The sequence below is a fragment of the Xanthomarina spongicola genome, assembly GCF_003148645.1.
Lineage (GTDB): Bacteria > Bacteroidota > Bacteroidia > Flavobacteriales > Flavobacteriaceae > Xanthomarina > Xanthomarina spongicola.
Genome location: NZ_QGGP01000004.1, coordinates 1 through 57,671, shown reverse-complemented (window position 1 = coordinate 57,671; position 57,671 = coordinate 1). Strand labels below are relative to the sequence as shown.

Sequence of the window (57,671 nt, the reverse complement as noted above, 5' to 3'; positions counted from 1 at the left end):
TGTTGTTTAAATTTTAAAGTTTCTAAAGTATTATAAGCTCTTATACCAACAACAATAGCATCAAATTTGCTTAATGTTTCTGGATTAATATCTTCAGGTGTAATGGTTGTTACGTGGTAACCAATTTGTTGTAAACTTTCAGGAACAACATCTCCAGCTCCATTAATGTATCCAATAAACTCTCCTTTTTTCTGAATGTCTAAACGAACAATTTTACTTTCACTTGGTAATAAAACGGTTTGATAGGGAATGTGTTCGTAATCAATTTCAATTAGCTCCTTAGAGTATGTTTTACCTTGAATATTTACTACAGGAATTAGTTGTCCTTCACTTTGATTATTAGGAGGTTTAACAGTAAATATTAGTGTTTTTTCTTCCCCTTTATTAGGGATGTTAATATTTTGCTTATCTGGTGAAATTTGCCAATTATCTGGATAGTTTAAACTTACAAACCCTTCAATATTATCTCTTCCTGCTTTTACAATAACTGGAATGTTTTTAGATTGATTATTTTCGAAAATGATTACTTTCTCTGAAATTTTAACCGAAGCTTCAGGAATTATTTCGAAAGGTTTATATACTTCCCCTTTTACAGGGTCGTTGATTTTGTAAATGATTGGTTTTGTATATGAAATAAGTGTGTTTTCAATGTTTAATTGAAAAATTACATTAAAAACTCTAGGAGTTTCTGGTTTTCCTATTAAAGATTCATCTGAAACATGATACATTCCAAGAGTTCCTTTTTCAGATAACCAATAAGGTGTTGTTGGTTTTTGGTTGCTATCTATGGTTAATACTTCGTGAAATTCAAACCCGTTGTTTTCTATAAGTTCCATTTTTTTTGAAATGGTTGTATTGTTACATTCAATACTTTCAAGTTTTATTGAAATTGGGCTTCTATTTATAACTTCAATATTTAATTTTACAGTCTCTCCAGGTGTTGCTTGATTGGTTACGGAAGCAGCTTCTAAATACAATCCAGAACAGGCATAAATAATGTTTTTTATTTCTTCGGTCTTGTAATCTCTCCAATGCGTATTTTCTAACTTCTGAATTAATTGATACGCTCTAACTAGCTCAGGAATAGAAGCTGACGGATTCTTGAAATCGAAATTGGTTTCTACTTGATGAAGTATATCTCCAATGGCTTCTCCACCTTTTACACGATTCCAACTTGTGTCAATGCCTTCAAATATATTGGTTTTGTCTTTTGGTATGTTACCTTTTATCAATTCAATATATTCCATTTGTTGTCCACGAGTACCTGTGTTTCCAAAGCCTTGAGATTTATGTTGACTTCTACTTAATGCAGCAATTTCGTTGTTGCTTAAACCGTTTGATGGATAGTATGTCCCAATATCTAAACTAATAAAATTGGTTTTATCAATTTTATCAAATTTTTCTTGACTTCCATAACGCCACCAACTGGTATTATAAAACAGCCTTTTAGGTTGCCAGGTACTAATATCCTTTAATTGTTCAGGATATATCGATTTATCATTTGCTAAATCAAAAGCTTCAATGCTTAACATAGCCGAACTGGTATGATGTCCATGTGTTTGACCAGCTCTTTTATGGTCAAACCTATTGATGATGATATCTGGTTGAAATTGTCTGATTGCTAAAACAACATCGCTTAAAACTTCTTCTTTATTCCATATTTCAAGTGTTTCGTCTGGATGTTTTGAATAGCCAAAATCGTTAGCTCTGGTAAAAAGTTGTTCGCCACCATCAATTTCTCTAGCTGTAAGCAATTCTTGGGTTCTTATAACGCCAAGCAGTTCTCTTATTTCTGGACCTATTAAATTCTGTCCACCATCTCCTCGTGTTAAAGATAAATAAGCAGTTCTCGCTTTTACTTTGTTGGACATATATGAAATAAGCCGAGTATTTTCATCGTCTGGATGTGCAGCTACATATAATACAGAGCCAAGAAAATTTAGTTTTTTAATGGATTCGTAAATTTCGGAAGCATTTAGTTTTTTGGGAGCTTGAGAGAATATGTTTAAGCTTGTAAATAGCGTTAAAATTACAATAAGTAATAATTTTTGCATAGTTGGTTTTTTTGAAAGGAATAAATATAAAAAGAAAACCAGCATCGAGGCTGGTTTTAATGTTTCTTTAACTTTAAAAAGTTATAACCATTTCTTTCTCTTAAAATAATAAATCATCCCAAGGAAAATAACAATCATAATAGCCCAAAGTATAAAATAACTGTATTTATAGTTTAACTCAGGCATATTGTCGAAGTTCATACCATAAATACCAGCTATAAATGTAAGAGGGATAAAAATAGTTGCCATAATGGTTAGTACTTTCATGACTTCGTTCATTTTATTACTAATAGTTGTCATATACATGTCCATTAAACTCCATATCATTTCTCTATAAATATCAATAGAATCGGATAATTGAATAATATGGTCGTAAATATCTTTATAATACTGAATGGTTTTTTTATCTATTAAAACATGTTCATTTTTTTCAATACGACTTATTATTTCACGAATAGGAAAGATAGAACGCCGTATTTTTAAAACTTCTTTTTTAAGGTTTAAAATTTGTAGGCTTAAATCTTCTTTAATTTGACCATGGAATAAAAGATCTTCAAGATCTTCAATTTTATTTCCCATTGTTTCGCTAACTATGTAGTAATGGTCAACAATGGCATCAATTAATGCATAAAGTAAATAATCTGACCCAAGTGTTCTAATTCTACCATTTGCTAAACGAAGACGCTCTCTAACATTATCGAAAACATCTCCTTCAATTTCTTGAAAAGTAAGCACATAATTAGATCCTAATACGAGACTTATTTGTTCAATTTTTATGTCTTCATTTTCATCGTAATAAAGCATTTTTAAAACCACAAATATATAATCGTCGTAAACATCAATTTTTGGTCTTTGAGACGTGTTGGCAATATCTGCAATAATTAGAGGATGTAGGTTGTAGTGTTTTCCAATCTTTTCAATGTCTTGTATATGGTTTAACCCATTAATGTTTATCCAAGTATTGGATTTGGTTTGTTTGAAACTAAAAGTGTCTTCTATAGATTTTAGTTCTAATTCGTTAATAGAATCTGAACTATAGTCAAAAGCATCAATAAAAAGTTTTTCGGTAGGGTTTTCTCCAGTATAAACAATTGAACTTGGAGACTGCTTAATGTGCTTTTTGTATTTACTTGTTCTTTTCTTGCCCATGAAATAAAAATAATACTATAAATATATACAATATTTATATAGCATCAGAGCCTTCGTCAATGGCATCTTTTTTAATAAGTGTCACTGCTTTTTGTAGAATTAAATTATTAGGGTAGGTTACTAAGTCTCCATTGTCTAATCTTAAGTGTAGATGGAAGGCTCTAATATCTTCAATAATGGCTTCTATTGGAAAATCTTTATCGTGGATTTGTATTTTATCTCCTACTTTGTATGGAAATGAAAAAAACATTATAACACCAGAAGTAATGTTGCTTAATATGGACCAGATAGCAAATAATGCGATACCAAGAACAGCAAATACAGATGAGAATAATAGTGCTAAATCTTTTAACTGAGCACCAAAAATAAAAGTTTCAACTAATAGGGTTATTAAAACTAGAGTAACTGTTGTGTATCTACTTATTAATCGAATTCGAGCATCGTTTATATTAGTAGCTCTACCTAATTTATAAATAAGTTTTTTTAAAATTAATCTTGTAATTAATATGAATATTATAAGAACAACACTAATTATTAACTCTGTTTTGTAAGTTTCGAAAAACATTGTTTTTATTTAAAAATTAATAATGCAAAGATATAATAGAAATATATAGTTATAGTTAGTTTGTATTATATTTAAGAAGGAATTAAGCTATTTAAGGAATTGTAAACTAAGTGAGTTGGTAAGCCAACTACATTAAAGTATGAACCTTCAATTTTTGTTATTCCTATTTGTCCAATCCATTCTTGAATACCATAAGCTCCAGCTTTATCGAAAGGTTTGCAAGTATCAATGTAGTATTGTATTTCTTCATCTTCAAGTTTTTTGAAGGTTACATTTGTAATTGCATTTATAGTTTTCTGAAGCGTTTTAGTTGTAAAACATACAGAAGTAATAACTTGGTGAGTTGCGTTACTTAAAGATTTTATCATAGTAAATGCATCTAGCTCATTTATGGGTTTGCCAAGCGCTTTGTTGTTATGCCATACAATAGTATCACTAGTAATTAAAATCTCGTTATCCTTTAGTTCTTCTTTAAAAGGTAGTGCCTTAAGTTGTGCTAGATAATCACTTATTTCGAAATGGGTTAACCGATTTGGGTATTCTTCTTTTACTGGCTTTAATCGAACTTCAAAATCAATACCTAATTCTTTAAAAAACTGTTGTCTTCTAGGAGAACCTGAAGCTAAAATAATATGATATTGTTTTAGTTTTTCGTTTAACATTATTCAAGCAAAATGTATTTGTAAAGTATTAAAGACAATAAGCCAAAAAGCATCACTAATTTAAGCATATTGCTAATAAAATGAAATTCTTTTTTTGTTTCAGCTGAATAAGATTTTATTATAATATATAGAAGAGGAGCAATTATAAACAGTAAAAAATAACCAACTAAAAAAAGTTGTTTATACAAGTTTATAACGACATAATATACAACACCAAATAAAGGAATTAACAATAGAATAAAAACTATTTTTGAAGCTCTTTCTCTGCCAATAGCTATTGGTAAGGTGTTCATGCCAGCTTTATAATCGCCATCAATGTCTTCAATATCTTTAACAATTTCCCTTATAAAATTAATAACAAATGCAAAGATGGCATAGTCTAGAATAATTTTAAAAAAGGTTATTTGTGTTTCTTGATTCTGAGGTGTAATTACAGGAAGTAATTCAAATAAACCAACAATTATTATACTTAAAGAAACTAAAAGAGATACAACTATATTACCTATTATAAGTATTTGTTTTAAATAAGAAGCATAGACGTATAGCAATGCAGAAATAATTACAAATAAGGTAAAGAATCCACTTTTACCAACTAAATGAGATAAGTAAAAACCTAAAGCGACACCAATAACATTAAAACTAATAAATAAGGTGTTTGCCATTTTCTCTGAAATGGTTTTTCCAACAATAACTTTATTTGGCTTATTTACTGAATCAGTTTCAATATCGTAAATATCGTTAATAATATAACCAGCAGCTGCTAAACAAATGGTGGCTATCACTAATAAAGAAAAGCCAAATAAGTTTAAAGTAATAGTAACACCAAAAGGTTCTAAAAGCGCATACTTTATTAAGAATTGCACTAAAGCAATCATAATTAAATTCTTCCAACGAATAAGATTTAAAAAGTTCAAATGATGGTAATTAATTGGTTATAAAAAATTGAAAATATCTACCGAGAATAATTTTGAAATCAGTCGTATTTAGCATCAAAGCTACCATTCCATTTGCCTTGTACTTTTAATACTTGTTCAATAACATCTCTAACAGCACCTTTTCCACCATTTTTATGAGACACATATTTTGAAATGGCTTTAATTTCTGGTACTGCATCTTGAGGACAACAAGGCAATCCAACCAACTTCATAACTGGAAAATCTGGAATATCGTCTCCCATATATAACACATTTTTAATACTTATTTGATGTTTCTTCAAATAGTCGTTTAACTGTTCTATTTTATTGTGAGCTCCTAAATAAATATCTGTTAAACCTAATCCTTCTAATCTTTTCCTAACACCTTCGTTAGTACCTCCAGAAATAACACATACATGGAACCCTTTATCAACAGAAGTTTTTAAAGCATAACCATCTTTAATATTCATAGTTCTTAGCATCTCTCCAGAAGTAGTTACTGTTATGGTTCCATCGGTTAAAACACCATCAACATCAAATATGAAGGTGGTTATGTGTTCTAAATATTCTTTATAGCTTTTATCTTCCATGGGTTTTCTTTATTGATTCAGTTAAAAGTGTATAAACAGCTTTATGATGCTCACTTTCTAACTGTTTTAAATGTCTTTTTATTGTTTTTTTGTCGTTGCGTTTTGCTGGACCAGTTTGTGCCAAATATGGAGACAAATGTTGTACTTTATTTGCAGTTTCTAAAATTAAGGGTTTTAAAATATCGAATTCTACACCTTCAGATTCTGTTATTTCATGTGCAATTCTGTACAATTGATTCGTAAAATTATTCACAAAAACAGCTGCTAGATGTAAAGCTTTTCTTTGATCTGGATTTACTTTATAAACCTTACTTCCTATAGCTTCTGCTAAAGACTGTAAAAGAGGTAAATTCTTTTTACCAATAGTTTCAATACAAATAGGAACTTTTTTAAAATCTACTTTAGCTTCTTTTGAAAACGTTTGTAGTGGATAAAAAACACCACGTTTATTTTTTTTGTCTAAGTCGTATATGCTAACACTTCCAGATGTATGTACAACCAAACGGTCTTTAAAAGGTAATTGCTCTGAAACTGATGCGATAGCATCATCACTAACAGCAATAATATAAATGTCTGCCAATTCAAGTTCCGATAATTGGTCTGTAATAGCAACAGCATTCTTATAAGATTTAATTTTATTTAAATCTCTGCTATACCATTGAACAACAGACACCTGTTCTGATTTTTTGAAAACTTTATAAAGATGTGTGGCCACATTTCCAGCGCCAATAATACTTACTGAAATCATGCAACTAAAATAAGAATTTGAATCATATATAGACAAAGATAAGTTTTACATTTTTGTAAGTAGCATTTTTAATGACTAACAAAGTGTTATTTTATATCTTAATAATGATGTTATCTTTGTAATATGATGAAAAAAGATATTGAAACACGAGAAGATGTAAATTTAGTAGTATCTACATTTTATGGTAAAGTTAGAAAAGATGATTTTTTAGGACCATTTTTTAATCGTGTAATAACAGATTGGCCAGCGCATATAGATAGACTTACTACCTTTTGGGAAACCAGTTTATTTATAACCAGAAAATTAGAAAATAAATACTATGGTAATCCTTTAGAAGTTCATGTACAAGTAGACCAGGAAAATAACCAAAGTATTACCCAAGAGCATTTTGGAAACTGGTTAAACCTTTGGTTTGAAACTATCGATGAACTTTTTGAAGGTGAATATGCTTCAAAGGCCAAACAAAAAGCACGTAAAATGAGTACTTTTTTATACCTAAATATTTTTCAAGCAAGACAAAACAAGCAATAAAGTTTAGCATTTTTAACACGACTAAATAAACTAAATACCTTAAATTTGCACGACCAAATTTAAGAGTCTCAATATCATGCAAAATAAACTCGCAAAATTTCTATTTTCTACCAGATTAACATCCGTTTTATTTATTGTTTTTGCTGTTTCAATGGCAATAGGAACATTTCTAGATGCTGGTCAAGATACGTCTCCAACGCCTTATACCAGAAATCTCATATACAACACATGGTGGTTTGAGGCTATTATGGTTGTTTTTATGATTAATTTTATTGGTAACATTCCAAAGTATAGATTATGGCGAAAAGAGAAATGGGCAACCTTGGTTATGCATTTAGCTTTTATCTTAATTATTCTTGGTGCAGGAATTACTAGATATATTAGTTTTGAAGGTATGATGGCTATTCGCGAAGGCGAAACAGAATCATCAATTTTATCTCATAAAACTTATATCACTGCTTATATTGACGGAGATTATGTGGTGAATGGGCAAGCACAACGTAAAATTATAGAACAGGAAGTAGATTTTTCGCATAGACTAAATAACAAGTTTTATTTATCTACAGATTATAACAAACAGGATGTCACTTTCGAGCTTGAAAAATTTATTGGTGGAGCAGAACAAGATGTTGTTCCAGATGAAACAGGAAAAGAATATTTAAAAATTGTTGAAGCAGGTGGAGCTGGTCCTCACAATCATTTTCTAGAAGCTGGTCAGGTACAAAGCATTCATAATATCTTATTTTCTTTAAATAAACAAGTTGAAGGAGCAGTAAATATTATATCTAATGAAGATGGCATAACTATTCAGTCTCCCTTTGATGGCGAGTATATGACTATGGCAACAGGAGCAACAGGAAAAGTCCTTAAAGATTCTATTCAGCCACTTATTTTGCGTTCTCGTTATGTTATTGGTAACATGCAAATGGTGTTCCCGAAACCTGTTGTAAAAGGAAAATTCGATATTGTAAAAAAATCTCAACTTTTAAAAGGAGACGAAGATGGTGTGGTTTTAAAAGTAACTTCTAATGGTGAAACTGAAAGAGTTAAATTGTTAGGTGGTCAAGGATTTAGTAAACCTTTTGAAGTAGTACAAGTAGGTGGATTGGATATAGCTGTTAAATATGGCTCGAAAATTATAGACTTACCTTTTAGTATAAAACTAAACGATTTTATAGCTGATAAATATCCAGGAACAGAAAAAAGTTATTCTGCATTTGCAAGTGAAGTGACTGTGGTTGATGAAAATGAAGGAGATTATAATTATCGTATTTACATGAATAACATACTTGATCATGGTGGCTTTAGATTCTTTCAAGCTGGTTTCGATCCAGATGAAAAAGGAACGAAACTTTCTGTTAATCACGATTTCTGGGGAACATGGGTAACATACATTGGTTATTTCTTATTATACTTTGGAATGTTAGCCATCTTATTTGATAAAAACACACGTTTTGCAGATTTAAAGCGTATGCTAAATAAAGTGAAAGACAAAAAAGCTAAAACACTTTTAGGTTTATTCTTATTTATTGGTATTCAAGGATTCTCTCAAGGCCATTCTCAAAGTGCAGGTCATGATATTGGAAGACCAAGCAAAGCACAAATAGATTCTGTTTTAAAAGCTAATATCACGCCAAAAGAACATGCAGATAAGTTTGGACATTTGGTTATTCAAGATATTGGAGGACGAATGATGCCTGTTAATACCTATGCGTCTGAAATGCTTCGTAAGTTGAGTAAACATGATACCTATGAAGAGTTTGACGCCAATCAAGTATTTCTTTCTATTCAAGAAAGCCCATTACTTTGGTATAATGTACCAGTTATTTATTTAAAGTCTCAAAAAGCAGATTCTATCCGTAAGTTAATTGGAGTTGGTAAAGACGAAGAATATGTGTCTTTAGTTAATTTCTTTACAGAAGATGGCGCATATAAATTAGCTCCATATTTGGAAGAAGCTTATAAAGCTCAAATCCCAAATGGCTTTCAAAAAGAGTTTAAAGAAACAGATCAACGTGTCAATCTATTATACAACACTATAGAAGGTTATGCCTTAAGAATATTTCCTATTCCAGACGATTATAACAATAAATGGATTTCTTCAATAGAATTTAGAAGAGATAATTATCGTGAGCAGATTAAAGATTCACTTTATGGAAACTTTATTAATAATGGGTTTAGTGCTTATCTAATAACCTTAAATGCAGCTAAGCAATCTGGAGATTTTTCTAAAGCAAACGAATTACTAGAATCTTTTAGTAAAACACAACATAAGTTTGGTGGTTCAGTTATGCTTTCAGATAAAAAGATTCATACAGAAATTGTATATAATAAATACGATATTTTTAAGAGGCTCTTTAGTTGGTATATGTATGCTGCAGCTCTTTTATTTACTTTATTAATTATTCAGATATTTAAAGATAGAAGCAAAGCTCTAAACGTAACAGTTAAAGTGTTTAAAGTTCTAATTGTAGCCTTCTTTGTATTACATACCTTAGGTTTAATTGCTCGTTGGTATATTTCGGGACATGCACCTTGGAGTGATGCTTACGAGTCAATGATTTATGTTGCTTGGGCAACCATGTTATTTGGTTTAATATTTGGAAGAAAAAGCGATTTAACAATAGCAGCAACAGCATTTGTAACATCCATGATTTTAATGGTAGCACATTGGAGCTGGATGGATCCATCTATTGCTAACTTACAACCTGTTTTAGATAGTTATTGGTTAATGATTCATGTATCGATAATTGTGGGAAGTTATGGTCCTTTTACTCTAGGAATGATTTTAGGTGTTGTGTCTTTATTATTAATGATTTTTACTAATGAAGAGAATAAAACTAAAATGAAGTTGAACATCCAAGAGTTAACCATTATTAACGAAATGGCTTTAACTGTTGGTTTGGTTATGCTTACCATAGGGAATTTTCTTGGTGGTATGTGGGCAAACGAAAGTTGGGGAAGATATTGGGGTTGGGATCCAAAAGAAACTTGGGCTTTAATAAGCATCATGATATATGCTTTTGTATTACATATGAGATTAGTTCCAGGACTTCGTGGACGTTTTGGTTTTAACCTTGCATCTATTATAGCTTTTTCTAGTATAATGATGACTTACTTTGGAGTTAACTTCTACTTGGCTGGACTACATAGCTATGCTAGTGGAGACCAGATAGTAAGCGTGAAATTTATTGCAATTGCATTTGGAATTGTTGGTGTATTAGCATTGTTTGCTTATAGGAAGTATGCTAAATATTATAAAAAATAACAAAACAATATGATACTAAAAAAAGACTGCAATTTGCAGTCTTTTTTGTTTAAGTTAATAAGAGGTTTTAAAGTTTTATTGGATCCTTATCTAAATTTAAATCGTCAAGCATATCTTGAGTAAATTTATAATGACCACGACGAGTAATAATTTTAAATCTATCGTCTTTCATTCTGGTTAGTACATCTAAAAAACGCCATTTTGATTTTAATAATTTTGGTTCTTCAGATTTTAAACCAATTTCAAAATAATGTTTTCTACCACCTTTTTCTGCAACTATATCTGGTGTTATAGATATATCACTACCTCTTTTTAAATAAGATTTTGGTGTTTCGTAGCCTTCAATATCAGCTTTAATGTTGTCATATCCAGATTTTTCTAAATATGCTAATGATTCTTTTAAAAATGTGTTGTTTTCTATTTTATCCTGTGCTATCATGCCATAAATATATAACAATTAAATGAGATATATGGTTAAACACTTGTTAAATCGATTTTTAATAATTCATTTTCAACAAGTTATGTAAATGAATTATGGGTTTAACTTAATTTAACTAATATCCAATTCATTTTAATTCTTAAGATGTAAATTTGTAGAATGACACTTTATAACAACCAAAAATGAATGATAAGCTAAAAGATAATTATGGTTATTTGTTTGAAGAAGAGCTTCTTCATGAAATAAATAAGGTTGGAATTTTTAAAGAAATTCCAGAAGGTACAAAGCTTATAGAGATAGGCGATTATATTAAATCGATGCCTTTACTCGTAAGTGGAGCTGTTAAAATTTTACGAGAAGATGAAAATGGCGATGAATTGATTTTATACTTTATAGAAAGAGGAGATACATGTGCTATGACGCTTTCTTGCTGTATGGGACAAAAGAAAAGTGAAATTAGAGCTATTGCTGAAACTGACACTTCCATCATTATGATTCCGGTTGAGCATATGAGTTTATGGATGAGTAAATATAAAAGTTGGCAAAATTTTATTTTGCAAAGCTATAACGAAAGAATGACAGAATTACTTGAAGCTATAGATACTATTGCGTTTCTAAAAATGGACGAACGCCTTCTAAAATATTTAAGAGACAAGGCCATGGTAAATCATAACGATGAAATTTATGTTACGCATCAGGAAGTAGCTAACGATATGCATACTTCAAGAGTAGTTATTTCTAGAATATTAAAAGCTTTAGAGAAGAATAATAAAATAAAAATTAATAGAAATAGAATAACACTATTAGATCTCTAGTACATGGACTTAAATATAATCCTTGGATATTTTGGAGCACTCGTTATTGGTGTGGTTCTGGGTTTAATTGGTGGAGGTGGTTCAATTCTAACTGTACCAGTTTTGGTGTATTTGTTTTATATAAATCCAGTAACTGCAACAGCATATTCTCTATTTATTGTTGGGTTCTCTTCATTAATTGGTGCTTTACAGAATATTAAAAAGGGTTTAGTTGATTTTAGAACCGCTCTTGTATTTGCATCTCCAGCGTTATTAGCAGTTTACGCTACAAGAAAATATTTAGTTCCAGCAATACCTCAAGAATTGTTTTCTGTTGGAGATTTTCTAGTAACAAAGAACATAGCTATCATGATGTTCTTTGCAATCATTATGTTATTAGCTTCCTTCTCTATGATTTTGAAGAAAAATGAAAATGATAATGAAGACAGAGAATTAAAATATAATTATCCATTAATAATCCTAGAAGGCATATTTGTAGGTGTTTTAACAGGAATTGTTGGAGCTGGAGGTGGATTTCTTATCATTCCAGCCTTAGTTTTATTAGCTAAATTGCCAATGAAAAAAGCTGTGGCAACCTCATTATTAATAATTGCAATAAAATCATTGATAGGATTTATTGGAGACGTTGAGAATTTAGAGATAGATTGGTTATTTTTATTTCGTTTTACTGTTATTTCTGTAATTGGAATTTATATTGGCACCTATTTTTCTAACTTTATAGAAGGGAAAAAATTAAAAAAAGGATTTGGTTGGTTTGTTCTCATTATGGGAATTTATATAATTTATAAAGAATTGAATCATTAAGAATTAATTGTAACTTATGTTACTACATAAAACGAATAACATACTTATTTTTGCAAAGTATATAAATAATAGAACAAAATGAAAATAGAACAGATTTATACAGGCTGTTTAGCACATGCAGCATATTATATTGAGAATAATGGAGAAGCAGCTATTATCGATCCTTTAAGAGAAGTTCAACCTTATATAAAAAGAGCAAAACTAGATGATGCTAAAATAAAATACATTTTCGAAACACATTTTCATGCAGATTTTGTTAGTGGTCATTTAGATTTAAAGAAAAAAACTGGAGCAGATATTGTCTTTGGTCCAACTGCAAAACCATCTTATGATGCTATTATTTCTGAAGATGGTCAAGTTTTTAATGTTGGTAACTACAAAATTAAAGCTATCCATACACCAGGACATACTATGGAAAGTACAACCTATTTGTTAATAGATGAGAATGGTAAAGAACATGGTATTGTTACAGGAGACACCTTGTTTATTGGCGATGTTGGTAGACCAGATTTAGCTCAGAAAATCGCGTCAGATTTAACACAAGAGAAACTTGCAGGATTCTTGTTCGATTCATTAAGAAATAAAATCATGCCTCTTGGCGATGATTTAATAGTCTATCCAAATCATGGAGCTGGTTCAGCTTGTGGTAAAAATATGAGTAAAGAAACTACAGATACACTTGGAAATCAAAAACAAGTTAATTATGCACTAAGAGCTGATATGACCAAAGAAGAATTCATTAATGAATTATTAGATGGTTTAGGTGAGCCTCCTGGATACTTTCCACAAAATGTAATGATGAATATTCAAGGTTATGAAAGTTTCGACACTATAAAGGAAAAATCACTAAACCCTTTATTACCAAAAGAGTTTGAAGCTGCTGCTAATGAAACAGAAGCTATAGTTTTAGATGTACGTCATCAAAGAGATTATGTAAACGGACACATTCCACGTTCTATCTTTATTGGTATCGATGGTGGTTTTGCTCCTTGGGTAGGTGCTTTAATTGTAGATATAAAACAACCTATTTTATTAGTAGCTCCAAAAGGAAGAGAAGATGAAGTTATTACTAGACTTTCTCGAGTAGGTTTCGATAATGTGGTGGGTTATCTAGATGGAAGTTTTGAAGCTTGGAAAGAAAATGGCTTAGAATGTGATACTTTAGAATCCATTTCTGCTGAAGAATTTAAAAATCGATATTCAGATGTAAAAGATGTAGTATTCGATGTTAGAAAAGAAGGCGAGTATACAGCAGAACACATTGAAAATGCACATTTTACACCTTTAGATACTTTAAATAATTATTTAGCTGAATTTCCAGAAGACAAAACATTCTATGTGCATTGTGCAGGAGGTTACAGATCTGTAATTGCAGCATCCATTTTAAAAAGTAGAGGAGTTCATAATTTAGTAGATATTGCTGGTGGTTATGGAGCTATAAAAAACACTAACATTCCAACTACAGACTTTGTTTGTCCTACAACTTTGAAATAAAATTCAAAAAACATTTTAAAATTTTTAATATAAAGAGCGACTTAGTGTCGCTCTTTTTTTATGTAACTAATGTTACTAATAGAGTTGTAGAAAATGCTTAAATTTATATTTGTATAAAACCAAAAATCAAGATGAGAAAAATTCTAATTTTATTTGTTATAGCAGCTTCAGTTTTTAGTGTAAATGCACAAGAGAAAGACGCTATTGTATTGCTAACTCCTACAGATTTTAAATCTCAAACAGAGAATAAAGACATTCAACTAATTGATGTTAGAACACCTGAAGAATTTCAGGAAATTTATATTGAAGAAGCTATAAATATTGATTTTTATTCAGAAGATTTTGAAGTAGAGTTCAATAAGCTAGACAAAGACCAGCCTGTTTATTTGTATTGTAGAAGTGGTTATAGAAGCAACCAGTCTGCATTAAAATTAGTAGAAATGGGCTTTACAGAAATATACGATTTAGAAGGTGGAATATTAAATTATAATAAAGAAAAATGAACCGAGCCATTGGCGAACACATTTTACCGAAATATAAAATAGAAAAGAAAAATGAACCGAGCCATTGGCGAACACATTTTACCGAAATATAAAATAGAAAAGAAAAATGAACCGAGCCATTGGCGAACACATTTTACCGAAATATAAAATAGAAAAGAAAAATGAACCGAGCCATTGGCGAACACATTTTACCGAAATATAAAATAGAAAAGAAAAATGAAAACCTCAATTATAGTACAAAACTTAAAATGTGGTGGTTGTGCAAATACCATTACTTCTAAATTATCAGAGATTGAAAATATTTCAGATGTAGCTGTTGATGTGGATGAAAGCAAAATTTCGTTCACTTACATAAATGAAACAGATGCTTTATTAGTAAAAGAATTGTTAGGTAAAATTGGCTATCCATCTATTGAAGATGAAAATACTATAATACAGAAAACAAAATCTTATATAAGTTGTGCTACTGGAAAATTTAAATAAATTATGAAGACAAACTTAATTATATTCATACTATCTATTTTTTTGATTACTAGTTGTAATCAAACAAAAAAGGGAGAATATGCAGCTACAAATGAAGCTACAATCACTAGCAATAATCAAGAACATCCAGGAAAAAAACTCATGGAAACCAATTGTTATCTTTGCCATAGCCCAACTGCTACTATGGAAGATAGAATTGGACCTCCAATGATAGCTATTAAAAAACATTACATTTCAGATAATATAACTAAGGAAGAGTTTATTGCTGATATCCAAAAATGGATACTAAATCCTAATGAAGCAGATGCAAAAATGGTTGGAGCTGTTAAGAAATTTGGTGTTATGCCTAAAACACCATATCCAGAAGAAACCATTAATCAAATTGCAGATTACATGTTCAATAATGACATTGAGCAACCAGAATGGTTTGAAGATCATTTTAACGAAGAACGAGGAATGGGCAAAGGTAAAGGCAAAGGAAAAGGTATGAGGAATGGTAAAGGCATGCAAAATAAACAAGCATCAGTTGACGATCAAGATTTAACTTATGAAGAACGAGGCTTAAAATATGCATTAGGAACAAAAGCAGAATTGGGTAAAAATTTAATGGGAACTATTCAGAAAAAAGGAACCTTAGCAGCAGTTGAATTTTGTAATGTAAAAGCCTATCCATTAACAGATAGCATGTCTGTAGTATATAATGCTAATATTAAGCGTGTTTCAGATAAACCTAGAAACCCAGAAAATCAAGCAAATTCAAAAGAATTACAACATATAAATACCTTTAAAAAGGTGATTTCAGATAAACAAGAACCAAAAGCTATTTTGGAGGAAACAGATGGAGAAGTCACATTTTATTATCCAATTACAACTAATTCTATGTGTTTACAATGTCATGGAACACCAAATAAAGAGTTGGATATGGAAGCCTATAAAACTATTAAAGCTTTATATCCAAAGGATATGGCAATAGGTTACGATGTAAATGAAGTTAGAGGTATTTGGCGAGTAAATTTTAATAAAGAGTAAGATGAGTAAATTTTCAGAAATAATTAATCAAGATAAACCAGTACTTATTGATTTTTATGCAGAATGGTGTGGACCTTGTAAAATGATGTCACCTATTCTAAAAGAGGTTAAAGACAGTTTAGGTGAAGCCGTTTCTATTTTAAAAATAGATGTCGATAAAAATCAGGCTTTAGCTGCAAAATATCAAGTTAAAGGTGTCCCAACATTATTGTTGTTTAAACAAGGAAAACAATTATGGAGACAGTCTGGAGTAGTACAAAAAGAAGATTTAATTAAAATAATAAAAAGTAATAATTAAATTATATAGAACCAAATAACAATTTGGTTTTTAAAGAAAACTGGCAATCTTATGCCAGTGATTTTTGGTTGGTTTGAGAAGGCGTTTTTAGAAATAAAAGCGCCTTTTTGTTACTAATTTAAAAAGTATATTATATTTACTGACTAAAATCATATTTAATATTAATAACAAATAATATTTTTACAAATAATTATAAAACTAAACTCTTCGATTATGATTTCTCAAAACCTTGCCTTGTATAATTGGAATAATGGCGTTATAATGATTGCTATTTTCGCTCTAGTTTGTATTGTCTTAGTTGGAATACTTATAAACTTTATGATGGGAGGAAAAAAAGCAGATAATACAGAAGAGGAAGAAGTGTAATTTTGTAACTAATATCTTAATTTCCTTTTAAACGAGTCCAAAGATCATTTAAAAGCTGTTTGGCATCGTCACGATTTTTTATTGTTTCAGTAAATGTTACTTCTCCTAATTTATTGGTTTTAATTTCATATTGAAATGTAAAATTATCAGCTTTTGGTTTTAAACTTAACAAGCCAAAACGCAAATCGTTATAGAATAGTCTATTTTCTTTTTCAGTAATACTATACCAGCCTTTAGAAATATCAATCATTCGTTGCACATTTTCTTCATGTATTAAATCTCCTAGCAACTCATGATTTTTTGGATAAGCCTCAAAATGAATAGGTTTTTCATCAAAAAAGGAATAATAACCAATAAGGTAATGGTCTTTGGTGTCTACATTAGCAGACCATAATATGGTATTTAATGGTGAAGGTTTTGTTTCAATTTCTAAATAATCAATCTGCTGGGTTTTCAATGCCATTTCAAATTGATTATAAGCCATTCCTTTTAAACCAAAGGTTAATAGGAGATAACTACTGCTAATTATTAAGCCCATATTATTATAAAACCGTCTTTTTGGAGCATCACGTTTTTGGAATGCAGTCAATATTAAAAACACCATAAAAGGGAAGGTGTAAAGTGGGTCTATTACAAAAATGGTTTTAAAAGCAAGTCTATAATCCATTGGCCAAAAGAACTGTGTTCCCCAGGTGGTATGAGCGTCTAAAACAGAATGTGTTATAAAGGCCCAGAAAAATAACCAAGCCCAATCTTTATAATCTTTATAGGTTTCGTATCTAGATACAAGCCAACCAAAAATAGGAGCAAATAACATAGAAAAGAATATGGAATGTGTAAAACCTCTATGTATTTCTAATGCAGAAACAGTATCTGTAAAATAAGAAGAAAAAATGTCCAAATCTGGAATAGTACCTGCAATAGCTCCATAAAGCATGGCTTTATTTCCAACTTTTCTTCCAAGAACAGCTTCTCCAACTGCAGCACCTAAAACAATTTGTGTTAATGAATCCATTTTGAAGTTTAAAGTATCTTAAGAAATTTGATGCAAACTAAACTATTTATATGCAACTTTAAAAGTGAATTCCTCTTAATTGTCATGAAAACATTTAATCCTATAATATGTGATATTTGTTACAAGCAGAAATAACAATAACTAATATTTTTGTTATTATTATAATAGATAACAACTTTGTAGACGGCAACTATACGTTTTACAAATGATAAGATTTTTAAAATATTAAAATTAGAAACAATGCTTTTAAACGAAAATTTTTGGGAAAATAAATACTTAACACAGAAAACAGGTTGGGATTTAGGTGAAATTTCTCCACCATTAAAAGCCTATATAGACCAATTAACAAATAAGGAATTAAAAATATTAATTCCAGGTGGAGGAAATTCGTATGAGGCTGCTTATCTTTTTAAAAAAGGATTTAAGAATGTTTTTGTTATTGATATATCTAAGGTTCCATTACAAAATTTACAAAAGAGAATTCCAGAATTTCCTTCAGAACAATTAATTCACGGCAATTTTTTTGATTTCGAAAATAGTTTTGATTTAATTTTAGAACAAACATTTTTTTGTGCTATAAATCCCAATTTAAGAGCGAAATATGCTATAAAAATGAAAGAGTTGCTTCTTGAAAAAGGAAAATTAGTTGGATTATTTTTTGATACAGAACTCAATAACGATCATCCACCATTTGGAGGCTCAAAAGAAGAATACCTTACTTATTTTACGCCTTATTTTAATATTCTTACTATGGAGAATTCATATAACTCTATTAAGAGTAGAGCTGGGGAAGAATTGTTTTTTATAATTCAGAAAAAGAAGTAGCCTATAAATACTTATAATAGTTACCATTTAGCAAGCTAAACAATATATACTTAAGCATTTTTTTTCTTATGTAACAAAAGTAGCTGTGTAACTAGTTTAAAAAAAATAATATTTACAAGACATTCAAGCATGCTATTTGTCAAATAATCAGTATGATAAATATCATTTGGTAAGATTTATTTTTAAACTAATTTCATAATCTTAAAACATAAAGAAATGGCTAAAGTTGTTGTATTAGGCGCAGGTATCTCAGGTCACGTTGCTGCATCTCATTTACGTAGAAAACTATCTAAAGAACATGAAGTACTAGTTGTTTCGCCAAACAGTAATTATCAATGGATACCTTCAAATATTTGGGTTGGTATTGGTAGAATGACATCGAAACAGATTCTCTTTCCTTTAGAACCATTATATAAAAAGAAAAACATTGGGTACAAACAAGCAAAGGCTGTAACCTTTCATCCTGAAGGTGATAAAACTGAAAACAAACCTTATGTTTTAGTCGAGTATGTTGTTGGCGATAAAAAGGGTCAACAAGAAAAAGTTACATACGATTATTTGATTAATGGCACAGGACCAAAACTTAATTTTGAAGGTACTGAAGGTTTAAACCCAGGAACCAACAAAGCTTATTCTGTTTGTACTTATACACATGCAGAACATGCTTGGGAGAATTTAGATGCTCTTATTCAAGAGATGAAAAATGGTAAAAAAGCCAAGATTCTTATTGGTACTGGTCATGCAAAATCTACCTGTCAAGGTGCTGCTTTCGAATACATTTTAAATGTTGAAAAAGAATTGCGTAAACATAAAGTGCGTGATATGGCTGAAATTACTTGGATTTCTAACGAATTCAGGCTTGGAGATTTTGGAATGGATGGCATGTTGTTGAGTTACGGAAGTATGACTATGAAGTCTCATGAAATGATAGAAATGATTTTTGAAGATAGAGACATTAAATGGATTCTTGGAGCAGGTGTCAATAAGGTTGAAGATGGCGTAGCACACTACGAAAATTTAGAAGGTGAATTTAAAAAAGAAACTTACGATTTTGCCATGCTAATTCCTGCGTTTTCAGGTCATGGCTTTAAAGCTTTTGATAAAAATAATAATGAAATAACAGAAAAACTCTTTAAAGGTTTCATGATTGTAGATGCAGATTATACGCCAAGACCTTATGAAGAATGGTCGGTTCAAGATTGGCCAGAAACCTATCAAAACCCTTCCTATAAAAATATTTTTGCACCAGGAATTGCTTTTGCGCCACCACATAGTATTTCTAAACCTAGAAAAAGTAAAAATGGAACAGATATAACTCCTGCGCCACCAAGAACAGGAATGCCATCTGGAATTACAGCTAAAATTGTAGCAGATAATATTATAGACACTATTAAAAGTGGTAAAGAATCTTTAAACCATAAAGGATCTATGGGAAATATGGGAGCTGCTTGTATTGCTTCAGCTGGTTATGGATTAACAAGTGGAAGTGGTGTAAGTATTACAACTTATCCTATTGTTCCAGATTATAATAAATATCCAAAAACTCATGGAAGACAACTAGGAAAAACCTTTGGCGAAATTGGCCTAGCAGGACATTGGTTAAAACTGATGCTACACTATGCCTTTATTTATAAAGCTAAAATGAAACCATTTTGGTGGTTACTTCCTGAATAGCGAATGCTATGAAGGAATAATCCTAACAAGGTTACTTCCTGAATAGCGAATGCTATGAAGGAATAATCCTAACAAGGTTACTTCCTGAATAGCGAATGCTATGAAGGAATAATCCTAACAAGGTTACTTCCTGAATAGCGAATGCTATGAAGGAATAATCCTAACAAGGTTACTTCCTGAATAGCGAATGCTATGAAGGAATAATCCTAACAAGGTTACTTTCTGAATAGCGAATGCTATGAAGGAATAATCCCAACAAGGTTGATTCCTGAGTAGAAACATATCAAAGTAGAAAAAACTTAAACATCAAAATAATGACACAACGTATCTCAAAATATCAACGTTTTAAAATGATGAATCCCATTATCCAGTTTTTCAAATTTATATACTTAAGCCTTAAAGTATTAATAATTGTTGCTGGAGGACATGGAGGAACAAGACAGGTAAACTGACAACCTTATTGTCAGTGATTTTTGGTTGGTTAGTAAAGGCATTCTTAGAAATAAGAGTGCCTTTCATTTTAGGTAACTTATGTTACTTTCCAACAGGTTTAATAAACTTAAATTTGCACTAATAAATATTATAATTAATGAAAAAACAGATTTACATATTTAGTTTATTAATTTCTTCGGTTGTAGTCCAAGCACAACAATTAGTGCCAATTACAAAAGCCGAAGTGTTAGCTAAGGTTTCAGAAGAAAATAGATCTATAAAAATTTCTGAACAGGAATATTTAGAAGCTAAAGCAGATTTTAACCAAACCAATGCTGTGTTTTTACCAAACATTACAGCATCGCATACTGGAATGGCTACAACCAATCCGTTAATGGCTTTTGGTTCTAAATTGAATCAGGAAATTTTAACACCTTCAGATTTTAATCCAGACCTTTTAAACAATCCTGGTCAAGTAGAAAATTTTGCAACTCGAATTGAAATTCAACAGCCATTAATTAATGTAGATGGTATGTACCAACGTAAAGCTGCAAAATCTAAAATGGAAGCACAGGCTTTGCAAATTGAGAGAACTTCAGATTATTATGCTTTTGAAGTTGAAAAGGCATATATGCAATTGCAATTGGCATACAAAGGAGTTGATGTGTTAGAAAAAGCATTAGAAACTGCAAACGAAAATAAAAGACTAGCAGACAATAGTTTTAAACAAGGATATCTTCAAAGAGCAGATGTGTTATCGGTTGAGGTTCGTGTAAACGAAGTTAAAAATCAATTACAGACTGCTAAAAGTAATGTTAAGAATGTTTCAAATTATTTATCCTTTTTAATGAGTGACACGAACGATGTTGTTTTCAAACCTTCAGATAGTTTAACAATAAGCACTTTTGGTTTGATGGAAACTGAAACTATTTCAGAAAATCGTTCAGATATCAAAGCCATGCAATTAGCAACAGATGCTTATGAAACGATGAATAAAGCTGATAATATGTCGTTTTTACCAAGACTTAATGCTTTTGGTAGCTATGAGCTTTACGACGATCAAATTTTTCAATTTGATGCTAGTGGTTACATTTTTGGAGCTCAATTAAGTTGGAATATTTTAGATGGAAGTAAACGTTTTGGCAAAGCTCAAAAAAGTAAAGCTGAATTTGAAAAATCGAAGCTGCAATACGAGCAATATGTATCTCAAAATCAACTTGAATTAAATAAGGCAAAACGCATGTTAACAGATGCTGAAAACAGACTGAATTTAACAAAACTTGCTTTAGAACAATCTGAAGAATCTTTGAGAATTAGAACGAATAGATATGAAGAAGGTTTAGAAAAAACAACCGATTTATTATTAGCTGAAACCCAATATTCACAAAAACAATTGGAATATTATCAAACCATTTTTGAATACAATTACGCACAAGCATATTTACAATATTTAACCAAGGAATAACCTCTCGACTGCGCTCGAGAAGACAAAATATAGTCAGGTTGAACGCAGTCGAAACCTCATAAAAATCATTATAAAATGAAAAAGTATATATACATATTAACTATAACTACAGCAACAATATTTATGACTAGTTGTAGTAACGAAGACAAAAAAGCAGTAGCAGATAATTCTCCAGCTATAAATGTACAAGTCAGCCAAGTGTCTGAAGCCAATAACAGTCCATTTCTATCTGTTAGTGGTAAAATTCAATCTGTTAATAGTGCAGATTTAAGCACTAGAATGATGGGTTATGTTACCAAAGTACATGCTAATGTTGGAGATAAAGTAATAAAAGGTCAATTGTTGGTATCTATCAATAACACCGATTTACAAGCCAAAAGAGCACAAGTAGATGCAAGTATTACAGAAGCAACTGCTGCATTTAATAATGCACAGAAAGATTATAATCGTTTTAAAAGTTTGTTTGCAGATAATAGTGCATCACAAAAAGAGTTGGATGATATTACAGCCAATTTCGAAATGGCGAAAGCAAGATTAGAAGCAGCCAAACAAATGAAAAATGAGGTCAATGCGCAATTTGCTTACTCTAATATTACAGCGCCTTTTGCAGGTGTTGTAACTTCAAAAACAGTCAAAGAAGGAGACATGGCAAATCCAGGGCAACCTTTAATTTCGGTTGAAGCTCCTGGGAATTTTGAAGTGATGGCTATGGTTCCAGAAACTGAAATTTCTCAGATAAATAATGGTACTCAGGTGGACGTTTCAGTAAAAGCTATAAATAAAACCTTAAAAGGTAAAGTAATAGAAGTAAGTACATCGGCTAAAAATACTGGTGGACAATATTTGGTAAAAATTGCTTTAGATAAGACCGAAGCCAATATATTATCAGGCATGTTTGTAACTGTTCAATTTCCAGTTGAGAAACAATCTAATATTGAAATAGTTTTAATTCCTACAGAAGTTCTTGTAACAAATGGTCAATTATCTGGAGTTTATACAGTTAGCGAGAGTAATACAGCCATATTGCGTTGGCTTAGATTAGGGAGAACCTATGGAGATCAAGTTGAGGTTTTATCAGGTTTATCAGCAGATGAAACATATATAGTTTCATCTGAAGGAAAATTGTTTAATGGAGTAAAAATATCAATTCAATAACTAAAAAGTTGCGTTAAGGATAGAAGCGACATCCTTTTTTAACTTAATAAATAAGTTGTCATTACGAGGAGTGTAACGACGTGGTAATCTCCCAATCAATTAAGAGATTGCCATAGTAAATATAAAATTTACTTCGCAATGACATATAAAAAAGATATAGTGAATAGCCTGTTAAAACGCCCAAAAAATATAATTCAATGAAAGAAGGAATCGCAGGAAAAATTGCAAAAATCTTTATACAGTCGAAGCTTACAGTGCTTTTAATGATTGTATTTATGGTTGTTGGAGTATATAGTTCGTTTTTAATTCCACGTGAAGAAGAACCACAAATCGATGTGCCAATGGCAGATATTTTTGTTGGTTATCCTGGAGCAAGTCCAACAGAAGTAGAGTCTCGAGTTATTAAACCTTTAGAGAAATTAATTTCCAATATTAAAGGTGTTGAGTATGTGTATTCTACCTCTATGAAGGAGCAAGGTATGGTTATCGTGCAGTTTTATGTAGGCGAAGATATCGAGCGCTCGTTTGTTAAACTATATAATGAAATTAACAAACACATGGATCAAATGCCTCAAGGTGTTACGTTTCCGTTAGTGAAAACTCGTGCTATTGACGATGTACCAATGCTAGGTTTAACATTGTGGAGTGAGAATTACGACGATTTTCAATTAAGCCAAATGGCTCAGGAATTAGAAAGTGAAATAAAAAAAGTAAACGATGTGTCCATGACACATAAAATTGGTGGTAGAGATAGAAAACTACGTGTGGTATTGGATAAAGATAAATTAGCTGCTGCTGGTTTGGATTTCTTGTCTGTTTCAGAAATGATTAAGGCAAATAACAGCCAATTAAGTGCTGGAAGTTTTGATAAAAGCGATACAGAATTTCTTGTAAATACAGGAAAGTTTTTAGAAACGGTTACAGATGTAGAGAATTTAGTAGTTGGTGTTCAACAAAATCAGCCAATATATTTAAAGCAAGTAGCTAAAATTATTGATGGTCCAGAAGTGCCTAAAAATTATGTGAGTTTAGGTTTTGGAAAAGGAAGTGTAAAATCTTCAGAATATAAATCGGAATATCCTGCAGTTACCATTTCTGTTGCCAAACGTAAAGGTGCAGATGCCATGAAAATTGCAGAAGTAATTATTGATAAAGTAGAGCATTTACGAAGCACTTTAATTCCAGATGATGTACATGTAGAAATTACCAGAAACTATGGTGAAACAGCATCACATAAAGTATCTGAACTATTATTGCACCTTATTGGTTCTATCATTGCAGTTACACTTGTTGTAATGTTGGCAATGGGTTGGCGAGGTGGATTGGTGGTATTTTTATCCGTTCCAATTACGTTTGCTTTAACGTTGTTGAGTTACTACATGATGGATTATACCTTAAACCGAATCACATTATTCGCGTTGGTATTTGTAACAGGTATTGTAGTCGACGACTCTATTATTATTGCCGAAAACATGCATCGACATTTCAAGATGAAACGCTTGCCATTTAAACAAGCTGCATTATATGCTATTAACGAAGTTGGAAACCCAACTATTTTAGCAACATTTACAGTAATAGCTTCGGTTTTACCTATGGCTTTTGTTTCTGGATTAATGGGTCCATATATGGCACCAATGCCAATTGGAGCGTCTATTGCCATGATATTATCTTTATTTGTGGCCTTAACAATTACACCTTATTTGGGTTATATTTTCTTAAGAGAAAAGGATAAAAAAGGAGCTGAGGAGAAGCCAGAAAAACCATTAGAGGAGACTTTAATTTATAGAATATATAACAAATTAGAAAGACCTCTTTTAGAAAGTAAAGCAAAACGTTATTTGTTTTTAGGTGGTACTTTTTTAGTGTTAATGGGAACAATGGTCTTGTTTTTCACCAATTCGGTTGCTGTAAAAATGTTGCCTTTTGATAATAAGAATGAGTTTCAAGTAGTTATAGATATGCCAGAAGGCACAACGTTAGAGCGTACTGGAGTTGTAGCACAAGAAATTGCTCAATATTTATCTACACGACCAGAAGTGGTGAATTACCAAAACTATGTTGGTACATCTGCACCAATTACGTTTAACGGTTTGGTGCGTCATTACGATTTACGTGGAGGAAGCAATATGGCAGATATTCAAGTGAATTTAATTGGAAAAGCAGATCGTTCTGCACAAAGTCACGATATAGCTAAATTATTACGTCCAGATATTCAAAAAATTGCATCCAAATACAATGCAAATGTAAAATTAGTGGAAGTGCCACCTGGACCTCCAGTATTATCAACTATTGTTGCAGAAGTGTATGGGCCAGATTATAATGAGCAAATTAAGATTGCAAATAGCATTCAAGATATTTTGAAGAATACAGATGATGTGGTAGATATTGATTGGATGGTGGAAGATGACCAAATCGAATATCAATTCGAAATCAATAAAGAAAAAGCCATGTTATATGGTGTTGCTCCACTGCAAATTGCATATACTATGAATATGGCTTTATCTAACAGAGCAATAACAAATTTATATGATGAAGATGCTGTGAGTCAAATAGGATTGGTGTTAGCTTTAGATGAAAAGGAGAAATCTACCATAACTGATATTTCACAACTGAAGGTAAAGTCTAAACAAGGTAATATGGTGCCAATTGCAGATTTAGTAACTATTAGCGAAACTACAGCTGCAAAAAGTATTTATCGTAAAAACCAGAAACGTGTGGTATATGTCATGGCAGATATGGCTGGAGAATTAGAAAGTCCTGCGTATGCTATTTTAGGAATGGAAGATAAGTTGAAAGAAATTCCTTTACCACAAGGTTATGAGCTAAACGAAATGTATTTAGGGCAACCAGATTTTCAAGATAATTACACTGTAAAATGGGATGGCGAATGGCAAATTACTTTAGAAGTATTTAGAGATTTAGGAATAGCCTTTTTAGGAGCAATTATCTTAATATACATACTAATTGTTGGATGGTTCCAAAACTTTAAAGCACCAATTGTTATGATGGTTGCAATTCCATTATCCTTAATCGGAATTATTCTAGGACACTGGATAATGGGAGCATTTTTTACAGCAACATCATTCATCGGAATGATTGCTTTAGCAGGAATTATGGTTCGAAATTCGGTATTATTAATTGACTTTATCAATTTAAGAATAGCTGAAGGTGTACCACTTAAACAAGCAGCAATTGAAGCTGGTGCAGTACGTACAACACCAATTTTATTAACAGCAGGAACGGTTGTAATTGGAGCATTTGTAATATTATTTGATCCAATATTCCAAGGATTAGCAATCTCGTTAATGGGAGGTACTATTGTTTCTACTGTATTAACGTTGTTGGTTGTGCCATTGGTGTATTACATGATAGAGAAGAAGAAGTATAAATAATAACTTGTCTGGTTGAGTACAGTCGAGACCTTTATGAAGCGAAGTAGTTGAAATAAGTTCTCGACTGCGCTCGAACTGACAAAATATAAAATATAGAAATAATGAAATTAGTAATTGTAACAGCAGTCGAAGAATTTCAAAAAGATGTTTTGAAACTCTTTAAAAACGCCAAAATAGAAAGCTTTAGTAGTTCAGATATTGATGGATATAAAAATGCAGCTTCTTTGTTAATGACTAATAGCTGGTTTCCAAGTGTGAAAGGAGGTAACGAATCTAGTTTGTTTTTCTCTTTTACAGAAGATGAAAAGATTGATTCCTTATTCAGTTTAATAAAAGAATTTAATAATAATTTGGAAACTAACAATCCAATAAAAGCGATTGTGGTTCCTATTGAAAAGTATATATAAACTTAAAAAATAATTAAAATGTTAAATACGTATTTTAGAGTAATTGTTGGTACAATGGTACTGTTGAGTGTAGTGTTAACTTATTATGTAGATCAAAATTGGATGTGGTTTACAGTTTTTATTGGTGTTAATTTAATCCAATCTGCTTTTACCAAGTGGTGTCTATTGGAAACTATTTTAGTGAAGTTAGGTGTTAAAAAAGGTGGAGCAAGTTGTTCTGTAAAATAAATTTTTAAAACTAATTCTAAATCTGTAACATTTTAAGTTTTGAAGCGTCTTATTAGTACATCAATCTTTTAAATTTTACCATCATGAGAACAGACAGACAATTATTAGTAATTACACATTTAAGTCAGTTATTGACTTTTATTACAGGATTTGGTGGACTTATTGTTCCATTAATTTTGTGGGTAACACAAAAAGATAGTGTTCTTGAAATGGATGATCAAGGAAAGCGTATTGTTAATTTTCAATTAAGTTTAATTATCTATGCTATTATTTGTATTCCAGCCATTCTATTATTAGGATTAGGCATTGTAGGCTTAATTGTTTTAGGAATTATTTCATTTATTTTTCCTATTGTTAATGCTATAAAAGCTAGCAATGGAGAATCTCCAACATATCCTTTATCTTTTAATTTTATAAGTTAGTTTTTTTAAAATAAAGGTAAATAAAAACGCTCACCAATTGGTGAGCGTTTTTTATGATAAGAATTCTGCAAAAGCAGTTTTTTAATTATTCAACATCACAGGCATAACAAGCATAGTAACTTGTTCACCTTCGTCTAGACCATCAACAGGAGTTAGAATTCCAGCTCTGTTTGGTAAACTCATTTCAAGTTGTACTTCGTCTGAACTTAGGTTGTTTAACATCTCAGTTAAGAAACGCGAGTTAAACCCAATTTGCATATCGTCTCCTTGATAATCGCAAGTTAAACGTTCTTCAGCTTTGTTAGAGTAATCGATGTCTTCTGCTGAAATATTTAATTCTGCTCCAGCAATTTTTAATCGTATTTGATGTGTTGTTTTGTTAGAGAAAATACTAACACGACGCACAGAATTTAAAAATTGTGTTCTGTCTATTACTAATCTATTCGGATTTTCTTTTGGAATAACAGCTTCGTAATTAGGATATTTTCCATCAATTAAACGACAGATTAAAACGGTGTTTTCAAAAGTAAATTTTGCATTAGAGTCGTTGTATTCAATCGTTACATCATCATCACTAGCAGCTAAAATTCCTTTTAAAAGATTTAAAGGTTTTTTAGGCATAATAAACTCAGTTGTCTGACCAGCTTTAACATCTTCTCTAGAATATTTAACCAATTTATGAGCATCTGTAGCTACAAAGGTTAAACCTTCAGTTGAAAACTGAAAGAAAACACCACTCATAACAGGACGTAAATCGTCGTTTCCAGCTGCAAAAATAGTTTTGCTAATAGCTGTAGCTAAAATATCTCCAGTAATAGTTGTAGATGTGGCATCGTCTAAAGAAACAGCTTTTGGAAACTCGTTACCATCTGCATATGCCAAGGCATATTTACCATGGTTAGAACTTATTTCAATGGTGTTATTATCTTCAACAACAAACGTTAGTGGTTGCTCAGGAAATGTTTTTAAAGTTTCTAAAAGTAAACGTGCTGGAACAGCAATACTTCCACTGTTATCGCTTTCTACTTCTAATTTAGAAGACATGGTAGTCTCTAAATCGCTAGCAGAAATTATAAGTTCTGAATTGGTTAATTCGAATAAAAAATTATCTAAAATTGGTAAGGTGTTCGAGTTATTAATAACACCTCCAAGAACTTGTAATTGTTTAAGTAAATAGGTACTTGATACTATAAATTTCATGTATATTAAATACGTTTTAAGTTCGTTTAATTACTATTACAAATATATTGTTTAACGACTAATATAGGAAACAAACTTATTAACATTTACTTGCTGTATTTTTTTCTTCGGATATAATTAAAAATAAATCCAAAAACACTAAGTAACACTAGTGGTAGCGCAATGTTTATAAGTTGCCATTTTGTTTTTTCTGAAGCAGTTTTTTTCATATCTAAGAAAGCTACACTAACTTCTTTAGAACGAATGTTTATAAGTCCGTTGTCATCCAGAAGGTAATTAACAGCATTCAATAGAAACTCTTTATTTCCATATAGTTGTCCAGAATTTCGGTCGAAGCCTAATTCTTGTGGTCCATTTTTGCCTAATTCATTTTTAATAACATCGCCATCAGCAATGACAATCATTTTAGTTGTTTTGCTATTATTTTTTTCGTCTGAAAGAGGAAAAGGTTTAATCCTATTGTTATAAACAGAGGTAAATTCACCTTCTAATAAAACGGCTAAATTCTGATGTGGATTAGTATATAACTTCGGATCTGGTTCTTCTGCAGTCATTTCCAAACTAATTTCTCTAGGAGTTCCTTCTATTTTAGATAAGATTGAACTTTTTAGTAAAACAGTTTTAGTTATGGAATTCTTTAAAGTATCTATCTGATTGGCAAAATCAAACTTTACCAGATTTATATTGTTAACTATTGGATGTTGACCTTCAGGATTAACTAAAGGTGAATAAAACCAAGGAAATTGTTGAAAGCGAGATTCACTTCCTTCTCCAATAGCTAGAGTAATTGGAGCAGAATAGAGGTCGTTTACCAAAACCGGATTGATACGTATGCCATATTTAAAAAAGAAATCTGTAAGGTTTAAATCTCTTGCTATTGCAACATTTTTTCCAGTATTATACAGACTGTCCTTTTCCATGGCAACAGCATCTAAAAGCCAAAGGCTTTTGCCTCCATTCATAGTAAATTGGTCTAAAACATACTTCTCGTTTTCAGTAAAAGCTTCAGTTGGTTTTGCTGAAATAATCAAATCATAATCATTTAAATCATTCAGCGTTTTTTCTGGGTTGCTAGCAACGCTATCTAAAGTAAAAGGAGCAATAAAATAGTAATCTCTTATAGTTGTAACAAAGTCGAAAATGTACTGGTCTTTTAGTTGCTTATTTCCTCTTAGAATAGCAATTTTTTTGCTTTTAGGATTAATAAGTTTGCTAAATCCATCTGCAAAAGCATATTCTAAATGCTGAACAGAATTATTTACTAATTCTTGCTGCGAAGCTCCAATTTTGTTTTTTACTAATGGTATTTTAACGGTAACATTGTTATAACTAGCTAAAGCCCATGGAAAAATAACTTCTTGACTGCTTTTACCATTTTCTTCAACACTTAATTGCATAGGTGTTAAACCACGTTCATTAAGTTGTTGGATAATTTGATCTCTATTAGCTTCGTCTTCAAGTGGATTAATAAAATTAAAAACAATTTGTTTATTAAATGCTGAAAATTCTTCTAGAATTTGTCTGGTTTCAAATTGAAGACGTCTAAATTCTGAAGGGAAATCTTCACCTTCTAAAAAGACATCAACAATAATTGGAGAATTGACTTCTTCTATGATATTTAAAGCAGATTCACTTAAAGTATATCTGTTATCTGAAGTTAAATCGAAACGTTCATAATACCTATGAGTTAACGTATTTAAAGCTATTAACATAGCTAGAAGGCCACCTAATGAATTAATTTCTTTTTTCTGAAGTCCCTTAGTTGTAATAAGTTTGCTTGTAAGAGCAATAAAAAACAAGGTGATACTTAAAAAGTAAAGAATATCTCGCGTATCTAGAACACCACGACTCATACTTTTATAATGAGCGCTCATACCTAATTGTTCCACAAAAGTGCTTGATAATATATCTGCTAAACCTTCAAAACCAATATAAAACACAAAGCATAAAAATACGGCCGAAATAAAAGCAACTATTTGATTGTCTGATAGACTGGATGTAAACAGACCAATAGCAGTATAGGTTGCAACTAAAAAAAGTAATCCAAAATAAGAACCAATTGTGCTGCCAATATCTAAATTACCAGTTGGGTTTCCAAGCTGATAAACAGTGTACACATATAAAAGAGTAGGTAGTAAGGCAATGAGAATTAATATAAATGCACCAAAATATTTACCTAAAACAATGTTTAATAAACTAATAGGTTTGGTAAGTAAAAGTTCCAGAGTTCCTTGCTTTTTCTCGTCGCTAAAACTACGCATAGTAACAGCAGGAATAAGGAAAATTAAAACCCAAGGAGCTAAAAGAAAGAAGGATGATAAATCTGCAAAGCCATTATTTAGAATATTAAACTCTCCTTTAAAAAGCCATAAAAACAATCCATTTAGTAGAAGAAAAAGAGCTATAACTAAATACCCAATTGGTGAGGCAAAAAATGCGTTTATTTCTTTTCTTAGTATGGCTAGCATTTAGTGTTTGTTTACTATTTATATAATTTAACTTTCTCTAATCTCTATTTATTCTAGAGTAACAACTTTATCTACACTCCAAGCTTCTGGTTTGGCATTAAAAAGTGGTTTTGTTTTACTCCAAACATTTTTAAACAGTTCAGAATGTCTGTATGCTTCTAAATCTGCTTCAGAATTCCAGTAACTATAAGTAAAAAATACATTTTCATTTATTTTATCTCTGTATAGTTCTAAGAAACGGCAACCCTCGAAATTTCGTATGTGTTCTTTGTTTAAATTAAAATTCGAAAGAAATTCATCAATATGTTTTTCATTGAAACTCATTTTCACAATTCGTACAAACATAGTTTTTTAATATTTATTCAGTAATAAAATTAACACTAATGGAATCCATTAAATCTAAACCCATTAGAGTTGATGCACTTCCTGAAGTCTGACTATTACTCTTGTAAATGGCAATTTCAAGATAATTTGAAGAGTTAAATACCACGAGGCTTTTGCCTTCATCGTTTCTTTTTTCAATTGCAGTTTCAAAATTTACAATGTCACTGTATTTTGAATAGATTTTTTTAAACTTATAATTTCTTGCTGAAATTTCAAATTCCCTTCCTTTTTGAATGGTTTCAAAAAATGCTTTTTTAATATTCGAAATAACATTGCCATAATTATCAATGTAAATAACAGATCCAATAATTTGATTCTGGTCTTCGTTTACAAAAGGGATAATGTTTTTAATTGGCTTTATTGTATCAATTATTTTACCAATAACTTCTAGAGTTCCACCTCTAGCAATATGGCATGCCACTTTTACAAAAACATCCAATGCTGGAAAACTGGTTTCTATGCGATCGTGAATGTTTATTTCAACAATTTTTTCTGGAGCAATTTCTGCACAAATCATACTCATAATGCCATTATTGGCACAAATAAAATAATGTTCATCCAGTTTTATAGCAATGTGTTTATTTTCCTCATTCATTTCAGAATCTATACCAATTATATGTATCGTTCCTTTAGGAAAACTGCTATACGCATTTCTAATAATGTATGCTGCCTCTGGAATATTAAAAGGAGAAATAGAATGAGAGATATCAACAATTTTAACATCAGGCAATTCACTATAAATAGCTCCTTTAACAGCGCCAGCAAAGTGATCTTTCTCTCCAAAGTCTGTTGTTAAAGTTATAATTGCCATAGATTAATTGTTGATATTTTTTTAAGGTAACTCACACTAAAATTGTGTAGCTTTGTTCTAGCACAAATCTAATAAATCTTAATTGATAAATTTAATTAAATCTCACAGCTTTTGAACGAAATTATTATCGAACTTGAAGAAGTCTCTCCTAAAGAATTTTTTGGAGCACAAAATGCCAACATAGAATTATTAAAAAAATATTTTCCGAAACTTAAAATTGTAGCCAGAGGAACTAAAATTAGGGCCTATGGAGACGAAGACCTTCTTGAAGAGTTCGACAGACGATTTAATATGCTCATGGAGCATTATATAAAATATAACAAATTAGACGAAAATGTTATAGAACGTGTGCTTACAAGCAGAAGTAAAGACGATTATGCTACAAGTGAAGCTAGTGGAGAAACAATTGTTCATGGTGTAAATGGTCGTATAATAAAAGCGCAAACAGCAAACCAAAGAAAATTGGTGGAATTAATGCGAAAAAACGATATGGTTTTTGCTATTGGTCCTGCTGGAACAGGAAAAACCTATACTGGAGTTGCATTAGCTGTTAAAGCTCTAAAAAACAAAGAAGTTAAACGTATTATTTTAACACGTCCAGCTGTTGAAGCTGGTGAGAATTTAGGATTTCTTCCTGGAGATTTAAAAGAAAAGTTAGATCCATACATGCAGCCTCTTTACGATGCCTTGAGAGATATGATTCCTGCTGAAAAATTAGCTCAATACATAGAAAATGGAACCATACAAATTGCACCTTTAGCTTTTATGAGAGGACGTACTTTAGATCATGCGTTTGTAATTTTAGATGAAGGGCAAAATACCACACATGCACAAATGAAAATGTTTTTAACCAGAATGGGTAAAGACGCTAAGTTCCTGTTAACAGGAGATCCTGGACAAATAGATTTACCACGTAGAACCATTTCTGGTTTAAAAGAAGCCTTATTGATTTTGAAAAATGTGGAAGGTGTTGGTATGGTGTTTTTAGACGATAAAGATGTAATTCGTCATAAATTAGTTAAGAAAGTTATTGAAGCTTATAAAAGCATAGAAAATAGAGAGTAAAATTAGTTGGCAGTTTTAAGTAACAGTCAGCAGTAAAAATATTAATTGTTACACTTAGCGTAGTCGAAGTGTCTTTTTTAAAATTATATTAATTAAAAATGAACGTCATTGCGAAACAAATTGATAATTTGTTGTGGCAATCTTTCAAATAGGATGAGATTACCACGTCGTTTCACTCCTCGTAATGACAACTAATATCAAAGATGAACAATACCATTACAGATACCAATTTCAATTTTCCAGGACAAAAAAGCGTTTATAAAGGTAAAGTAAGAGAAGTTTATAATATCAATGACAATGTATTAGTCATGGTTGCAACAGACAGACTTTCGGCTTTCGATGTCGTGATGCCAAAAGGCATTCCTTTTAAAGGGCAAATACTAAATCAGATAGCGACAAAAATGATGAAAGCTACTGAAGATTTGGTACCTAATTGGTTGTTAGCAACTCCAGACCCAAATGTGGCTGTTGGACATTTATGCGAAACGTTTAAGGTAGAAATGGTAATTCGTGGTTATATGTCTGGTCATGCAGCCAGAGAATATAAAGCAGGAAAACGTATGCTTTGTGGTGTGAACATGCTAGAAGGGATGAAAGAAAACGATAAATTTCCTAATCCAATAATTACACCAGCAACTAAAGCTGAAATGGGAGACCATGACGAAGATATTTCTAGAGAAGACATTATTAAAAAAGGTATTGTTAGCGAAGCAGATTATTTGGTGTTGGAAGATTACACCAGAAAATTGTTTCAACGTGGTTCTGAAATTGCAGCTTCCAGAGGTCTGATTTTAGTTGATACTAAGTACGAATTCGGAAAAACTAAAGATGGTAAGATTGTTTTAGTAGATGAAATCCACACACCAGATTCGTCTCGCTATTTCTATGCTGAAGGTTATCAAGAACGCCAAGATAAAGGTGAAGCACAAAAACAACTCTCTAAAGAGTTTGTAAGACAATGGTTAATTGCTAATAATTTTCAAGGTTTAGAAGGGCAAACGGTTCCAGAAATGTCCAACGAATACATTACAACGGTTAGCGAGCGTTATATAGAACTTTACGAAAACATTACAGGAGAAACCTTTGTAAAAGCAGATGTGTCAAATATTCAAGAGCGTATTGAAGCGAATGTGTTGGCATACTTAAAGGGAAACTAGCTTAATAGGAATTTTAGAATTTCGTTTACGGGTTTGTGTAAGGATAGTTGTGTGTTTAAGCAACTAACTTAATAAAAATGGAACGAACCAAGTAGGCAAATACCAAGCAATTATTTTTACACGTTGTTGTACGTAGTTTTTTTATTTAATTCTTCGATAAATTTTAAATTCAATACTTCTGAAATTATAGACATAATGTGCATAGATTTGTCCCAACCACCGCAACATTCAGGACTTAAACAAATTGTCAAAACTTCAATTTTATTTAGTACCTTTTTTATGTTAGTTGCTAGTTGTCTAACTACCTCGTCAGTTAATATTTGTACTCGCTTATCATTGATATGGTTAAAGAAATAATCAATATCTAGATTAACTATCCATCCAGAATCGTTTTTGTTTTTAATCCAATAGTCAATTTCGGTTATCAATTCCAAAAATTCTACTTCATTGTCAATGAAATCATCAACTTTATTTCCGTCTTGGAACGTTGCAAAATAAGTCTCTTTGTATAAGTTTGGGTATGCGAGTTTGAGATTGAGAATATAATTATCCCAACGAAACATTGGCCATGAGTCTCCATTATTCCCATGCTGTTTTAAATCTAGATATTCTTGAAAAGTTAAATCTTTGATATTAATTCCTTTATCTAAAATTTCTTTTTTTATAGTTGTTGGAAAATCTAATAAATCAAAGTGTTTATCTATATGAATGAAGTAATGTGAATTTTCTGGATTAACGATATTCAACCATGACCATCCTGCTGCCAAATGATTGTCCATAATAAAAATATTATTTTCTTTGTATAAAAAGTTGACATGGTCATGCAACGATTCTTTCAATTGTGCTTCAGGTTCCTTTATCCACATTTTTATAATTATATTTTTTGAATTAAATCAGTATAGATACTGATAAATTTTGATTGAGTTTTCCAAATTTCATTACTAATTATATATATGTCTTTTGGGTCTATCTCATTTATAATATCTGCTTGTACAATTCCATTGTCTAATTTGTGAGCAATAACGTTGTTTCTTAAATCTTTTAGTTTTTTCAAATGTTTCTTTCTCAAACTATTCATTTCTTTAGTTGCATTGTCTAATTTTTCAACTTCCTTAAGACCAATTTTGCTAACTAATTCTTCTCTTAAGTCTTTCCCTACCATTTTATTCATATCATTTAAAATTTCATGACATGTAATTACTAAAACTCTTGCAAAATAATTGGTTTCAACTTGGTTATTGATAGATTTACTCATATCCAAGTATTTCATTCCGATTACTAAATCCAATGAATGAAGAATATTGTATAATGCTTTATCAAAAAATTTATGAAATTTATGATGTTTTTCTTCCTTGAAAATTTTCGGAAAAGCTTTAAAAGTCTGAATCAAACTTCTCGTGCTTTCTATTAGTTTGTCGTATGAGTTTAAATACTCAATCATTTTCTTTTCCAAATTACGTACAACGATTTGATATCAACTTTTTTAATTGTTTAAATTGACTGTTAAACGAAGTTAGCCATTTTTGGGCATAAAATCTATACGTAGTACTACGTAAAAAAACTATTTTTTCTTTTTGGGTTTACTGGCTTTGGCTAAAGGGTTAAAAGCCAGACATAACTCTAAATAAAAAGATAAATCTGCTTCTGTATCAAAACCATCTGGTGTTACAAAAATATAGCCACGCATTGGTCTTCCAGTAAAATCCATAGGTAAGCAATGGTCTTTTTTTATGGCTTCTGTATAGGCATCTTCACCAATTCTAGCCATAAGCAAACTGTCGCCATATTTCTTGTCTATATGGATGCCACAAAGCATTTTGTTATTGACTTTAAAGCACAAGCCTCCCATCATGTTTAATTCGGTAAATGGTTTTTGTTTTTCTTTTAATAGCTGCCTAATTCTATCTGCTAAAAATTCATCGTATGCCATTTTTTTGCTTTATTAAGTTTCAAAGGTTATAAAGATACCCATACATTTTACTTTATGGTGTTTACAATTTTATTTTATTTAATTTTATCAAATTCGTTTTAATACATTTAAAAAGGAATAACATTTTATGGAACAACTCAACCAACTAATTTCAAATTTTGCTTCTTATGCTTGGGGTTTACCCTTACTAATATTATTAATTGGAGGAGGTTTGTATCTGTTAATCCTTTCCAGATTTTTACCTTTTAGATATCTAGGTCATGCCTTACAAGTATTACGTGGTAAATACGATAACCCAAACGATGCAGGTGAAATATCTCATTTTCAAGCCCTAACCACTGCATTGTCTTCAACCATTGGCATGGGAAACATTGCAGGAGTAGCAGTAGCTATTTCTATTGGTGGTCCAGGAGCCGTTTTTTGGATGTGGATAAGTGCCATAATTGGTATGAGTACCAAATTCTTTACATCTACCTTAGCCATTATGTATCGTGGTAAAGATAGTGAAGGTAAGATTCAAGGAGGTCCTATGTATTTTATAGTTGAAGGCTTAGGTAAAAAATGGAAACCTCTAGCAGTGTTTTTTAGTTTATGTGGTTTGGTTGGCGCTTTGCCAGTTTTTAACGTGAATCAATTAACGCAAGCTATTAACGATATTTTGTTAGTGCCTCAAGGTGTGGAAGTAGGATTTAACTCTAACCTTATTATCGGAATTGTTTTAGTAGGTATTACATCTATTGTAATTCTTGGAGGTTTAAACCGAATCAGTAAAGTGGCATCTAAAATGGTACCAAGTATGGTCTTACTTTATTTTGTTTTGGTGCTATTTATTTTAATTGTGAATATTGAAGTTGTTCCTAAATACTTCGTTATGATTTTTACTGATGCCTTTGCAGCAACTAATTTTAAAGGAGATTCCTTTTTAGGAGGTATTGTTGGAGGATTGATTCTGTTAGGTATTAGACGTGGTGCATTTTCAAACGAAGCAGGAATTGGTACAGCTCCAATGGCTCATGGAGCAGCAAAAACAAACGAACCTGTTCGTGAAGGTCTGGTTGCCATGCTTGGTCCAGCTATAGATACTTTAATAGTTTGTACGTTGACTGCCTTGGCAATTTTAGTTACTGGAGTTTGGCAAACTACAGATGCCAATGGAGTGAGTTTAACAGCTTCGGCTTTTGGCAACGCCATGCCTGGAATAGGAAAGTACTTGTTACTAATTTGTATAGCAGTGTTTAGTATTTCCTCTCTTTTTTCATATTCTTATTATGGCACTAAGTGTATGTCTTTTTTGTTTGGAGCAGATAAGAAGCATTATTATAACTATCTCTATATTGCTAGTATCATCATGGGAGCAACAACCTCTTTAGCGATGATGATTAACTTAATTGATGGCTTTTTTGCACTCATGGCAATTCCAACTATGACAGCAACTATAATTATGGCACCACGAGTTGTTAAAGAGATTAATTCGTATTTTAGAAGACTTAAAGAGCAGTAACATTATGAGTAATTATCACATAAAACATTTAGAAGAATATTATCAAGTTTATAGAAAGTCCATTCGTGAACCAGAAAACTTCTGGGAAGAAGTAGCCGAAGAACATTTTCTTTGGCGAAAAAAATGGGACAACGTTTTAGATTGGGATTTTACAAAACCAGAAGTAAAATGGTTTGAAGGTGCGCAACTAAATATTACAGAGAATTGTATCGATAGACATTTGGCAACCAGAGGAGACAAAACAGCCATTATCTTTGAACCTAATAGTCCAGACGAAGAGGCAGAACATATTACATACAAGCAACTATATCATCGCGTAAATCAGTTTGCCAACGTATTAAAAGAACAAGGCATTAAGAAAGGTGATCGGGTTTGTATTTATGTACCTATGATTCCAGAATTGGCTATTTCTGTGTTAGCATGTGCACGAATAGGAGCTATCCATTCTGTGGTGTTTGCTGGGTTTTCAGCTAAAGCCTTGTCAACACGAATTAACGATTGCGATTGTAATATGGTTATTACTGCAGATGGCTCGTATCGAGGTGCAAAAACCATCGATTTAAAAGGCATTGTAGACGAAGCTTTAGAGAGTTGTCCTGGTGTTAAAACTGTTTTGGTAGCTAAGCGTATTCAAAGCGAAATCATTATGAAAGAAGGTCGTGATACTTGGTTACAGCCTTTATTAGATAAAGCTTCCAATCAGTTAACTGCAGAGGTCATGAATGCAGAAGACCCTTTATTTATTCTGTATACGTCTGGTTCTACAGGGCAACCAAAAGGTATGGTGCATACCACAGCTGGATATATGGTTTATACTGCTTATACTTTTAAGAATGTATTTCAGTATAAAGAAAATGACATTTATTGGTGTACTGCAGATATTGGCTGGATTACTGGACATAGCTACATTATTTATGGTCCTTTAGCTAATGGAGCAACAACCGTTATGTTTGAAGGTGTACCACATTATCCTGACTTTGGACGATTCTGGCAGATTATAGAAAAGCACAAAGTGAATCAATTTTATACAGCACCAACAGCCATTAGAGCTTTGGCAAAACAAGGTTCGGAATTGGTAGAAAAATATGATTTATCTTCATTGAAAGTTTTGGGTTCTGTAGGCGAACCTATTAACGAAGAAGCTTGGCATTGGTATAACGACCATGTAGGTAAAAAGAAAAGTCCAATTGTAGATACCTGGTGGCAAACAGAAACAGGAGGCATTATGATTACACCTATTCCTTTTGTAACTCCAACAAAACCAACTTATGCAACACTTCCATTTATTGGTATTCAACCAGCTTTAATGGATGAAACAGGCGAGGAGTTAAAAGGCAATCAAGTGGAAGGAAGGCTTTGTATTAAATTCCCTTGGCCAAGTATGGCAAGAACCATTTGGGGCAATCATCAGCGCTATAAGGACACCTATTTCTCAGCATTTGAAAACATGTACTTTACAGGAGATGGCGCTTTGCGTGATGAGGTTGGTTATTATAGAATTACAGGACGTGTGGACGATGTAATTATTGTCTCTGGTCATAATTTAGGAACAGCACCAATTGAAGATGCTATTAACGAACATCCAGCTGTAGCTGAATCTGCTATTGTTGGTTTTCCACATGATATTAAAGGCAGCGCCTTATATGGTTTTGTAACTTTGAAAGATGCAGGCGAAAGCAGAAATCATGATAACCTGCGAAAAGAAATAAACCAGCTAATTGCTGATAGAATTGGTCCCATAGCCAAACTGGAAAAAATACAGTTTACTGAAGGTTTACCAAAAACTCGCTCTGGGAAAATAATGAGACGTATTTTACGTAAAATAGCAGAAAAAGACACGTCTAATTTAGGAGATATTAGTACGTTATTAAATCCGGAATGTGTGCAGGATATAATGGACAAGGCTTTATGAAGTAAAACATGAGATAAATTTATTTAAAATGCTTAAAATAAAGTATTTATAATTTTATATGTTTTTTTTTACTTGCGTTATTTTTTATCTAATCTTTTGTCAATAAGATGTATCATAGAAGTTGCATTTTCTATAAATGAATCTAATCCTTTAATGGTACCAGTATAGTGCATTAAATAATAGAGAGAAGCGGTATTCTTATATTCTGGATTATTTAAAGTATAATCTATAAACCCATCAAGATTATTTCCTGAAACAAAACCTGAAAACCAGTTGTATTTCTGCCATAATTCTAAAGTTGAATTCACTAGTTTTTCTGTTGCAGAATCACCAGTATGAAGTCGTGTTAATTGATTGGAATAAAAATGAGTGATTTTTAATGATAAACTATCATTTCTTAAGCTTGAAGTGTTACCAAAATTTTCAAGTAAGTTATATCCTCTTTTCTCAATGGTTAAGGTTCTATAAGATAATGCCATATACACACAATTTGGACATTCTTTATAATCTTCTTTAGTCATTTCATCGTTCATGACTTTCTTAAAGTATGGTTCAAAATCCTTTTTGGTCTTTAACATGCCATTGAGTTCATCAATATCACTTTTTAAATCCTCAACAATTATTGAATAAATACCATTCAATATTTGCTCTTCTTTTTTTCTTTCATTCCAATTATTAATCTGTAAAGCAATTAAAATGCCAATAACGACCAGAATGATTTCTCCAATGGCGTACTTGAAATACCTACCTGTTTTTCCTTTATCCATGAGGTTATATCTTATTTTTCGAAAGAATTTTATCATTGGTTAGAGGTTGGGTATTATGAAGCACAACTTGTTATGTGTTTTTTAAAGATAGTCATATTCCAAAAGATTTATGTGATATGAAGTCAAATTATTATTATAATAAGTGAATAATGAATAGGTTTTTGTACATAGTTGAGTTTTTTGAGGATTTAAGATGTTAGAGTTTTGCAATCGTTTTAGTACTTTAATCACTTATTTAACTTCTTTAGTGACTATAAACTAATTAAATAGGTAGCTTCAATGTTTAGACCTTATAATTTCGGGAATCACTCAAAATGCTATTATTCAATAATTTATTATATAAATAAAACAGGAGTTAATTAACACTAAACTTATTAAAAATTAATTGTGAATAAGTTATGTGTTTGATATAGAAATTGTTAATTATTATAAAATATTTCTAAGTATATTTATTAAATAAGATTCTAAATATAATTTAATTGATTAATCTACAACGTTTTCTAACCATCATCTGCTTCTTATGTTTGACACAAGCCTATTCTCATGGCGATTTAGACAAACGTATTTTGGCAGTTACAGAAGAAATTAAAAAATCACCTGATAGTGCACAGTTGTATTTTAAGCGTGGAAAGCTGTATTATCAGCACGACGATTATCAATTAAGCATAAAAGATATTAACTATTCCATAGATTTAGGGTATCTAGATATTGAGCAGGAACTACTACTTTCTAAAAATTATTTTGAGCTTAAAGATTATACAAATGCACTTCTATTTGTCGATTCTATTTTAAATAAGTCGCCAAACGATGTGGTTTTTTTAAAAATTAAAGCACAAACATTATTTCAGGATGCTCAATATGAAAAATCTGCTATTTATTTTGAAAAAGTCATTAAGTATAGTAGTAAAACTTTTCCTGAAAATTATATTGATGCTTCAGAAGCCTGGTATTTAAGTCCAAATGATAAGGCATTTGATAACTCTATTTCTATTCTGAATCAAGGTATTGAAACACTTGGACAGATTATTTCTTTACTTGAAAAAAAGGTGGAATTGTATATGGCAATAGACGATTTTGATATGGCTATTGAAAGTCAGGAATCCATTATTAAAACTTTAAATAGAAAAGAGCACGCATATAGTAAATTGGCTGAATTATATATGGGTAATAATGACTTTGAGAAGGCTGAAGAGGCCTTGAATTTGTCAGAGAATAGTATAAAAATATTACCACTAAGAATACAAAATACTTCAAATATAAAGTCCCTTAAAGAAGAGATTAAGCAAAAGAAAATACAGATTACAGATACAATAACCAACTAACAACCAAGACATGAAACTTTATTTAAAAATTTATTTACTGACTCTACTAGGCTTTTTTAGCTTATTAGATATTTCAGGACAAACCACTTTAATTAATTATGGATCTTCGTGGTCTTATTACGATTTGCAAAATCAACCAGCCGATCAAGGAGCTTTCGATTGGAATGACCTTTCTTATAATGATGGTACTTGGGCTACAGGAAATACACACATGGGATATGGTGATGGAGACGAAGCAACAGTTGTTAATAGCAATACCTATACGTTATATGTTAGACATAGCTTTAATGTTTCTAATCCTTCTATGTATGATTCTTTGAATCTTAATTTAATCTTTGATGATGGCGCAGTTGTTTATTTAAATGGGGTTGAGGTCTGGAGACAAAATATGCCAGCAGGAACGCCTACTTATAACACATTTACTCCATCCATTGGAACTGAAAACGGTTCGGCTTCAACAGCGATAACGAATTCACTAGTTACTGGAACTAATGTGCTTTCGGTAGAAATTCATCAAGCCAGTTCAAGTAGTTCGGATATTAGTTTTGATTTTCAGTTAAGTGCCAATACGCCTGGATCTGTAAATGTAAACAGAGGGCCTTATCTTCAAAAGGGATCTTCTAATAGTATGGTAGTTAGATGGCGTACTGCAACACCTACAGAAACGGTTATTAATTATGGAACTTCTTTAGGTTCTTTATCTTTGAGTTATTCAGATTTAAATTTAAAAACAGAACACGAAGTTGAGTTAACAAGCTTGAGTGCTAATACAATTTATTATTATGAATTAGCCAACAATTCTACTGTAATTGTTCCTGAATCATCAAGCATGTATTTTAAAACACATCCAGTTGTAGGCTCATCTCAGCCAGTTACATTTTGGGCATTAGGTGATGCTGGAACAGCTAATAGCAATCAACGTGCTGTAAGAGATGCTTACTACAATTATATAGGTTCTAATGTTACAGATGGTATCTTATTTCTTGGAGATAATGCATATAACGATGGAACGGATTCGCAATATCAAAATGCCGTGTTTCAGAATATGTATGAAGATAAGCTAAAGAATTCAGTGGCTTGGTCAACACTTGGTAATCATGATGGCTATTCGGCTGATTCAAATTCTCAAACAGGACCTTATTACGATATATTTACGTTTCCAACGAATGGAGAATCAGGTGGATTAGCGTCTGGTACAGAAGCTTACTATTCTTTTGATTATGCGAATATTCACTTCATAGTTTTAGAATCTTATGAAACAGATCGTTCGGTTGGTGGAGCCATGTACAATTGGGCTTTGAATGATTTACAAAATACTACTCAACAATGGATTGTTGCCATGTGGCATCATCCACCATATACAAAAGGATCTCATGATTCTGATACCGAAACGGAGTTGATTCAAATGCGTCAAAACTTTTTACCTATGTTAGAAAGTAATGGTGTTGATTTGGTGCTTTCTGGTCATAGTCATTCTTATGAGCGTTCTTATTTCCTAAATGGTCATCATGGTACTTCTAGTACTTTTAATAGTGGTACCATGACAGTTGGTGCTAATGGAGCTGGAGATGGTAAAATAGATGGTAATGGTGCATATGTTAAAAGTCCTGGTAGTCCTGATGGAGCTGTTTATATTACAGCAGGTTCTTCTGGTAAAATTTCAGGAGGAAGTTTAGACCATAATGCCATGTATGCCTCTTTAAATCAATTAGGTTCTTGTATTTTAGAAGTTGATGGAAGCACACTTGATTTAAAGTTTATTACTGATTCAGGAACAATTACAGATTATTTTACCATTCAAAAAGGATGTACAGTTGGTGCAAGTTGTGATGATGGAGATCCATGTACAACTAATGATGTGTATGATGCTAATTGTGGATGTACTGGAACACCAGATACCAATGACGCTGATGCAGATGGTGTTTGTGATTCGGCTGATTTAGAAGTTAACTCACCTTGTCCACTGGATGTAGATAGTAATGGTGTGTCAAATGATAGTGATGGTGATGGCATTGCAAATTGTTTAGATTCTGAACCAAATTCTCCTTGTCCTAATAATGTGGATGCTAATGGTGTTTCTTTAGATTCAGATGGAGATGGTGTTTGTGACGATGATGATATTTGTCCAGGAGGAAATGATAATAATGATATAGATAATGATGGTATTCCAGATTTTTGCGATAGTTCTAATTGCTTACCTCACATTACAAATTTTAGCACAAGTAATTTATCGCATTCTGGTACTGGATCAAGTAATACATCTGCAACTATTCCAATAGATGGGCAGGATATTTCATTTACTATTTCTGGATTAGATCAAAGAACAGGTGGAAAGCCTACAAATCGATATATAGAGCAAGTTACTATTACTTATGTAAATGGAGGTGGATCAAACCAAAATTACGGTGTGTTTGATGCAGGGAATGGTAGTTCAGTAAATGTTAGTATTTCTGGAATTGTCCAATCTGTTACAGTTAGTTTAGCTGATGGCTATGATGGAAATTCTTCTACTAATATGAGTGTTAGTTTAAGTTCTGTTAATTACTGTATTGAAACTATTGTTTGCAGTGATAGTGATGGAGATGGCGTATGTGATCCAAATGATCAATGCCCAGGTTTTGATGATAACATCGATTCTGATAATGATGGCATTGCAGATGGTTGTGATCCTTGTAATGATTTAGTTGATACGGATTCAGATGGCATAAGCGATTGTGTAGATCAAGAAATTAACTCACCATGCCCAAATACAGTTGATGCGAATGGTGTATCAATAGATTCAGATGGAGATGGTGTTTGTGACGAATTGGATCAATGTCCAGGTTCAGACGATAGTCTAGATTCAGACAATGATGGCATTCCTGATGGTTGTGATTCTTGCGATAATAGTTTAATAGGTACAGCTTGTGATGATGGTGATGCATGTACTGAAAATGACGTATATGATGCGAGCTGTAATTGTGCAGGTACATCTACACTAGACTCAGATGGAGATGGTATTTGCGATGGAGAAGATCAAGAAATTAACTCGCCTTGTCCAAGTACTGTAGATGCCAATGGTGTATCAATAGATTCAGATGGAGATGGTGTTTGCGATGGTTTAGATCAATGTCCTGGTTCAGACGATAGTATGGATTCAGATAATGATGGTATTCCAGATGGATGCGATTCTTGCGATAATAGTTTAATAGGAACTTCTTGTGATGATGGTGATGCATGTACAGAAAATGATGTTTATGATGCTAATTGTGGATGTGTTGGAACTCCAGTTGCAGATAATGATGGAGATGGATATTGCAGCACAGTAGATCCAAATGATAATGATCCTTGTGTGCCTGATTCTAATTCGCCAACATGTAATACTTGTGCGCCAGATTCAGCTTCATTTTCTAATAGCACATTAACACATTCGGGTAGTGGATCTAATAGTACAACATTAAATTTACCAGCGAATAGTCAAGATGTTTCATTTATGGTAAGTAATTTGAATGCTGAGCAAAGTGGAAAAAAGAGCAACAGATTTATAGATAGAGTTGTTGTTACTTATGTTAATGGTAGTGGATCCAATCAGACCTATGGAACTTTCTTTGGATCAAGTACGAGTTCTGTGAATGTTAATATTTCTGGAGGTGTTCAATCAATTACTATTAACCTTAATGATGCTTACGATGGTAATGCAGGAGTTACTATGAGTGTCAGCTTAAGTCAGGTAGCTTTTTGTACTGTTGGTGGTGGTTCTGCTAGAAGTACTTCTTCAACAGATCTTAGTTATAACAATATTAAAGTGTATCCAAATCCAGCTAATAATATTCTTAATATTGAATGTAGTGATTTTAATGGAGAGAAAATTACTGTCTCTCTATATAATATTTATGGTCAATTAGTAAAAAGATTAGATTTAAATGGGTCTTATGATGATGCACAAGAACTAAATGTTAGTGATTTATCAGAAGGTCTGTATCTATTACGAATGTTTGATAGTAAACAACAAATAATTAAAACAAAACGTATAATAATTAAAAATTAATTTAAGTCTTTGGTCACCTTAAAAGTCTAGTATATATTATTTAATAGCAATCACTTATGAAATTGAATTTAAAAATTAATTTGTTGATTTTAATAGGTTCTTTGGGCTTATTAAATGTTTCAGCACAAACAACCTTAATAAGTAATGGGTCTTCATGGTCTTATTACGACAATCAAAATGAACCTGCAAATCAAGGACCTTTAGATTGGAACGATAGTTCGTATGATGATAGTGCTTGGTCTTCAGGTAATGCACACATGGGCTACGGAGATGGAGATGAAGCTACAGTAGTGAACTCTAACACACTTGCATTATATGTAAGACATAGTTTCAATGTTGTTGATGCATCACTCTATGATACACTTTCTCTCAATTTAACTTTTGACGATGGTGCTATTGTTTATTTAAATGGTGTAGAAGTTTGGCGACAAAATATGCCAGCAGGCGCACCTTTCTATGGAATTTTTGCTTCTAGTGTTGGAACTGAAAACGGAACAGCTTCTACTAGTATAGTAAATAGTTTGGTTTCAGGAAATAACGTTTTGGCAGTCGAAATTCATCAAGAAAGTGCAGGTAGTTCTGATATTAGTTTTGATTTTGAATTAGAAGCACTAGCAGCTTCAAACTTTCTAATTGCTCAAGACGGATTGTGGAATTATTACGATTTACAAAACCAACCTGCAGACCAAGGCTCAATAATTTGGTATGATACAACGTATGATGATAATTCTTGGTCTTCAGGAAATGCTGAATTAGGTTATGGTGATGGAGGAGAAGCTACAGTTATTAATAATGCAACTGAAACAGCCTACTTTAGAAAAACCTTCAATATTCCTGATGCATCTTTATATAACGATTTGGTAATGGAAGCTATTAGAGATGATGGTATGATTGTGTACATAAATGGTACAGAAGTTTGGCGAGATAATATGGATCCAGGTCCAGTGGATTACAATACGTTTGCAAATTCGATTGTTGGTGGTTCTGCAGAAAGTACTTGGATTTATCAAGCTATCGCAAGTAATTTAGTTAATGGCAATAATGTGATTGCAGTTGAGGTTCATCAGGAAAACGCTGGTAGTTCTGATATTAGTTTTAATTTTAGAATGCAAGGTTTTGCAGCTTTACCATCTGAAGTTATTCGTGGGCCTTATTTGCAATCTGGAACTTCTACTTCAGTAATTATAAAATGGCGTACCAATACATCTACGGAATCTATTGTTAATTATGGAACAGCTTTAGGTTCGTTAAGTTCTAATGTAACTGATAATACCCCAAAAATTAATCATGAAGTTACTCTTTCAGGACTAACACCTAATACCAAATATTATTTTGATATAGCTGATGGTGATGGTGTTTATTTAGCAGAAGATGCTGAAATGTATATAAAAACAGCACCTCCAATTGGTACAGACCAATTTGTAAGAGCATGGATATTAGGTGATGCAGGAACAGCCAATCAAGATCAACGAAATGTGCGTGATCAATATTATAATTATGTGCAAAATGAAGCTGTTAATCCTGACTTAACCGATATGATGTTGTTCTTAGGAGACAACGCTTATAATTCGGGAACTGATACAGAGTATCAAGCGGCATTGTTTGACATCTATGATGATATGCTAAAAAAATCTGTGGCGTGGTCAACATTAGGAAATCATGATGGTTATTCAGCAGATTCTAATTCACAAACTGGTCCTTATTACGATATTTTTACCTTTCCAACTAATGGAGAAGCAGGAGGATTAGCTTCAGGTACGGAAGCTTACTATTCGTTTGATTATGCGAATATTCATTTTATAATTTTAGAATCTTACGAAACAGATCGGTCGGTTGGAGGTGCCATGTATAATTGGGCTCTAAACGATGTTCAAAATACAACCCAAGACTGGATTGTAGCTATTTGGCATCATCCACCTTATACAAAAGGATCACACGATTCTGATAATGTAGGAGACTCTAGTGGTGCTATGCGTGATATGAGAGAAAATTTCTTGCCAGATTTAGAAAGTAATGGCGTAGATTTAATTCTGTCTGGTCATTCACATTCTTATGAACGTTCCTATTTTTTGAATGGTCATTATGATATTTCTAGTACTTTTAATAGTAATACAATGACAGTTGGAGCTAATGGATTTGGTGATGGAAAGACTGATGGTGATGGTGCTTATGCAAAAAGTGCAGGAAATCCTGAAGGAGCTGTTTATATTACTGCAGGATCTTCTGGAAAAGTAACAGGAACACTTACTAGTCATAATGCAATGTACGCATCGTTATATCAGTTAGGCTCATGTGTTCTTGAAGTTAGTGGTACAACACTAAATTTGAAATTTATTCGTGAAACTGGTGCTATTACAGATTATTTTACCATTCAAAAAGGTTGTACTGCAGATGTGCCAACTGGATTGTCAGTATCAAATATTGGTTCAACTACAGCAACGGTAAGTTGGGATAATGTTGCTGGAGCATCTTATGATTTAAGATACCGAGAGGTTGGAAGTCCAACTTGGATTACAAATTCGGTTTCTTCACTATCAAGTGATTTAACAGGTTTATCTAGTTTAACTGATTATGAAGTTCAAGTAAGAAGTGTTTGTGATGTTGGAGTAAATTCAGCATATACTAGTTCTGTGCTTTTTACAACATTAGGAGTACCTGTTTGTGCAGCAATTGTTCCTACAGGATTATCAGTATCAAATATAACCACAACCACAGCAACCATTAGTTGGGACGATGTTCCTAATGCGACTTATGATTTAAGATATCGTGAGGCTGGAAACCCAACGTGGATTACAAATGCAGTTACCTCACTATCAAGTGATTTAATAGGTTTGACTAGTTCAACTCTTTATGAGGTTCAGGTAAGAAGCACTTGTGGTATTGGCGATAATTCAAATTATTCAAGTACAGAATTTTTTACCACATTAGGAATTCCTGCTTGTACTGGAACTCAAATTACCACATTCCCTTATTTAGAAACTTTTGATTCTGGAGCTGGTGATTGGACACAAGCTACTGGTGATGATGGTGATTGGACATTAAATTTTGGTAGTACACCTACGAATAGTACAGGACCTTCTAATGATATTACAGGTGGAGGTAATTATTTTTATACGGAAGCACATGATATAGGTACAAATAATACAGCTATTTTAATTAGTCCATGTTACGATTTAACGACGCTTACAGAAGCAACTTTTTCATTTTATTATCACATGTTTGGAAGTACTATGGGAAGTTTAAACCTAGAAATATCCTCTGATAATGGTGATAATTGGTTAAACATTTTCACAAGAAATGGTGCTCAAGGAAATCAATGGAATTCTGAAAATATTGACTTAAACAGTTATATAGGTCAGGTTGTTAAATTTAGATTTATAGGAACCATAGGAAATGGAGGACAAAGGAGAAGTGATATGGCAATAGATCAAATAGGTTTAGTTGGCCCTTCTTATTGTGCATCAAATGGAAACGATACAAGTGATGAATATATTGGTCGTGTGCAATTAAATACTTTAGATAATAATTCAGGTGCAGGAACAACAAGTATTGGTTATTCAGATTTTACTGCTAATCCAGCTTTAAGTACAGATTTGTCATTAGGTACACAATATACTATTACCATTACACCAGTTTGGACAGGAGCTGCTTTTAATGAAGGATATTCAGTTTGGATTGATTACAATGCTGATGGAGATTTTGAAGATGTAGGTGAGCAAGTTTGGACGCAAGCACCTACAACTGCGTCATCTGTTTCAGGAAGTTTTACAGTGCCAACAGATTTTCATTATGGCTCAACACGTATGCGAGTAGCTTTAAAATATAATGGTATACCTACAGAGTGCGAATCATTTGGTTTTGGTGAAGTTGAAGATTATACTATTAATTTAATGTATGATGGACTGTTATATAGAAATAATGCTTGGATACCAAATCCGCCATCTAGTGGAACAGGAACAGATAATGCGCTTATTTTAAACGGAACTTATTTTGTTATTTCAGATATTCAATTAAATAATTTATTAATCAATCCTGGTGCAGAAGTTGGTGTATCTCAATCTAATTCAATTACTTTAAATGGGGATTTGGTTAATAATGGCGATTTAACTCTGAATTCAGTTTCGAATGAATACGCAAGTTTAATTGTTTCTGGAAATGTTTTGAATGATGTTGTTTATAAACGTCATGTAAATATTAATACAGCAGGAAACGATTTAATTTCTGCGCCAGTAACTGGTCAAAACTTTGGAGCTTTTGCAGCTTTAAATCCAAATATTTTTTCGAACCCATCAAATCTTACTGAAAAACTTTTTGGACCATTCGATAAAGTAACAGAGACTTATTTAACTTATGATACTGATATTCCAGCAGAAGCAGCAATTACTTTAGAGCCAGCAATAGGTTATCGTGCTGCTTCAAATGATAATAGTACCTTCGAATTTAAAGGGATTGTTAATACAGGTAGTGTCAATGTTAATATATTAAATGTTGGAAGTACTTATCCAGAATGGAACCTTATTGGTAATCCATATCCTTCATATATAAAATTATCAGATTTTTTAAATACAAATATTAATGAGTTTTTACCTGTAAGTGCAGCTGTTTATGGCTATGATGGAGATGCTTCTAATGGTTGGAAAATATGGAATTTAGCATATTCATTATCAAACCCTAATGCCATTATTACACCTGGACAAGGTTTTCTGGTCTCCTCTAAAATAGGAGGAGGAACAATGGTGTTTAATCCGTCATTTAGAACAATAGCAACTGGAAACAGTCTTATTGATGATGATTTTATTGACGGCAGAATAATCAATAGATCAAATGACATTTCATATTTAAAACTTGAAATCAATAGTAATTCGAATGTTTATGAAACTGACTTATATTTAACAAGTAATGCCTCTTTAGGTTTGGATGTAGGTTATGATGCAAGTGTTTATGGAGGAGTTGCTCCAAGTTTTGCAATCTATTCTCAATTAGTTGAAGAAAACCAAGGTCTTGATATGGCTATTCAGTCAGTCAGTTTAAATGATTTAGATAATAATCTTATTATTCCACTAGGAATTAATGCTTCTCAAGGGATGCAAGTTGGAGTAAGTATGTTAAACAGTACTTTACCGAATGATATTGATGTGTATTTAGAGGATAATCTAACCAATACATTTACATTGCTTAATTCAAACAACTATACATTTACTGCTGATACAAATATTTCTGGTATAGGTAGATTCTTTTTGAGATTTGAAGCGAATACTTTGGGTACTAATGTAAATAATATAGATGCTTTAATAGTGTATTCAACTGCTTCACCAAAAGAAGTTGTAATTAAAGGTTTAATTACAAGTAATACAGTTGTTACTTTATTGGACATGCAAGGCAGAAAAGTATTAACACAAACTTTAGAACTAGATAAGAGCAAACAGACAATTAATGTGACAGATTTAAGTTCAGGAGTATATATAGTCCAGTTGAAAAGTAATACACAAAATATAAATCAAAAAATTATAATTAGATAAAATAAAAACCGTGATGCTAGTATCACGGTTTTTATTATTTATTTTAGAACAATGGTTTTACTATGCTGAGTTTCTTGATTACTTACTTTTACAATGGCAAAACCTTTATAGTTTAATTGTAAAGGAATTTTTACTTCTTTAGAATAGATGTTATTTATTTGATTAATTTTTTGACCAGTTATTGAATAAATATTAATGTTAGAAATTATTGAATTAGATTTAATTACAAGTTGATTTGAATTAGATAAATAAGTAATAGAATTTAGTGCTTCATTATTATACTCTTCTAAACTTAAAGCTCCATTTGAAATTTCGTTGTTTACAGTAGCGTTTGGATTTGAAAAAGTAATAAAAAACCTATTTATATAATCACCATTAGTTACATCTAGTACGAAATTGCTTTCATTTATTCTAGTATAAGTATTCTCTAAATTATCAAAGACATAAACATCTATTTCTTCATTAAAATTTTCAAGACTATTTAAAGATATTTTAATAGTCCCAGAATTTGTTAAAAAAAGTCCTAAAGGATATTGTTTTGTATCTACATAAGAACCTACACCTTGAATTACATAAGTGTTATCTTCAATCATCCAAAAGAGGTCATCCGGAAATTGATCAAAATTGGCACCATCATAACCATAATCTACACCATCAGTTGCTGAGTCATCAGAGGTAAACGCTAGTAATAATGGTCTAACAAAGCCATTTGGACTTTCAAAATCAATACGTACACGTTGCATAGTGCTAAACTCACTTGTATTAGAGTATTCTGATAAAGTATTAGCATTTAGGTTGGTACAAATAAAAGTTATAAAAAGAGATAGATAGATGTTGGCTATTAATTTCATCAATATTGTTATTTAAGAAGTATTATTAGGGGCTGTAATATATTATTAATTATAGTATTATCTATAAAAAGACATATAAAACCGATAAAATGCTATTAATTTTAACGTTTAAGCAAAAAAAAACGACCAAATGGTCGTTTTTTTTAAAGAAATTGGATTGGGAATTATTGATTTATTATTACTTTTTTGTTTATAGTTTGATTGTTCTCAGTAACTATTTTAATAATATAAGTTCCATCTGTAATACCTTTAACAGGAATTCTTATTTCAGGTAAAGACAAATAGGCGTGTGCATTTGTAATTTCCCAAGAATTTACTGTTTGACCAAGCATTTGAATTAAAAACACCTGTTTTACAGAAATACTATTTGGAACATTGATGTATATTTCTTCTGAACTATTTAAATAATTAACTAATAGTTGGTCAGAAATTTCATTTTCATTTACAGTTAAACTTTCAGATTGGAATGTTAGATAGAATCTATTCATATAATCTCCAGCATCCATCTCAAAATCAAAATCTGTATCATTAATTTGAGTATATGTACCTAGTAAACTATCATAAACAAATACATCAATTGGTGAATCAAAATTTTCTAAATCTGTTAAACTAATTTTTATATTACCATTAGCAGTTAGGTATAATCCTAAAGGATACTGTTTTGTAGCATCAAATTCACCAACACCTTGTATAACATATTTTTCGTCTTCAATAATCCATGATAAGTCACTATTAGCTGATTCATCATTATTCTTACCATCATAAGCCCAATCAACAGCATCGGTTGCTATACCATCTGGTACAAAACCTAGTAATAAAGGTCTTCGTGCACCTTCTGGAGAGGTAAATTCAAGACGTATGCGTTTAATTGTAATCTCTTCAGAATCTGAATTTTCTGCCGAGTTTCTAATAAATACTGAACCTTCATAAGTGTCAGCAGTAAAAGCTTCAGTTTTAAATATTCTTTGACTATTATTAAATGTTACTTGACCAGTTGATGAGCCAGCTTCAACAAAGAAACCTTGTCCAACAGGAATATATCTTTCTGGAATTTTAGTTCCATTACTACTTATTATTAAATCTGGATGTTGCACAGCTCCAACACCACCTGTGAAATTTAATGCAGCATAACCTCCTTCGTATAATTCGGTTATATGAGTTGCATTAGATGTATAATGTTCCCAGAAATATAATGTTCCAGTAATACTATTTGCACCAGAAGGTCCATTATCTATAATAAACTCTCTAGAATCTATTGCAGAAGGGTATGGGTTTCCAACTAACGACTGTCTAGTAGCTCCAATAGGAGTAGTTATTGTTCCGTTATTAGGTTTTCCAACAAACACATAATTCTGATTTGCTGTTGCATTTCCACTTCCTTTCATAGTGTATCCAAGACCAATAGGAATTGAAACATTGTTTCCAATGTATTCCCATGAATAATAATCTTGAGCAGGATTATTAATATAGGCATAAAGCCATCTTGTACTAACTTGTGCAGGGTTACTAGCTGAAGCAGTATTTGCCCCAGTCCAATTTATATTTCTGCTTATTGGGTTATTAACAGTTGTTGTACCATCTCTTAAGATACTTCCTATAGAATAACTATTACTGTTATCAGCAGCTGCATTATTTTGTGCCACTGGCGAACTCCAATAATTATAATTAAAAGCATTACTAGTTCCTTGTTGGTCACGCTCTATATATCCTAAACTTGTATTATTAAAAATACTTTCATTTACTTGACTTGCAGTATATCTTTTCTGAATTAATTGAGATTCACCAACTAAGTCTATTTTACCATCTAAATCTAAATAGTGTGTTACCCATAACATTTTACCAGTATTAGTCTCATCTTGTGGGCTTCCTGGATTAGAGATAGTCAATTCTTTATTAGTTGTATCTGAAATTAGACCAAGAACTGTTATGTCTTTATTACCAGAATCAATATTATGTGAAATCTGAACAATATTCCAATCTATAGGTGTAGAATTATCTATCCCTATACTATTTGGTACATCCCAGACTTGCCAATGAGTCCAAGTATTGTCAGTTGTCCATTGTTGTCCATCTACTCTTGAAGTATATGGTAGAGGAGCTGTTTCTTGCTGAGGTGTATAAATGTTTCTTAATTTACCGGTAACTGTTCCAGCATAAGGTGTTAATTTACCACAAGCAACTTGCATTCTGTAATAACCATCTAAATTAGCCCAAGTTAATCCTGGGATGTCTAATGGTAAAACTTCACCAGCAACAGCAGTATTATTTCTAATCTCTTGATTCATCATTTGGCGAAGTTGATTTGTTGAAATTGCTTTATTCCAAAAACGTAATTCATCCATCCAACCGTTGAAATATTTTACAGGTTTGTTTGGTGGGCTACCAGCTTGATCCATAGCTCCTAAAATACATTTCATATTATTTGAACTTGGTATAGAACCAGCAGCAGTTTTAATTAAAACACCATCAATATATAATGAATAGGTTCCTGAATTATATACGACACCAATATGATACCATCTATTAGTTGTTAAGTTATATGGAGCTGAATTTATTGAACCAGAATTATTCCAGTTAAAAAATAAACGTCCTCCATTTAGGCTTAAATCATAACCTGTTGCTAAATTATTAGCATTTCTTTTTGAAAGAATTGATTGTTGTCCCGAAATAGATTCAGGCTTAACCCAAACTTCTATACTAAAGTTACCAGACATATCATAATTATCATCGAATAAGACGTGGTCATTTACACCATCAAAATCAACGCTATCACAATTGTCTAAAGTAACATTTATACTACTTGTACATCCAGCAACAGTCCATGTTAATGTGTAAGTACCTGCTTCGCCAGTAAAAGATGAATTAGGGCTGTTTATATTTGAGAAACCATACGTACTACCACATGCACTTGGTGCAGATGTAACAGACCAGAATCCGTTTTCACCAGTTCCTGGATAATCTGTATCGCCATTAGCTAATACTGGTAAATGATAATTTGTATCCCAAACACCATTAGCATAGTTTTGTAATGCTGTTAAGGTATTGTCATAAGCTTTTAATTGTACTGTAGATTCACCACATTCTCCAGCTGTAGGAATGATATTCTCTCCTGCATAAGCTAAACTAGCACTTACATGAACAAATTCTGTTCCTTCATCACCATCTGAACGACAGCCATTAATTAATGATGTCACACCATAAGTTTGAACACCAGGAGTAATTGGTGTAATGGTCGTTGTAGAACCTGTTGTTACAACAACACCATTTTCATCTGTCCATTCAATTGTTTCATCGATTGGCGCATCAGGAATGGTAATATTGTCTAATGCCCAAGCACTATTATTTGTTCCAGAATATGTGAATTTAATTCTCAATCCTGTCATACCTATATAACTTTGTAAATCTATAGATACATGATTGTCAACTAATGTGCCTAATGTATTTCTACATTGTCCTGTAAAACCAGGTACACTTGCCAAAAAGCCTGAATCACTTGGTCCTGTGTAGTTATATGTTGGACCAGGATCTAAAGTAATATTATAATTTGCTCCACCATCAACAGACAATTCAATTTTCACCCAAGCTCCAGCTTCAAGGTAATATGCCTGATCAAATTCTAAGTGAGCACTTGTTAATCCTAAAGTATTAAATATAGGAGTTTCTAAAGTAGATAATGGTGCAATAGTATGATCTGGAGCATCATAAATTGATGTGCCACTTACAATTGCGAATTTTGTATTATCAGTAGAATCGTAACATCTACCATTGAATTTTTTTGGACCATTGGTTTCTTTCCAATAGGTATCATTAGTATTGTTACCACCTGCAGACATTTCAGCTGCACCATCAACAATCCATCCTAGATTATTAAGATTAGCTTCATTAAACATACCACCATTATTGAAGGCAGAGTTAACTCCATAAGCACTTTCTGCTTCAACTGTAACATCGGTTCCTAAACAAATATCAAATTCACTTGGACCAATAATTGTTGGAGGAACATCTGGTGGAACTACTACAACATAGACTAAGTTTGAATAAGCTTGGCATGCACCAATTTGTATTACGGCACGTACTAAAGTAGTCTGTAAAATATCATTAAAATTATAGGTATTTGTAGTATTTGAAATTGAAGTCCATGTTAAACCTCCATTTATTGAAGATTCCCAACGAACGATATTACCCATATGACCATTCAATGTTATTATGGCATTTTGAGGTTCGTCTGGACATGCAGTTACTTCTATAATGTCATCTGCAGGAGGATAAGGTAGTGTGTTTGTAAGATATCCATCAGCAGTACCACCATTTATGTTTGGACTAGTAACAGTTACAGTTGCTGTACATGTATCTGTATTTCCACCAGCATCTGTTACAGTTAGAATAATAATGTTTGGCCCTATATTAGTACAATCGAAAGTTGATTGAGATAATGAGTATGTTAGATTACCAGTTCCACAATTATCAGTAGAGCCATTATTAATTTGTGCAGCAGTAATAGTTGCAGTACCAGTTGAATTGCTTAATGCAATTGTAAGGTTTTGACAGTTTGCTACTGGATCTACAGTATCATTTATAAATACGGTTTGATCTACATTTACACTATTTCCATTTCCATCATCAAAATTCCATGTGATTATATGTGCGCCTTGTGTATTATAAGTAACAGGATTTGAAGTTGTTCCTGTAATAATACTTCCATTACAACCATCTGTTGTAGTTGGTGTAGGTGCTGTTGCAGAACATTGCGCATTTATTGTTGATAATGTTGGAGCAATTGGTGCTGTCACATCATCAATAATCACATTTTGATTTTGCGTTGTTGTATTACCATTTCCATCATCATAGGTCCAAGTCACTACAGTAGTTCCTTGAGCCGAAATAGGCAGTGTGGCGTTATGAGATACAGTAACCGAACCACCACAATTATCAGTAGCAGTAGGAGCTGTTAAAGAAGTAACAGAACATTCAGCCGTAATATTCGGTAAAGACCCTAAAGAAGGTGTTGGATCAGTAACATCATCAATAAT

Annotated in this window: 45 protein-coding genes (1 of these 45 running past the window's edge); 26 read left to right on the top strand and 19 right to left on the bottom strand. The window is 31.8% G+C overall.

All coding sequences use genetic code 11. From position 1 onward, the window contains the following. The 7 genes from LX78_RS09060 to LX78_RS09030 all read right to left on the bottom strand — a co-directional run. Positions 1-2,054, bottom strand: partial view of a PIG-L family deacetylase gene (locus LX78_RS09060; RefSeq protein WP_109682349.1) — the 5' portion only. Its footprint begins 469 nt before the window's first position; only the first 2,054 of its 2,523 coding nucleotides appear in the window; its start codon is at positions 2,052-2,054; its stop codon lies off the left edge, out of view. Between the two features lie 81 nt (positions 2,055-2,135). Next, positions 2,136-3,203, bottom strand: a complete 1,068-nt coding sequence (gene corA / locus LX78_RS09055) for a magnesium/cobalt transporter CorA (RefSeq protein WP_109682348.1) — start codon at positions 3,201-3,203, stop codon at positions 2,136-2,138. Between the two features lie 34 nt (positions 3,204-3,237). Next, a complete protein-coding gene (locus LX78_RS09050; RefSeq protein WP_109682347.1) occupies positions 3,238-3,768 on the bottom strand; it encodes a mechanosensitive ion channel domain-containing protein in 531 nt (176 codons plus the stop codon). A gap of 71 nt (positions 3,769-3,839) precedes the next feature. Next, positions 3,840-4,430 (bottom strand): Maf-like protein, encoded by a 591-nt coding sequence (locus LX78_RS09045; RefSeq protein ID WP_109682346.1) that lies wholly within the window; start codon positions 4,428-4,430, stop codon positions 3,840-3,842. Next, positions 4,430-5,344 (bottom strand): geranylgeranylglycerol-phosphate geranylgeranyltransferase, encoded by a 915-nt coding sequence (locus tag LX78_RS09040; protein ID WP_109682345.1) that lies wholly within the window; start codon positions 5,342-5,344, stop codon positions 4,430-4,432. Before LX78_RS09040 ends, LX78_RS09045 begins: the two co-directional genes overlap by 1 nt. A 59-nt stretch (positions 5,345-5,403) precedes the next feature. Next, entirely contained in the window at positions 5,404-5,934 is a 531-nt protein-coding gene (locus LX78_RS09035) for a KdsC family phosphatase (protein ID WP_109682344.1), read from the bottom strand. Then, positions 5,924-6,682: a Rossmann-like and DUF2520 domain-containing protein gene (locus tag LX78_RS09030; protein ID WP_109682343.1), complete on the bottom strand. Its 759-nt coding sequence runs from the start codon at positions 6,680-6,682 to the stop codon at positions 5,924-5,926. The genes LX78_RS09035 and LX78_RS09030 overlap by 11 nt, the downstream gene beginning before the upstream one ends. 123 nt (positions 6,683-6,805) lie before the next feature. Between LX78_RS09030 and LX78_RS09025 the strand changes: the two genes are divergently transcribed. Together LX78_RS09025 and ccsA are read left to right on the top strand one after the other, a co-directional pair. Next, positions 6,806-7,213 carry a group III truncated hemoglobin gene (locus LX78_RS09025; protein ID WP_109682342.1) on the top strand — a complete coding sequence of 136 codons (408 nt, stop codon included), beginning with the start codon at positions 6,806-6,808 and terminating at the stop codon, positions 7,211-7,213. 76 nt (positions 7,214-7,289) lie between these two features. Beyond that, positions 7,290-10,481, top strand: coding sequence for a cytochrome c biogenesis protein CcsA (gene ccsA / locus LX78_RS09020; RefSeq protein WP_109682341.1), 3,192 nt, complete (start codon positions 7,290-7,292; stop codon positions 10,479-10,481). Between the two features lie 67 nt (positions 10,482-10,548). On the opposite strand, the gene LX78_RS09015 is transcribed toward ccsA, so the two are convergent. Continuing rightward, entirely contained in the window at positions 10,549-10,920 is a 372-nt protein-coding gene (locus LX78_RS09015) for a hypothetical protein (protein WP_109682340.1), read from the bottom strand. 182 nt (positions 10,921-11,102) lie between these two features. Between LX78_RS09015 and LX78_RS09010 the strand changes: the two genes are divergently transcribed. The 8 genes from LX78_RS09010 (at position 11,103) to LX78_RS14830 (ending at position 16,712) form a co-directional block, all read left to right on the top strand. Next, the gene (locus LX78_RS09010) at positions 11,103-11,735 is read left to right on the top strand and encodes a Crp/Fnr family transcriptional regulator (RefSeq protein WP_109682339.1); all 633 of its coding nucleotides are present in this window, start codon (positions 11,103-11,105) and stop codon (positions 11,733-11,735) included. Between the two features lie 3 nt (positions 11,736-11,738). Beyond that, positions 11,739-12,539 (top strand): sulfite exporter TauE/SafE family protein, encoded by an 801-nt coding sequence (locus tag LX78_RS09005; RefSeq protein WP_109682338.1) that lies wholly within the window; start codon positions 11,739-11,741, stop codon positions 12,537-12,539. 78 nt (positions 12,540-12,617) lie between these two features. Beyond that, complete coding sequence (locus tag LX78_RS09000; protein WP_109682337.1) at positions 12,618-14,033, top strand: MBL fold metallo-hydrolase; 1,416 nt, start codon at positions 12,618-12,620, stop codon at positions 14,031-14,033. A gap of 131 nt (positions 14,034-14,164) precedes the next feature. Continuing rightward, positions 14,165-14,536 carry a rhodanese-like domain-containing protein gene (locus LX78_RS08995; protein ID WP_109682336.1) on the top strand — a complete coding sequence of 124 codons (372 nt, stop codon included), beginning with the start codon at positions 14,165-14,167 and terminating at the stop codon, positions 14,534-14,536. 216 nt (positions 14,537-14,752) lie between these two features. After that, positions 14,753-15,019: a heavy-metal-associated domain-containing protein gene (locus tag LX78_RS08990; protein WP_109682335.1), complete on the top strand. Its 267-nt coding sequence runs from the start codon at positions 14,753-14,755 to the stop codon at positions 15,017-15,019. A 3-nt stretch (positions 15,020-15,022) separates the two neighbouring features. Next, positions 15,023-16,048 (top strand): c-type heme family protein, encoded by a 1,026-nt coding sequence (locus tag LX78_RS08985; RefSeq protein ID WP_109682334.1) that lies wholly within the window; start codon positions 15,023-15,025, stop codon positions 16,046-16,048. A 1-nt stretch (position 16,049) separates the two neighbouring features. Further along, on the top strand, positions 16,050-16,346 hold the full coding sequence (gene trxA, locus LX78_RS08980) for a thioredoxin (protein ID WP_109682333.1): 297 nt from the start codon (positions 16,050-16,052) through the stop codon (positions 16,344-16,346). 213 nt (positions 16,347-16,559) lie between these two features. Beyond that, a complete protein-coding gene (locus LX78_RS14830; RefSeq protein ID WP_170109829.1) occupies positions 16,560-16,712 on the top strand; it encodes a hypothetical protein in 153 nt (50 codons plus the stop codon). Positions 16,713-16,728: 16 nt separating this feature from the next. Here the strand turns inward: LX78_RS14830 and LX78_RS08975 are convergent, their stop codons facing one another. Then, positions 16,729-17,727 (bottom strand): metal-dependent hydrolase, encoded by a 999-nt coding sequence (locus LX78_RS08975; RefSeq protein WP_109682332.1) that lies wholly within the window; start codon positions 17,725-17,727, stop codon positions 16,729-16,731. Positions 17,728-17,967: 240 nt separating this feature from the next. Here LX78_RS08975 and LX78_RS08970 point away from each other — a divergent pair, with 240 nt between their 5' ends. The 9 genes from LX78_RS08970 (at position 17,968) to LX78_RS08935 (ending at position 27,727) form a co-directional block, all read left to right on the top strand. Beyond that, on the top strand, positions 17,968-18,552 hold the full coding sequence (locus LX78_RS08970) for a methyltransferase domain-containing protein (protein WP_109682331.1): 585 nt from the start codon (positions 17,968-17,970) through the stop codon (positions 18,550-18,552). 216 nt (positions 18,553-18,768) lie between these two features. After that, positions 18,769-20,226, top strand: a complete 1,458-nt coding sequence (locus LX78_RS08965) for an NAD(P)/FAD-dependent oxidoreductase (protein WP_109682330.1) — start codon at positions 18,769-18,771, stop codon at positions 20,224-20,226. 314 nt (positions 20,227-20,540) lie between these two features. Then, positions 20,541-20,678 (top strand): hypothetical protein, encoded by a 138-nt coding sequence (locus tag LX78_RS14825; protein WP_170109828.1) that lies wholly within the window; start codon positions 20,541-20,543, stop codon positions 20,676-20,678. A gap of 137 nt (positions 20,679-20,815) precedes the next feature. Then, positions 20,816-22,123: a TolC family protein gene (locus LX78_RS08960; RefSeq protein WP_109682329.1), complete on the top strand. Its 1,308-nt coding sequence runs from the start codon at positions 20,816-20,818 to the stop codon at positions 22,121-22,123. Positions 22,124-22,198: 75 nt separating this feature from the next. Next, on the top strand, positions 22,199-23,278 hold the full coding sequence (locus LX78_RS08955) for an efflux RND transporter periplasmic adaptor subunit (protein ID WP_109682328.1): 1,080 nt from the start codon (positions 22,199-22,201) through the stop codon (positions 23,276-23,278). A 197-nt stretch (positions 23,279-23,475) separates the two neighbouring features. After that, positions 23,476-26,670 (top strand): efflux RND transporter permease subunit, encoded by a 3,195-nt coding sequence (locus LX78_RS08950; RefSeq protein WP_109682327.1) that lies wholly within the window; start codon positions 23,476-23,478, stop codon positions 26,668-26,670. A gap of 101 nt (positions 26,671-26,771) precedes the next feature. Then, positions 26,772-27,077 (top strand): hypothetical protein, encoded by a 306-nt coding sequence (locus tag LX78_RS08945; protein ID WP_109682326.1) that lies wholly within the window; start codon positions 26,772-26,774, stop codon positions 27,075-27,077. Positions 27,078-27,095: 18 nt separating this feature from the next. Then, complete coding sequence (locus tag LX78_RS08940; protein WP_109682325.1) at positions 27,096-27,305, top strand: YgaP family membrane protein; 210 nt, start codon at positions 27,096-27,098, stop codon at positions 27,303-27,305. Positions 27,306-27,388: 83 nt separating this feature from the next. Beyond that, positions 27,389-27,727, top strand: a complete 339-nt coding sequence (locus LX78_RS08935) for a DUF4870 domain-containing protein (protein ID WP_109682324.1) — start codon at positions 27,389-27,391, stop codon at positions 27,725-27,727. 81 nt (positions 27,728-27,808) lie between these two features. Here the strand turns inward: LX78_RS08935 and dnaN are convergent, their stop codons facing one another. The 4 genes from dnaN to LX78_RS08915 all read right to left on the bottom strand — a co-directional run bounded on the left by dnaN (position 27,809) and on the right by LX78_RS08915 (position 32,590). Continuing rightward, complete coding sequence (gene dnaN, locus LX78_RS08930) at positions 27,809-28,927, bottom strand: DNA polymerase III subunit beta (RefSeq protein WP_109682323.1); 1,119 nt, start codon at positions 28,925-28,927, stop codon at positions 27,809-27,811. Positions 28,928-29,013: 86 nt separating this feature from the next. Beyond that, positions 29,014-31,395 carry a gliding motility-associated ABC transporter substrate-binding protein GldG gene (gene gldG / locus LX78_RS08925; RefSeq protein WP_109682322.1) on the bottom strand — a complete coding sequence of 794 codons (2,382 nt, stop codon included), beginning with the start codon at positions 31,393-31,395 and terminating at the stop codon, positions 29,014-29,016. Positions 31,396-31,443: 48 nt separating this feature from the next. Further along, on the bottom strand, positions 31,444-31,740 hold the full coding sequence (locus tag LX78_RS08920) for a putative quinol monooxygenase (protein WP_109682321.1): 297 nt from the start codon (positions 31,738-31,740) through the stop codon (positions 31,444-31,446). A 13-nt stretch (positions 31,741-31,753) separates the two neighbouring features. Then, on the bottom strand, positions 31,754-32,590 hold the full coding sequence (locus LX78_RS08915) for an SAM hydrolase/SAM-dependent halogenase family protein (RefSeq protein WP_109682320.1): 837 nt from the start codon (positions 32,588-32,590) through the stop codon (positions 31,754-31,756). A 111-nt stretch (positions 32,591-32,701) separates the two neighbouring features. Between LX78_RS08915 and LX78_RS08910 the strand changes: the two genes are divergently transcribed. Then, positions 32,702-33,655, top strand: a complete 954-nt coding sequence (locus LX78_RS08910; RefSeq protein WP_109682319.1) for a PhoH family protein — start codon at positions 32,702-32,704, stop codon at positions 33,653-33,655. 203 nt (positions 33,656-33,858) lie between these two features. After that, positions 33,859-34,812 (top strand): phosphoribosylaminoimidazolesuccinocarboxamide synthase, encoded by a 954-nt coding sequence (locus tag LX78_RS08905; RefSeq protein ID WP_109682318.1) that lies wholly within the window; start codon positions 33,859-33,861, stop codon positions 34,810-34,812. Positions 34,813-34,928: 116 nt separating this feature from the next. Here LX78_RS08905 and LX78_RS08900 read toward each other — a convergent pair whose 3' ends face one another. The 3 genes from LX78_RS08900 to LX78_RS08890 all read right to left on the bottom strand — a co-directional run bounded on the left by LX78_RS08900 (position 34,929) and on the right by LX78_RS08890 (position 36,742). After that, the gene (locus tag LX78_RS08900; protein WP_109682317.1) at positions 34,929-35,678 is read right to left on the bottom strand and encodes a hypothetical protein; all 750 of its coding nucleotides are present in this window, start codon (positions 35,676-35,678) and stop codon (positions 34,929-34,931) included. Positions 35,679-35,686: 8 nt separating this feature from the next. Next, a complete protein-coding gene (locus LX78_RS08895) occupies positions 35,687-36,067 on the bottom strand; it encodes a hypothetical protein (RefSeq protein WP_146192559.1) in 381 nt (126 codons plus the stop codon). Between the two features lie 306 nt (positions 36,068-36,373). After that, complete coding sequence (locus tag LX78_RS08890; RefSeq protein ID WP_109682315.1) at positions 36,374-36,742, bottom strand: RNA methyltransferase; 369 nt, start codon at positions 36,740-36,742, stop codon at positions 36,374-36,376. A gap of 127 nt (positions 36,743-36,869) precedes the next feature. Between LX78_RS08890 and LX78_RS08885 the strand changes: the two genes are divergently transcribed. Both LX78_RS08885 and acs read left to right on the top strand, forming a co-directional pair. Continuing rightward, entirely contained in the window at positions 36,870-38,243 is a 1,374-nt protein-coding gene (locus LX78_RS08885) for an alanine/glycine:cation symporter family protein (RefSeq protein WP_109682314.1), read from the top strand. Positions 38,244-38,247: 4 nt separating this feature from the next. Continuing rightward, a complete protein-coding gene (gene acs, locus LX78_RS08880) occupies positions 38,248-40,155 on the top strand; it encodes an acetate--CoA ligase (RefSeq protein ID WP_109682313.1) in 1,908 nt (635 codons plus the stop codon). Between the two features lie 77 nt (positions 40,156-40,232). Here acs and LX78_RS08875 read toward each other — a convergent pair whose 3' ends face one another. Next, positions 40,233-40,958, bottom strand: a complete 726-nt coding sequence (locus LX78_RS08875; protein ID WP_146192558.1) for a DUF6090 family protein — start codon at positions 40,956-40,958, stop codon at positions 40,233-40,235. Positions 40,959-41,401: 443 nt separating this feature from the next. On the opposite strand from LX78_RS08875, the gene LX78_RS08870 reads away from it, so the two are divergent. The 3 genes from LX78_RS08870 to LX78_RS08860 are packed head-to-tail and all read left to right on the top strand — an operon-like array spanning position 41,402 to position 51,790. Continuing rightward, on the top strand, positions 41,402-42,244 hold the full coding sequence (locus tag LX78_RS08870; protein WP_146192557.1) for a tetratricopeptide repeat protein: 843 nt from the start codon (positions 41,402-41,404) through the stop codon (positions 42,242-42,244). Between the two features lie 10 nt (positions 42,245-42,254). Beyond that, positions 42,255-46,271, top strand: coding sequence for a T9SS type A sorting domain-containing protein (locus tag LX78_RS08865; protein WP_109682310.1), 4,017 nt, complete (start codon positions 42,255-42,257; stop codon positions 46,269-46,271). Positions 46,272-46,327: 56 nt separating this feature from the next. Then, entirely contained in the window at positions 46,328-51,790 is a 5,463-nt protein-coding gene (locus LX78_RS08860) for a GEVED domain-containing protein (protein ID WP_109682309.1), read from the top strand. A gap of 38 nt (positions 51,791-51,828) precedes the next feature. Here LX78_RS08860 and LX78_RS08855 read toward each other — a convergent pair whose 3' ends face one another. Continuing rightward, the gene (locus LX78_RS08855; protein ID WP_146192556.1) at positions 51,829-52,641 is read right to left on the bottom strand and encodes a hypothetical protein; all 813 of its coding nucleotides are present in this window, start codon (positions 52,639-52,641) and stop codon (positions 51,829-51,831) included. A gap of 164 nt (positions 52,642-52,805) precedes the next feature. Continuing rightward, positions 52,806-57,671: LamG-like jellyroll fold domain-containing protein (locus tag LX78_RS08850; protein ID WP_342766616.1), on the bottom strand; the 4,866-nt coding region annotated here is incomplete at its 5' end.

Excerpts from the sequence above, each read along its gene's own strand:
- corA (WP_109682348.1), bottom strand. The coding sequence starts at position 3,203 with ATGGGCAAGAAAAGAACAAGTAAATACAAAAAGCACATTAAGCAGTCT.
- LX78_RS09050 (WP_109682347.1), bottom strand. The coding sequence starts at position 3,768 with ATGTTTTTCGAAACTTACAAAACAGAGTTAATAATTAGTGTTGTTCTT.
- LX78_RS09045 (WP_109682346.1), bottom strand. The coding sequence starts at position 4,430 with ATGTTAAACGAAAAACTAAAACAATATCATATTATTTTAGCTTCAGGT.
- LX78_RS09035 (WP_109682344.1), bottom strand. The coding sequence starts at position 5,934 with ATGGAAGATAAAAGCTATAAAGAATATTTAGAACACATAACCACCTTC.
- LX78_RS09030 (WP_109682343.1), bottom strand. The coding sequence starts at position 6,682 with ATGATTTCAGTAAGTATTATTGGCGCTGGAAATGTGGCCACACATCTT.
- LX78_RS09025 (WP_109682342.1), top strand. The coding sequence starts at position 6,806 with ATGATGAAAAAAGATATTGAAACACGAGAAGATGTAAATTTAGTAGTA.
- ccsA (WP_109682341.1), top strand. The coding sequence starts at position 7,290 with ATGCAAAATAAACTCGCAAAATTTCTATTTTCTACCAGATTAACATCC.
- LX78_RS09015 (WP_109682340.1), bottom strand. The coding sequence starts at position 10,920 with ATGATAGCACAGGATAAAATAGAAAACAACACATTTTTAAAAGAATCA.
- LX78_RS09010 (WP_109682339.1), top strand. The coding sequence starts at position 11,103 with ATGAATGATAAGCTAAAAGATAATTATGGTTATTTGTTTGAAGAAGAG.
- LX78_RS09005 (WP_109682338.1), top strand. The coding sequence starts at position 11,739 with ATGGACTTAAATATAATCCTTGGATATTTTGGAGCACTCGTTATTGGT.
- LX78_RS09000 (WP_109682337.1), top strand. The coding sequence starts at position 12,618 with ATGAAAATAGAACAGATTTATACAGGCTGTTTAGCACATGCAGCATAT.
- LX78_RS08995 (WP_109682336.1), top strand. The coding sequence starts at position 14,165 with ATGAGAAAAATTCTAATTTTATTTGTTATAGCAGCTTCAGTTTTTAGT.
- LX78_RS08990 (WP_109682335.1), top strand. The coding sequence starts at position 14,753 with ATGAAAACCTCAATTATAGTACAAAACTTAAAATGTGGTGGTTGTGCA.
- LX78_RS08985 (WP_109682334.1), top strand. The coding sequence starts at position 15,023 with ATGAAGACAAACTTAATTATATTCATACTATCTATTTTTTTGATTACT.
- trxA (WP_109682333.1), top strand. The coding sequence starts at position 16,050 with ATGAGTAAATTTTCAGAAATAATTAATCAAGATAAACCAGTACTTATT.
- LX78_RS14830 (WP_170109829.1), top strand. The coding sequence starts at position 16,560 with ATGATTTCTCAAAACCTTGCCTTGTATAATTGGAATAATGGCGTTATA.
- LX78_RS08975 (WP_109682332.1), bottom strand. The coding sequence starts at position 17,727 with ATGGATTCATTAACACAAATTGTTTTAGGTGCTGCAGTTGGAGAAGCT.
- LX78_RS08970 (WP_109682331.1), top strand. The coding sequence starts at position 17,968 with ATGCTTTTAAACGAAAATTTTTGGGAAAATAAATACTTAACACAGAAA.
- LX78_RS08965 (WP_109682330.1), top strand. The coding sequence starts at position 18,769 with ATGGCTAAAGTTGTTGTATTAGGCGCAGGTATCTCAGGTCACGTTGCT.
- LX78_RS14825 (WP_170109828.1), top strand. The coding sequence starts at position 20,541 with ATGACACAACGTATCTCAAAATATCAACGTTTTAAAATGATGAATCCC.
- LX78_RS08960 (WP_109682329.1), top strand. The coding sequence starts at position 20,816 with ATGAAAAAACAGATTTACATATTTAGTTTATTAATTTCTTCGGTTGTA.
- LX78_RS08955 (WP_109682328.1), top strand. The coding sequence starts at position 22,199 with ATGAAAAAGTATATATACATATTAACTATAACTACAGCAACAATATTT.
- LX78_RS08950 (WP_109682327.1), top strand. The coding sequence starts at position 23,476 with ATGAAAGAAGGAATCGCAGGAAAAATTGCAAAAATCTTTATACAGTCG.
- LX78_RS08945 (WP_109682326.1), top strand. The coding sequence starts at position 26,772 with ATGAAATTAGTAATTGTAACAGCAGTCGAAGAATTTCAAAAAGATGTT.
- LX78_RS08940 (WP_109682325.1), top strand. The coding sequence starts at position 27,096 with ATGTTAAATACGTATTTTAGAGTAATTGTTGGTACAATGGTACTGTTG.
- LX78_RS08935 (WP_109682324.1), top strand. The coding sequence starts at position 27,389 with ATGAGAACAGACAGACAATTATTAGTAATTACACATTTAAGTCAGTTA.
- dnaN (WP_109682323.1), bottom strand. The coding sequence starts at position 28,927 with ATGAAATTTATAGTATCAAGTACCTATTTACTTAAACAATTACAAGTT.
- gldG (WP_109682322.1), bottom strand. The coding sequence starts at position 31,395 with ATGCTAGCCATACTAAGAAAAGAAATAAACGCATTTTTTGCCTCACCA.
- LX78_RS08920 (WP_109682321.1), bottom strand. The coding sequence starts at position 31,740 with ATGTTTGTACGAATTGTGAAAATGAGTTTCAATGAAAAACATATTGAT.
- LX78_RS08915 (WP_109682320.1), bottom strand. The coding sequence starts at position 32,590 with ATGGCAATTATAACTTTAACAACAGACTTTGGAGAGAAAGATCACTTT.
- LX78_RS08905 (WP_109682318.1), top strand. The coding sequence starts at position 33,859 with ATGAACAATACCATTACAGATACCAATTTCAATTTTCCAGGACAAAAA.
- LX78_RS08900 (WP_109682317.1), bottom strand. The coding sequence starts at position 35,678 with ATGTGGATAAAGGAACCTGAAGCACAATTGAAAGAATCGTTGCATGAC.
- LX78_RS08895 (WP_146192559.1), bottom strand. The coding sequence starts at position 36,067 with ATGAGTAAATCTATCAATAACCAAGTTGAAACCAATTATTTTGCAAGA.
- LX78_RS08890 (WP_109682315.1), bottom strand. The coding sequence starts at position 36,742 with ATGGCATACGATGAATTTTTAGCAGATAGAATTAGGCAGCTATTAAAA.
- LX78_RS08885 (WP_109682314.1), top strand. The coding sequence starts at position 36,870 with ATGGAACAACTCAACCAACTAATTTCAAATTTTGCTTCTTATGCTTGG.
- acs (WP_109682313.1), top strand. The coding sequence starts at position 38,248 with ATGAGTAATTATCACATAAAACATTTAGAAGAATATTATCAAGTTTAT.
- LX78_RS08875 (WP_146192558.1), bottom strand. The coding sequence starts at position 40,958 with ATGATAAAATTCTTTCGAAAAATAAGATATAACCTCATGGATAAAGGA.
- LX78_RS08865 (WP_109682310.1), top strand. The coding sequence starts at position 42,255 with ATGAAACTTTATTTAAAAATTTATTTACTGACTCTACTAGGCTTTTTT.
- LX78_RS08860 (WP_109682309.1), top strand. The coding sequence starts at position 46,328 with ATGAAATTGAATTTAAAAATTAATTTGTTGATTTTAATAGGTTCTTTG.
- LX78_RS08855 (WP_146192556.1), bottom strand. The coding sequence starts at position 52,641 with ATGAAATTAATAGCCAACATCTATCTATCTCTTTTTATAACTTTTATT.